This window comes from Streptomyces sp. NPDC002577 (assembly GCF_053594815.1).
The window spans coordinates 1-50,888 of sequence record NZ_JBSFWK010000059.1 but is presented as its reverse complement, the minus strand read 5'-3'; the positions used below and the strand labels follow the sequence as shown (position 1 = coordinate 50,888).

52 protein-coding genes and 3 pseudogenes are annotated in these 50,888 nt (G+C 70.1%); 25 read left to right on the top strand and 30 right to left on the bottom strand.

Annotated elements, in window-relative coordinates; translation table 11 throughout:
- Nucleotides 1-636 precede the first annotated feature (636 nt).
- Nucleotides 637-1,248, bottom strand: a complete 612-nt coding sequence (locus tag ACWD4J_RS39800; RefSeq protein WP_451400434.1) for a TetR/AcrR family transcriptional regulator — start codon at nt 1,246-1,248, stop codon at nt 637-639.
- Nucleotides 1,249-1,315: 67 nt separating this feature from the next.
- Here ACWD4J_RS39800 and ACWD4J_RS39795 point away from each other — a divergent pair, with 67 nt between their 5' ends.
- Nucleotides 1,316-2,146, top strand: a complete 831-nt coding sequence (locus ACWD4J_RS39795) for an SDR family oxidoreductase (RefSeq protein WP_451400433.1) — start codon at nt 1,316-1,318, stop codon at nt 2,144-2,146.
- A 1,196-nt stretch (nt 2,147-3,342) separates the two neighbouring features.
- Here ACWD4J_RS39795 and ACWD4J_RS39790 read toward each other — a convergent pair.
- Both ACWD4J_RS39790 and ACWD4J_RS39785 read right to left on the bottom strand, forming a co-directional pair.
- Nucleotides 3,343-3,471 carry a hypothetical protein gene (locus tag ACWD4J_RS39790; RefSeq protein ID WP_451400432.1) on the bottom strand — a complete coding sequence of 43 codons (129 nt, stop codon included), beginning with the start codon at nt 3,469-3,471 and terminating at the stop codon, nt 3,343-3,345.
- Nucleotides 3,468-4,100: a hypothetical protein gene (locus ACWD4J_RS39785; protein ID WP_451400431.1), complete on the bottom strand. Its 633-nt coding sequence runs from the start codon at nt 4,098-4,100 to the stop codon at nt 3,468-3,470. The genes ACWD4J_RS39790 and ACWD4J_RS39785 overlap by 4 nt, the downstream gene beginning before the upstream one ends.
- 879 nt (nt 4,101-4,979) lie before the next feature.
- Between ACWD4J_RS39785 and ACWD4J_RS39780 the strand changes: the two genes are divergently transcribed.
- Both ACWD4J_RS39780 and ACWD4J_RS39775 read left to right on the top strand, forming a co-directional pair.
- A complete protein-coding gene (locus ACWD4J_RS39780; protein ID WP_152787098.1) occupies nt 4,980-5,183 on the top strand; it encodes a cold-shock protein in 204 nt (67 codons plus the stop codon).
- Between the two features lie 171 nt (nt 5,184-5,354).
- Nucleotides 5,355-6,839, top strand: a complete 1,485-nt coding sequence (locus tag ACWD4J_RS39775) for a DEAD/DEAH box helicase (protein ID WP_451400430.1) — start codon at nt 5,355-5,357, stop codon at nt 6,837-6,839.
- Between the two features lie 36 nt (nt 6,840-6,875).
- Here the strand turns inward: ACWD4J_RS39775 and ACWD4J_RS39770 are convergent.
- A pseudogene (locus ACWD4J_RS39770) lies at nt 6,876-7,361 on the bottom strand (SAM-dependent methyltransferase); the annotation flags it as partial.
- Nucleotides 7,362-7,735: 374 nt separating this feature from the next.
- Complete coding sequence (locus ACWD4J_RS39765; RefSeq protein ID WP_053666946.1) at nt 7,736-7,951, bottom strand: DUF4177 domain-containing protein; 216 nt, start codon at nt 7,949-7,951, stop codon at nt 7,736-7,738.
- A gap of 89 nt (nt 7,952-8,040) precedes the next feature.
- On the opposite strand from ACWD4J_RS39765, the gene ACWD4J_RS39760 reads away from it, so the two are divergent.
- Nucleotides 8,041-8,268 carry a hypothetical protein gene (locus tag ACWD4J_RS39760; RefSeq protein WP_451400429.1) on the top strand — a complete coding sequence of 76 codons (228 nt, stop codon included), beginning with the start codon at nt 8,041-8,043 and terminating at the stop codon, nt 8,266-8,268.
- Nucleotides 8,269-8,320: 52 nt separating this feature from the next.
- Here the strand turns inward: ACWD4J_RS39760 and ACWD4J_RS39755 are convergent, their stop codons facing one another.
- Entirely contained in the window at nt 8,321-9,457 is a 1,137-nt protein-coding gene (locus ACWD4J_RS39755; protein WP_451400440.1) for a cytochrome P450, read from the bottom strand.
- The gene (locus ACWD4J_RS39750) at nt 9,360-10,271 is read right to left on the bottom strand and encodes a hypothetical protein (RefSeq protein WP_451400428.1); all 912 of its coding nucleotides are present in this window, start codon (nt 10,269-10,271) and stop codon (nt 9,360-9,362) included. Before ACWD4J_RS39750 ends, ACWD4J_RS39755 begins: the two co-directional genes overlap by 98 nt.
- A gap of 50 nt (nt 10,272-10,321) precedes the next feature.
- On the opposite strand from ACWD4J_RS39750, the gene ACWD4J_RS39745 reads away from it, so the two are divergent.
- Complete coding sequence (locus ACWD4J_RS39745; protein WP_451400427.1) at nt 10,322-11,161, top strand: class I SAM-dependent methyltransferase; 840 nt, start codon at nt 10,322-10,324, stop codon at nt 11,159-11,161.
- A gap of 235 nt (nt 11,162-11,396) precedes the next feature.
- On the top strand, nt 11,397-11,690 hold the full coding sequence (locus ACWD4J_RS39740; protein WP_451400439.1) for a GYD domain-containing protein: 294 nt from the start codon (nt 11,397-11,399) through the stop codon (nt 11,688-11,690).
- Nucleotides 11,691-11,907: 217 nt separating this feature from the next.
- Here ACWD4J_RS39740 and ACWD4J_RS39735 read toward each other — a convergent pair whose 3' ends face one another.
- Complete coding sequence (locus tag ACWD4J_RS39735; protein WP_451400426.1) at nt 11,908-12,300, bottom strand: DUF5997 family protein; 393 nt, start codon at nt 12,298-12,300, stop codon at nt 11,908-11,910.
- A gap of 72 nt (nt 12,301-12,372) precedes the next feature.
- Between ACWD4J_RS39735 and ACWD4J_RS39730 the strand changes: the two genes are divergently transcribed.
- Nucleotides 12,373-13,152 (top strand): LysR substrate-binding domain-containing protein, encoded by a 780-nt coding sequence (locus ACWD4J_RS39730; protein ID WP_451400425.1) that lies wholly within the window; start codon nt 12,373-12,375, stop codon nt 13,150-13,152.
- A 49-nt stretch (nt 13,153-13,201) separates the two neighbouring features.
- Here ACWD4J_RS39730 and ACWD4J_RS39725 read toward each other — a convergent pair whose 3' ends face one another.
- The 3 genes and pseudogenes from ACWD4J_RS39725 to sigJ form a co-directional block, all read right to left on the bottom strand.
- Nucleotides 13,202-13,900, bottom strand: a complete 699-nt coding sequence (locus tag ACWD4J_RS39725) for an HAD family hydrolase (RefSeq protein ID WP_451400424.1) — start codon at nt 13,898-13,900, stop codon at nt 13,202-13,204.
- 70 nt (nt 13,901-13,970) lie between these two features.
- Nucleotides 13,971-14,200 (bottom strand): annotated as a pseudogene (locus ACWD4J_RS39720) (Lrp/AsnC ligand binding domain-containing protein); the annotation flags it as partial.
- Between the two features lie 225 nt (nt 14,201-14,425).
- The gene (gene sigJ, locus ACWD4J_RS39715) at nt 14,426-15,301 is read right to left on the bottom strand and encodes an RNA polymerase sigma factor SigJ (RefSeq protein WP_451400438.1); all 876 of its coding nucleotides are present in this window, start codon (nt 15,299-15,301) and stop codon (nt 14,426-14,428) included.
- Nucleotides 15,302-15,442: 141 nt separating this feature from the next.
- On the opposite strand from sigJ, the gene ACWD4J_RS39710 reads away from it, so the two are divergent.
- Nucleotides 15,443-15,667 (top strand): heavy-metal-associated domain-containing protein, encoded by a 225-nt coding sequence (locus tag ACWD4J_RS39710; RefSeq protein ID WP_451400423.1) that lies wholly within the window; start codon nt 15,443-15,445, stop codon nt 15,665-15,667.
- 123 nt (nt 15,668-15,790) lie between these two features.
- Complete coding sequence (locus tag ACWD4J_RS39705; RefSeq protein ID WP_451400422.1) at nt 15,791-18,079, top strand: heavy metal translocating P-type ATPase; 2,289 nt, start codon at nt 15,791-15,793, stop codon at nt 18,077-18,079.
- 51 nt (nt 18,080-18,130) lie between these two features.
- Here ACWD4J_RS39705 and ACWD4J_RS39700 read toward each other — a convergent pair whose 3' ends face one another.
- Genes ACWD4J_RS39700 through ACWD4J_RS39690 form a run of 3 tightly spaced genes read right to left on the bottom strand, consistent with a single transcriptional unit; the run spans nt 18,131 to nt 20,663 of the window.
- A complete protein-coding gene (locus ACWD4J_RS39700; RefSeq protein WP_451400421.1) occupies nt 18,131-18,883 on the bottom strand; it encodes a sulfite exporter TauE/SafE family protein in 753 nt (250 codons plus the stop codon).
- Nucleotides 18,880-19,260: a rhodanese-like domain-containing protein gene (locus ACWD4J_RS39695; protein ID WP_451400420.1), complete on the bottom strand. Its 381-nt coding sequence runs from the start codon at nt 19,258-19,260 to the stop codon at nt 18,880-18,882. Before ACWD4J_RS39695 ends, ACWD4J_RS39700 begins: the two co-directional genes overlap by 4 nt.
- 41 nt (nt 19,261-19,301) lie before the next feature.
- Complete coding sequence (locus ACWD4J_RS39690) at nt 19,302-20,663, bottom strand: rhodanese-like domain-containing protein (protein WP_451400419.1); 1,362 nt, start codon at nt 20,661-20,663, stop codon at nt 19,302-19,304.
- 246 nt (nt 20,664-20,909) lie between these two features.
- On the opposite strand from ACWD4J_RS39690, the gene ACWD4J_RS39685 reads away from it, so the two are divergent.
- The 3 genes from ACWD4J_RS39685 (at nt 20,910) to ACWD4J_RS39675 (ending at nt 23,724) form a co-directional block, all read left to right on the top strand.
- Nucleotides 20,910-21,359 carry a DUF6153 family protein gene (locus ACWD4J_RS39685; protein ID WP_451400418.1) on the top strand — a complete coding sequence of 150 codons (450 nt, stop codon included), beginning with the start codon at nt 20,910-20,912 and terminating at the stop codon, nt 21,357-21,359.
- Nucleotides 21,360-21,455: 96 nt separating this feature from the next.
- Nucleotides 21,456-22,106, top strand: coding sequence for a DUF305 domain-containing protein (locus tag ACWD4J_RS39680; RefSeq protein WP_451400417.1), 651 nt, complete (start codon nt 21,456-21,458; stop codon nt 22,104-22,106).
- A gap of 568 nt (nt 22,107-22,674) precedes the next feature.
- Nucleotides 22,675-23,724: a lactonase family protein gene (locus ACWD4J_RS39675; protein ID WP_451400416.1), complete on the top strand. Its 1,050-nt coding sequence runs from the start codon at nt 22,675-22,677 to the stop codon at nt 23,722-23,724.
- Between the two features lie 110 nt (nt 23,725-23,834).
- Here the strand turns inward: ACWD4J_RS39675 and ACWD4J_RS39670 are convergent, their stop codons facing one another.
- Both ACWD4J_RS39670 and ACWD4J_RS39665 read right to left on the bottom strand, forming a co-directional pair.
- On the bottom strand, nt 23,835-24,755 hold the full coding sequence (locus ACWD4J_RS39670; RefSeq protein WP_451400415.1) for a sirohydrochlorin chelatase: 921 nt from the start codon (nt 24,753-24,755) through the stop codon (nt 23,835-23,837).
- Nucleotides 24,756-24,981: 226 nt separating this feature from the next.
- A complete protein-coding gene (locus tag ACWD4J_RS39665) occupies nt 24,982-25,947 on the bottom strand; it encodes an N-acetylglucosamine kinase (RefSeq protein WP_451400437.1) in 966 nt (321 codons plus the stop codon).
- A 256-nt stretch (nt 25,948-26,203) separates the two neighbouring features.
- On the opposite strand from ACWD4J_RS39665, the gene ACWD4J_RS39660 reads away from it, so the two are divergent.
- Nucleotides 26,204-26,893, top strand: a complete 690-nt coding sequence (locus ACWD4J_RS39660) for a uracil-DNA glycosylase (RefSeq protein WP_451400436.1) — start codon at nt 26,204-26,206, stop codon at nt 26,891-26,893.
- A gap of 120 nt (nt 26,894-27,013) precedes the next feature.
- Here the strand turns inward: ACWD4J_RS39660 and ACWD4J_RS39655 are convergent, their stop codons facing one another.
- The 5 genes from ACWD4J_RS39655 to ACWD4J_RS39635 form a co-directional block, all read right to left on the bottom strand.
- Nucleotides 27,014-28,099 carry a WD40/YVTN/BNR-like repeat-containing protein gene (locus ACWD4J_RS39655; RefSeq protein WP_451400414.1) on the bottom strand — a complete coding sequence of 362 codons (1,086 nt, stop codon included), beginning with the start codon at nt 28,097-28,099 and terminating at the stop codon, nt 27,014-27,016.
- Nucleotides 28,100-28,270: 171 nt separating this feature from the next.
- Entirely contained in the window at nt 28,271-29,470 is a 1,200-nt protein-coding gene (locus ACWD4J_RS39650) for a damage-control phosphatase ARMT1 family protein (RefSeq protein ID WP_451400413.1), read from the bottom strand.
- A 134-nt stretch (nt 29,471-29,604) separates the two neighbouring features.
- The gene (locus ACWD4J_RS39645) at nt 29,605-30,990 is read right to left on the bottom strand and encodes a nucleobase:cation symporter-2 family protein (RefSeq protein ID WP_451400412.1); all 1,386 of its coding nucleotides are present in this window, start codon (nt 30,988-30,990) and stop codon (nt 29,605-29,607) included.
- A 214-nt stretch (nt 30,991-31,204) separates the two neighbouring features.
- Nucleotides 31,205-32,554, bottom strand: coding sequence for an FAD-dependent oxidoreductase (locus ACWD4J_RS39640; RefSeq protein WP_451400411.1), 1,350 nt, complete (start codon nt 32,552-32,554; stop codon nt 31,205-31,207).
- A 140-nt stretch (nt 32,555-32,694) separates the two neighbouring features.
- Nucleotides 32,695-33,360: a DUF305 domain-containing protein gene (locus ACWD4J_RS39635; RefSeq protein WP_451400435.1), complete on the bottom strand. Its 666-nt coding sequence runs from the start codon at nt 33,358-33,360 to the stop codon at nt 32,695-32,697.
- Between the two features lie 198 nt (nt 33,361-33,558).
- Here ACWD4J_RS39635 and ACWD4J_RS39630 point away from each other — a divergent pair, with 198 nt between their 5' ends.
- Complete coding sequence (locus tag ACWD4J_RS39630; protein WP_451400410.1) at nt 33,559-35,061, top strand: LVIVD repeat-containing protein; 1,503 nt, start codon at nt 33,559-33,561, stop codon at nt 35,059-35,061.
- A 27-nt stretch (nt 35,062-35,088) separates the two neighbouring features.
- Here the strand turns inward: ACWD4J_RS39630 and ACWD4J_RS39625 are convergent, their stop codons facing one another.
- The 5 genes from ACWD4J_RS39625 to ACWD4J_RS39605 form a co-directional block, all read right to left on the bottom strand.
- Nucleotides 35,089-35,745 (bottom strand): TetR/AcrR family transcriptional regulator, encoded by a 657-nt coding sequence (locus tag ACWD4J_RS39625; protein ID WP_451400409.1) that lies wholly within the window; start codon nt 35,743-35,745, stop codon nt 35,089-35,091.
- Nucleotides 35,746-36,009: 264 nt separating this feature from the next.
- Nucleotides 36,010-36,705, bottom strand: a complete 696-nt coding sequence (locus ACWD4J_RS39620) for an HAD family hydrolase (protein WP_451400408.1) — start codon at nt 36,703-36,705, stop codon at nt 36,010-36,012.
- Between the two features lie 46 nt (nt 36,706-36,751).
- Nucleotides 36,752-37,510, bottom strand: coding sequence for a phosphatase PAP2 family protein (locus ACWD4J_RS39615; RefSeq protein WP_451400407.1), 759 nt, complete (start codon nt 37,508-37,510; stop codon nt 36,752-36,754).
- Nucleotides 37,511-37,566: 56 nt separating this feature from the next.
- Nucleotides 37,567-38,502 (bottom strand): M56 family metallopeptidase, encoded by a 936-nt coding sequence (locus ACWD4J_RS39610; protein ID WP_451400406.1) that lies wholly within the window; start codon nt 38,500-38,502, stop codon nt 37,567-37,569.
- Between the two features lie 93 nt (nt 38,503-38,595).
- Nucleotides 38,596-39,153 carry a DUF5134 domain-containing protein gene (locus ACWD4J_RS39605; RefSeq protein WP_451400405.1) on the bottom strand — a complete coding sequence of 186 codons (558 nt, stop codon included), beginning with the start codon at nt 39,151-39,153 and terminating at the stop codon, nt 38,596-38,598.
- Between the two features lie 150 nt (nt 39,154-39,303).
- On the opposite strand from ACWD4J_RS39605, the gene ACWD4J_RS39600 reads away from it, so the two are divergent.
- Nucleotides 39,304-40,977: an FUSC family protein gene (locus ACWD4J_RS39600; protein WP_451400404.1), complete on the top strand. Its 1,674-nt coding sequence runs from the start codon at nt 39,304-39,306 to the stop codon at nt 40,975-40,977.
- Nucleotides 40,974-41,504, top strand: a complete 531-nt coding sequence (locus tag ACWD4J_RS39595) for a MarR family winged helix-turn-helix transcriptional regulator (RefSeq protein ID WP_451400403.1) — start codon at nt 40,974-40,976, stop codon at nt 41,502-41,504. Before ACWD4J_RS39600 ends, ACWD4J_RS39595 begins: the two co-directional genes overlap by 4 nt.
- 87 nt (nt 41,505-41,591) lie before the next feature.
- Here the strand turns inward: ACWD4J_RS39595 and ACWD4J_RS39590 are convergent, their stop codons facing one another.
- On the bottom strand, nt 41,592-41,984 hold the full coding sequence (locus tag ACWD4J_RS39590; protein ID WP_451400402.1) for a VOC family protein: 393 nt from the start codon (nt 41,982-41,984) through the stop codon (nt 41,592-41,594).
- A gap of 70 nt (nt 41,985-42,054) precedes the next feature.
- On the opposite strand from ACWD4J_RS39590, the gene ACWD4J_RS39585 reads away from it, so the two are divergent.
- Nucleotides 42,055-42,606, top strand: a complete 552-nt coding sequence (locus tag ACWD4J_RS39585; RefSeq protein ID WP_451400401.1) for a GNAT family N-acetyltransferase — start codon at nt 42,055-42,057, stop codon at nt 42,604-42,606.
- Between the two features lie 49 nt (nt 42,607-42,655).
- Here ACWD4J_RS39585 and ACWD4J_RS39580 read toward each other — a convergent pair whose 3' ends face one another.
- On the bottom strand, nt 42,656-43,339 hold the full coding sequence (locus ACWD4J_RS39580) for a glycerophosphodiester phosphodiesterase (protein ID WP_451400400.1): 684 nt from the start codon (nt 43,337-43,339) through the stop codon (nt 42,656-42,658).
- Nucleotides 43,340-43,443: 104 nt separating this feature from the next.
- Nucleotides 43,444-43,569, bottom strand: coding sequence for a hypothetical protein (locus tag ACWD4J_RS39575; RefSeq protein WP_451400399.1), 126 nt, complete (start codon nt 43,567-43,569; stop codon nt 43,444-43,446).
- Nucleotides 43,570-43,907: 338 nt separating this feature from the next.
- Between ACWD4J_RS39575 and ACWD4J_RS39570 the strand changes: the two genes are divergently transcribed.
- The 5 genes from ACWD4J_RS39570 to ACWD4J_RS39550 all read left to right on the top strand — a co-directional run bounded on the left by ACWD4J_RS39570 (nt 43,908) and on the right by ACWD4J_RS39550 (nt 48,545).
- Complete coding sequence (locus tag ACWD4J_RS39570) at nt 43,908-45,305, top strand: DUF6421 family protein (RefSeq protein ID WP_451400398.1); 1,398 nt, start codon at nt 43,908-43,910, stop codon at nt 45,303-45,305.
- A gap of 59 nt (nt 45,306-45,364) precedes the next feature.
- On the top strand, nt 45,365-46,111 hold the full coding sequence (locus tag ACWD4J_RS39565; protein ID WP_451400397.1) for an SDR family NAD(P)-dependent oxidoreductase: 747 nt from the start codon (nt 45,365-45,367) through the stop codon (nt 46,109-46,111).
- Complete coding sequence (locus ACWD4J_RS39560) at nt 46,108-47,178, top strand: threonine aldolase family protein (RefSeq protein ID WP_451400396.1); 1,071 nt, start codon at nt 46,108-46,110, stop codon at nt 47,176-47,178. Before ACWD4J_RS39565 ends, ACWD4J_RS39560 begins: the two co-directional genes overlap by 4 nt.
- An 85-nt stretch (nt 47,179-47,263) precedes the next feature.
- Nucleotides 47,264-47,836, top strand: coding sequence for a transglutaminase domain-containing protein (locus tag ACWD4J_RS39555; protein ID WP_451400395.1), 573 nt, complete (start codon nt 47,264-47,266; stop codon nt 47,834-47,836).
- Nucleotides 47,837-47,849: 13 nt separating this feature from the next.
- Nucleotides 47,850-48,545: a B3/B4 domain-containing protein gene (locus ACWD4J_RS39550; protein WP_451400394.1), complete on the top strand. Its 696-nt coding sequence runs from the start codon at nt 47,850-47,852 to the stop codon at nt 48,543-48,545.
- 4 nt (nt 48,546-48,549) lie between these two features.
- Here the strand turns inward: ACWD4J_RS39550 and ACWD4J_RS39545 are convergent, their stop codons facing one another.
- On the bottom strand, nt 48,550-49,278 hold the full coding sequence (locus ACWD4J_RS39545) for a lysophospholipid acyltransferase family protein (RefSeq protein ID WP_451400393.1): 729 nt from the start codon (nt 49,276-49,278) through the stop codon (nt 48,550-48,552).
- 237 nt (nt 49,279-49,515) lie between these two features.
- On the opposite strand from ACWD4J_RS39545, the gene ACWD4J_RS39540 reads away from it, so the two are divergent.
- The 3 genes and pseudogenes from ACWD4J_RS39540 to ACWD4J_RS39530 all read left to right on the top strand — a co-directional run.
- Nucleotides 49,516-49,899: a TlpA family protein disulfide reductase gene (locus ACWD4J_RS39540; RefSeq protein WP_451400392.1), complete on the top strand. Its 384-nt coding sequence runs from the start codon at nt 49,516-49,518 to the stop codon at nt 49,897-49,899.
- 197 nt (nt 49,900-50,096) lie between these two features.
- The gene (locus tag ACWD4J_RS39535) at nt 50,097-50,603 is read left to right on the top strand and encodes a flavin reductase family protein (RefSeq protein WP_451400391.1); all 507 of its coding nucleotides are present in this window, start codon (nt 50,097-50,099) and stop codon (nt 50,601-50,603) included.
- Nucleotides 50,604-50,793: 190 nt separating this feature from the next.
- Nucleotides 50,794-50,888 (top strand): annotated as a pseudogene (locus tag ACWD4J_RS39530) (electron transfer flavoprotein subunit beta); the annotation flags it as partial.

The following is a 50,888-nucleotide window of genomic DNA, read 5'->3' as shown; positions in this document are numbered from 1 at the left end:
ACACTAGGAATCCTCACCGAGGCCGAGCCCGGCACCTTCAGCAAGAAGCAGTAACCAAGTCCGGAACGGACATCAACTCACGAACCGCCCACTGAAATCAATGAGCGAACAGCAGGGTGGTCCCGGAGCAGCCTGCTCCCATTGCTCGACACCGCCGTGAGCAACAGATGTCGTCCCGTGCGGTCACTGGCGGCACGCGGCGGCGCGAAGGCCGGGGGTTTGTTCACAGACACTGACAGCGACGCCTGTCCCACATCCTGACGAAGTGGGTGGCCTGGCGCCCGCACCAGCCCAAAGGGGCAGGAGCATTGTGCACGTTCGGCTGAACCGGCCGGTGCACGTTCCGTTCCGGTGTACGCCGACACCAGGTGAGGGTCGAGCTACGGGCACACCCTATGCGGACGCCCATGGTCGGCACGATGGGGACCGGAGGGAGGGTGCCGGGCCGGGGGCCGAGCCCGACGTTGGCAGGCGGCGGCGCGCGCAGAGATCGCGAGCCGGGACAGCGCGGACGAAAGGGCGAGCCTGGCTGAGCGCGACAGCGGGAGCAAGGGAGTTCAGCAATCAGGTCTATCCAACAGATCTGTAGTGGCACCGGGATCTGTCCTGCCCGACCATGACGACATCACGCTTCAGTCAGTGATCAGCGCAGCGTAGTCCGGCCAGCAGAAGGTCGAGCAGGTGCTCGGTTCGTTGGGGTGAGGCGTTGCTTGTGCGGGTGAGGAGCTGGTAGAGGACAGAGCCGATGAGAGCGTCAGCGACCGCTTCGAGGTCGGCGTCGGCGCGGAATTCGCCGCTCGTCACTCCCGCGCGCAGGCAGCTCACGACGGTCTCGTGCTGCGTGCGGGTGTGGTGTCGGTAGAGGCTTTCGGCGTCGTGGGGGCTCTCGGCGGCAGCAGCGGTCAAAGCGAGGATCATGGCCGCATGGCGTGGGTCGCCGACCGATGTGGCGTAGGCCCGGAACCAGGCGGTCAGCTGCTGGGCGGCGCCGACGGCGATGTGCTGGCCGGGCGGGCGGATGCCGGGCACGGCAGCGAGAAAGCTGTGCAGCACGGCGTCGCCGACGAGGGCCGCTTTGGAGGGCCAGCGCCGGTAGACCGTGGGTTTGCCGACCCTGGCCTCGGCAGCGACCTTCTCCATCGACAGACCGGCATAGCCGTCGCGCAGGAGGACTTCCCGGGCTGCGTCGAGGATGGCCTCGTCCCTGCCTGCGTCCCGGGGCCGTCCAGGCCGCCGCACCTCATCCATAGCGGCCCATCCTACGAGAGGTAGACTTCAATTACGAAACGTATCGTAATGTTAATGGGAGGTGCCCATGGGCACGAACGTGGTCGTCGTCATCGGTGTGGGCGGAATGGGACAGGCCATCGCCCGGCGCCAGGGCACGGGCAACAAGGTGCTGCTCGCCGACTTCAACGAGGAGACTCTCGCCTCCGTCGCGGATCTCCTGCGCGGACAGGGACACGACATCGTCACGCAGACGGTCGACGTCTCCTCACGCTCTTCGGTCGCCGCTCTCGCGGGCACGGCGGCGCAGCTGGGGCCCGTCGCCCAGGTCGTGCACACCGCGGGCCTCTCCCCCGTTCAGGCCCCCGCGGCCGCTGTCCTGAAGGTGGACCTGCTCGGCACGGCGTTGGTCCTGGAGGAGTTCGGGCGGGTCATCGCGCCCCGCGGAGCCGGGCTGGTGATCTCCAGTATGGCCGGTCACATGCTGCCCGCCCCCCTGGGCGCAGAGCAGGAGCAGGCTCTCGCACACACGCCCGCCGACGATCTGCTGGACCTGCCCTTCACCGATCCGGATGCCGTGGGACAGGGCGCCTATGGCCTGGCCAAGTACGGCAACCGGCTGCGTGTCCAGGCCGCCAGCGCCTCCTGGGGCGAGCGGGGAGCCCGGATCAATTCCATCAGCCCCGGCGTGATCGCCACTCCCATGGGACAGCAGGAACTCGACGGGGACAGCGGCCAGATGATGCGCGCCATGATCTCCGCGTCGGGAACCGGTCGTCTGGGCACTCCCGACGACATCGCCGAGGCCGCCGCCTTCCTGCTCGGCCCCGGCGCCACCTTCATCACCGGCAATGACCTGCTCGTGGACGGCGGTGTCGTCGCGGCCATCCGTGCCGGCCGTCTGGCTCCGGGCGCCTGACCCGGAACGCCGGGGCGCGGGGACCCGTCCGTGCCCCGGCCTTGTGTCCGCCGGCTCGCCGAACCTCTAGCAACGGCTCCGTTCCACCAACGGCGGATGGTTACGACGGCGAACGCGGCGGCGTCGTGGTCGGTGACCACGTTGGCCAAGTATCGGCGCGTGCTCTGGCAGCGGGACATTCGCCCCTGTGATTGCCGGACGGGGCAGGCCTCATGGCCTGGTTTTGGGCATCTTCCGTTGGGCTGTCGAGTCCACTGTCTCCTGGCTGCATGGCTCTGGATGCCGTCTTCGGTGCTGCTTCGCTGACGCACTTCTACCGGTTGATGGCCCGCCACAGCCTGTCCGACCCGGCGAATGTCACCGCCCCGGTTAGTCCGTTGCGTACGCTCTGCGGACAGGCCGTCGACCGCCTTGTCAGGTCGTCAGTGTGGCGGCGTGGAGGATGGCGACATCGAGGCCGGCGGGGCGAGGTCGTGGACCGTGCCCATCCACTCGGTGCAGGGCTCGTTCCACGCCGAGCGTCCACCATCGCTCACGAATGGGGGTAACGGACACACAGCGCGTTGATTAGGGTCGGTACCACCTCAGGCCGTGGAACGGTCACCTGCAACTGAGGCAAGGGCACGGGTACGATCGGGATTGCCCTAACGGAGTTTGGTGGATACGAACAGGGATAATCCGAATCGTCAGGTTCGTTTGTCGTTTCTCGGGTAGCCCTGGGTGCGGCCACGACGGTAGGGCCGATTTCCGGCCGCACCAAGTGCGAGGGTGCGGGGTCGACGACGGAGTCGTGAGGCAGGGGGCAGTTCCCGCTCCGTGACGGTCATGTGGCGACGCTCGGTGTGGATGTGCGGAAGACGGGGCTGCTGTGGTCCACACTCGCGTCGGCTTCCTGCTCAATAGAGTTCACGATCATGGACGCAGTCGACCTCGACCACCGCCATCGCACCTACGACGGCTGGATACCTCCCACCGTCGTCGACCTCCTCTACGAGCCCGGCCGGCGTCCTCCGCGACGCAGCTGCACGCGGTGACTGGTTCTGCGCCCGACGACTCGCCGTGGCCGCTGCCGACCACCCCGGACGGACAACCGGCAGCGCTGGCACTCCTCGAGCCGTTCGCCTCCACCGGATGGTGGCCGGCCCTCAGCGCAATCGCCGGGATGCTCGCCGGCTGGGAGCGGGTCGACGAGGCCATCACTCGGCAGGGCCGGCCTGGATGCCGCCGGAGCCGAAGGCCATGACGGGCAGACCGTCCGGCAGGACGCACGTGATACCGGGCTTCGCCGTGACGCTCACCTGGATGTAACCGCCGCCCTGGGTCACCGACTTCGCCGACCACTCAGGTCGTTGGTGCCGCATCCCTGCCCGTAGCCCGACTTGTCGGCCGCGGTGTCGTCGGACGTGTCCTCGTCCGATCCCGATTCGTCGCCGGCCTGGGCGTCGCCGGAACCTGCCTCTACGGTCCCGCCGGTCGAGTCCTGGCCTTGGGCGACCTCGGCAGCCGGGCTCGTGGCAGGTGTGTCGGCGCCCTGAGCGGAGTCGTTCCTTTCGCTTTCGGCCCAATCCGCGGCGGATGCCCTGTCCGGATCGGCACGCAGGGCGTCCACGGCGTCGGTGAGCAGTTCCCGCAGCATCTCCCCGGCGTGCTCGGCGGCGTACCCGGGCTGGCCGGTGACCATCCGTGTGGTGCACAGCGGGCCGGTCGCGAGCGCGTCTGGCCGGTGCCAGTCGCGCAGGGCGTCGCGTACCGCGGTGTCGAAGTCGGCGCGGGCCAGCGGGGCGGCCGGGCTGTCGGTGGCGGGGCGGGCGGGGGTCTCGGTCAGCGCGCCCGGCTGGGTGCGGTCGAACCAGATCGACAGTGGGGTGACCCGCCAGTCGCAGGCGAGGAGGGTGTAGGTGTGCCCGTTGTGCCACGGCAGAGCGGTGGCCCGTTCGTGTCCCAGGTGCTCCATCAGGGCTTCCCACATCTCTGGGAACGGGCTGATGATGAACGACCAGGCCAGAGCCCCGGAGCGGATCCAGTCGGCGCAGATGCGCAGCTGCGTCAGGTGCAGTACCGGCGATACGTCCGGTCTCGCTGCAGATGTACTCGGCCATGACTTTGGTGACAGTCGGCTGACGGTGGCTGGCCGCCGAGCGCAGTGTGTCGGCGGCCAGTGTTGTAGAAGTGCAGCCGGGGCGCGAGTGCTGCGGCGCGTTCGGTGTTGCCGGCGAATACCTGGCGGTAGGCCCGCTCGGCCTGCAGGTCCGGTTGAAGCGTTCGGCCTTGCCGTTGCCGACGTCCTCGCGTACCAAGCCCGTCACCACAGCCTGGAAGTTCGACTGAGTGATGCCGAACTACGCGAGGAGTGCGAGGCCTGGCGGCGGGCGGGATTCGAACAGCTCGACACCGAGGGATTCCGGGCCTGTCTTTCGCGGAAACAAATCGGGATTATCCGAGCCGAGGGGTGCCATTGACTTTCCTCGGGTAACGAACTGGTCGCGGAGGCCAGGTGCTCGTCGCTGGAGAGGGTGAGTTCCCCTTGGTTGCACCTTGTGTAATCTGGAAGTTCATCTTCCGCATGTATTCGAGGTGACGCCGGCCGGGGCACCGATCCATTGCTCCCGTGAGACCGAGGCCTTGCGTCACGGGTGAAACTAGTGCCGATGTGCGTACCGTGCTAAACTTGCTGGCAGTTGCAGTTGTGGTTCCCGAAACTTCAAGTGCCTCGGCGACCATATGTCGTCGGGCATTTTTGTATCTCCGGTGCTTATCCGGACGGGGTTCATCGTGGCAACGCAGGGGTTCACACGGTGTGGGCCCGCGGGCACTGCCCCCAAGGGGATATGACATGGCTACTGGCACCGTCAAGTGGTTCAACGCGGAAAAGGGCTTCGGCTTCATCGAGCAGGACGGCGGCGGCCCGGACGTCTTCGCCCACTACTCGAACATCGCCACCCAGGGTTTTCGTGAGCTCCAGGAAGGCCAGAAGGTGAAGTTCGACGTTACGCAGGGCCAGAAGGGCCCGCAGGCGGAGAACATCACTCCCGCCTGACGTCGAAGCGTATGAGGTAGCTGGGGCCCCGCATCTTGCGGGGCCCCAGCTTACTGCTTTTTGCATTTCGCTGGAATTCTTTTGGTCTTATATTCGGCTCGTTCTTGCAATTCATCCGGCTCGTTCCAGTCGGGAATTCCTCGATGCGCGCCCAGTCGAGGAAGGTTCTCCATGAGCCGTTCAGCTCGCACGAATGACCCTTTCCGTCCACGGGGTCAGGGGCGCCCCGGCGCCAGTCCAGGTGACACCGGGCGCCGTCCCTCCGCGCCACAGGGGGAGTTCGCGCTGCCGGTCACCGTCACCCCGGCCTTGCCCGCGGTCGCGACCTTCGGTGAACTGGACATGCCAGTCGAGTTGCTGAAGATGCTCACCAGTCTCGGCCTGAATGAGCCGTTCCCGATCCAGGCTGCCACGTTGCCGAATTCCCTCGCAGGGCGTGACGTTCTGGGCCGCGGGCGCACCGGATCGGGCAAGACGCTCGCCTTCGGCCTGGCGCTCCTCGTGCGCACGAACGGGCAGCGTGCCGAGGCGCGGAAGCCGCTGGCCCTGATCCTCGTCCCCACGCGCGAGCTGGCCCAGCAGGTCACCGATGTGCTCGCCCCGTACGCTCGGTTGCTGAAGCTGCGGCTGGCCACTGTGGTCGGCGGCATGTCGATCGGCAGGCAGGCCGGCGCACTGCGTGCCGGGGCCGAAGTGGTCGTTGCGACTCCTGGCCGCCTCGCGGATCTCGTCGAGCGCAAGGACTGCCGCCTGGACCGGGTGAACATCACCGTTCTGGACGAGGCCGACCAGATGGCGGACATGGGTTTCTTGCCGCAGGTCACCGAACTGCTGGACCAGGTACGTCCCGACGGCCAGCGCATGCTGTTCTCGGCCACGCTGGACCGCAACATCGATCTCCTGGTCCGTCGTTACCTCCATGACCCGGTCGTCCATTCGGTCGACCCGTCGGCGGGCGCGGTCACCACGATGGAGCATCACGTGCTGCAGGTGCACGGCGCCGACAAGTACGCCACCGCCACCGAAATCGCTGCCCGCGACGGGCGCGTGATCATGTTCCTGGACACCAAGCATGCTGTCGACCAGTTCACCAAGCACCTGCTGAGCAGCGGCGTAAAGGCCGCGGCGCTGCACGGTGGCAAGTCGCAGCCCCAGCGCACCCGCACCCTGGCACAGTTCAAGAGCGGCGACGTCACGGCGCTGGTGGCCACCAACGTCGCGGCTCGGGGCATTCACGTCGACGATCTCGATCTCGTCGTCAACGTCGACCCGCCGGGCGACCACAAGGACTACCTGCACCGCGGTGGCCGAACTGCCCGCGCCGGCGAGTCCGGCAGTGTCGTCACGCTGGTCCTGCCCGGCCAGCGCCGGGACATGGCCCGTCTCATGTCCGACGCAGGCATCAGGCCGCGGATCACGCAGGTCCGCTCCGGCGAGGCCGAGCTGAGCCGCATCACCGGTGCCCAGGCTCCCTCCGGTGTCCCCGTCGCCGGCAGCGGGCCGGTCGCGGAGCGCCCGAAGCGCGGCGGTGCCCCTTTCCGTGGTCTCGGCACCCGCCCAGGGCGGGCCGGCGGCGGTGGCGAGTCTCGCCGGTCTGCTGAGGCCCGCCAGATTGCCGAGGCCCGCAAGGCCGCCCGGGTCCGTCGTGGCGCATAGGCCGGCAATGGTCCCCTCGTACGCTGTGTGCGTGACTCAGGCTGGCTTGCGCCACACGGAGATGTGCTTCGCGGAGTCCTGGGTGAACGGCGCCCCGTCCCAGTCCGCGACGCGTCGTTCCAGCTCGAGCCCCGCGATCCGTGCCATCAGGTCGAGCTCCGCCGGCCATGCGTACCGGTGCCGGGAGTTGCCCCGGCGGTAGCGGCCGTCGTCGCCGTCGCGGGTGAAGTGGTGCGAGACGAGAATCTGCTCGACCAGGTCGAAGGTGCCGAAGCCGAGATGCCGCTCGGAGACGTCGAACGGCACCGCGACCTGCCCGGGCGGCAGGAACCGCAGCGGCGGTACGCCCAGCTCGATGACGAATCGGCCGCCGGGCGTCAGGTGACGTGCGGCGTTTCGGAAGCACTCGATCTGCTCGTCCTGCGTGAGCAGGTTCGTGATGGTGTTGTAGACGAGAGAGACCAGCGTGCACTCGCCGGGGACGGCAGTCGTGGCCATGTCCCCCATGACCGGGAGCGTCTCGCCCGGGGCTCACCCCATCTCGCCACGCGTGCACGCCGGGCCGCGGTGCAGCAGTCCGCGACCCGGACGCGGTGGTGGACCTCAGCGACGTAGGGCGACCCCGTCGGTGCGTGCGACAGCGAACGCCCACGCTCGACCAGCGCGCTCCTGCCCCGGCGTAGAGGGTGCCTGTCGCCGTCACGCCGACGGTGGCCGACGTCTGCCCGATCCGAGGTCGGGAACGGCCTGTCGCCATCAGGAGCCACCGGCGGCTCGCGCTGAACGATCTGTGTCCTCTGCCGGCCCCCTGGAGTCCCGGCGGCAGCCCCGTACGCACGAGACTGCCGAGTGCGGTGGAGCCCGTCGTTCACCGTGCCGTGCAGGAATGGCGGCCGTCAGCGGCGCGGACGCTCCAGAGTGAGCAGCAGGCCCTCGACCGCACCGGGCCCTATACGGCCCTTGACGTCGGCGGACGTGATCGCCTTGAGGGCCCAGCCGTCCTCGGCATGCTTGTTCAGAACCTTCTCCAGCTTGTCGCTGTCCAGTGCGTCTCCGATCAGTGACTCGCGGAAGGTGACGACCTTGTATTCGAGTGCGTAGGGGTTGCTCATGGCTGGGGCCTTCCCGTGGATGGATTGGCTGACGGAACCGGGGACAGCCAATCACCGATCGACGTTGCCCCATACGGCGGGGTGGGGGCATGTCATCGGGGGGAGGGGGCGAGGAGGGCCTGCGTGGCGCGGCGCCGAACCGCGACGGCGGGGCGCACCTCAGGCGTGAGCGCGGCGCCGTACGGTCCATGTCCGGTAGGTCCGCGGCGCTCGCCAGTCGGGCACCCCTCGCCTGCTCCTCGCACAGCCACCGGAGGGCCGTCTTCAGCGACATCGAGCACATCCGCGCTCACTCGCCCGAGCGGTTCGCCACCTGACCTACTTCGGCGGTTCCGGTACAGCGCAACGAGGAGGTAATCCGGCGTCGCGTCAGCGCTGCACCGGCACGTCCCAGCAGACGCGCAGGGCCGGGGGCTTCCGGAAGACCAGGCCTCTGGGTGCGGTGGGCGAGGCCGGGTCGAGCCGCAGGCCGGGGAGACGGTCGAGGAGCGCGCGGAGGCAGGCGCGGGTTTCCAGGCGGGCGAGGTGGGCGCCCAGACAGAAGTGCGGGCCGTGCGCGAAGGCCAGATGGAGGCGGGAGTTGCCCCGTCGCAGGTCGAAACCGTCGGGGTCCTGGAAGACCTCGGGGTCGCGGTTCGCGCCGGCGAGTGAGACGACCACCAGATCACCGCGCCGCACGTCGGCCCCGCCGATCGTCACGTCGGCCGTTGCGTAGCGGTCCACGACCGCGGCGGCGGGTTCCAGGCGGAGCGATTCCTCGATCGCCGCGTCGACCAGGTCTGGATCAGCACGCACGAGGGCGAGTTGACCAGGGTGTGCCAGCAAGTGCAGTACGGCGTTGGCGATCATGCCCTCGGTGGTCTCGATACCGCCGAACATCAGCACGGCGGCGTTGGCGACCACCTCCGGCAGTTTCAGGCGCTTACTCTCGGCCGCCGTGGCCAGCAGCGACGCGTCGCCTCCTGCCGCGACCGTCGCCTCGACGCTGCCTCGCAGCTGGTCGAACGCCGCCGCCCCGGCGGGGTTCGCCGGCAGCCCGGCGGTGATGTCGGAGACCGCGCTCACGATGGCGTCGTACCAGGACAGCACCGCCTCGGCGTCCGCGCCGACCAAGCCCAGCGACTCGGCAACGACGGCGACGGCCAGAGGCCCGGCCACCTCCCGGCGCAGTTCGGCGCTGCCGCGCGGCCGGATGCCTTCCACGAGCCGGGCGGCTTCTTGTTCCACGAACCCGGTGAACCGGTCGTGTACATCTTGCGTGCGGAACGGGTCGGTGAAGGGGGCGCGGTGACGCTTGTGCTCGGCGCCCTCCACGGAGAGCATGCTCGGACCGACCACCTGGGCGGTGGAGAAGCGGGGGTCGTCCACGGTGAAGGTCGTCGCGTCGCGTATCACGCGCAGTGCGAGATCACGCTGGGTCACCAGCCAGCCGTCCAGCACGGGGAGCCATGAAACCGGTTCGCGGGCGCGCAGCAGGGCCAGTCGGGGGTGGGGGTCGTCCTCCAGTTCCGTGAGCGTGGTCGCGGAGCCGAGCGGAAATCGGCGCGCCGTCACCATAGAAGCTCTCCTGTTCCCGTTCCTGGAATTCCGGCCTCCCCGGAGCCCACTCAGAGCGTATGCGTCTCCGGCGGTGCGTTGAGCTGGTCCCACACCGTGGGTGACTCGCCCCCTGCGGCCGACATCGCCCCCGGACACGCCGGTGGGTCGGGGTTGCCTCAACGGAGTTTGGTGGACACGAACAGGGACAACCCCAACCGTCAGGCGCGGCAACAGCAGCACCCGCCAGAGGTGCGCGCCGGGCGCGACGATGGCCACCACCACGGCGAGCAGGGACCAGGCAAGGACGTCGCTGAGGGCGGCGCAGCACAGCGCCAGCGCGCCGACGGGGGTACGGTGCATGTCCCGGTCGGTGAGGATGCGGGCCAGCACCGGGAGCCGTCGATCCGGCCGGCCTGCGGACGAACGGCGTTCTCAGCTTCTCCGTGGGTATCGGGTACACCAGGACCAGTCCGGACCTGCCCAGCGAGTCCTCGGTCAGCCCGTCGAGCACGCGCCGGACGAACGGCCCGGTGGTCTCCTCCGGCAGGATGAGGTTGAGCCAGGGATGGGGATGGAACCAGTCGCCGGCCGCCCGGAGTTGTTGCTCCCCGCTCGCCATCCGGTCGAGGAAGTCCGCGTAGGTGAGGTCCTCGGCCTGCTCGGTGCCGTGTTCGTGACGAAGGCCCCGGAGCAGCGTGTTGTCGTCAGGCGGGTTCGGAGGGTCGTAGTGCTGGGCCAGTAAGGCCTTGTCCAGTACGCCGAAACGTGCGGCGCCGATCACGCCTTCCGGCTCCGCTCATGATGAGGCGGGCATCGCATAGCCTGCTCCGCATGCCTGACGACACTACGCACGCAATACGCGATGACAGGCCCGAGGAGTCCCGGCGGGTGCCTCTGAGCCGGACCTTCGACGAGGACGCGGAGCTGTACGACCGGGCCAGGCCCGGATATCCGCCGGAGCTGTACGACGACCTCGCGGAACTCGCGGGTGCCCGCCCCGGCAGCCGCGTACTGGAGGTGGGCTGCGGGACCGGCCAGGCGACGGTGCCTCTGGCCGGACGGGGCTGCCGGATCACGGCCGTCGAGGCGGGACCGCGCATGGCCGCGGTCGCCCGCCGCAATCTGGCCGGTGCCGCGGCGGTGGAGGTGGTGACGGCGGACTTCGAGAGCTGGCCGCTGCCGGAGGAGCCGTTCGACGCGGTCGTCTCGGCGACGGCGTTCCACTGGATCGATCCCGCGGTGCGGATGGCCAAGGCCGCCGACGCGCTGCGTCCGGGCGGGGCGCTCGCCGTGGTGCGCAACCAGCATGTGAGGGGCGGCACCGAGGAGTTCTTCGTCGAGGTCCAGCGTTGCTACGAGCGCTTCGACCCGGACACGCCGCCCGGGCTGCGGCCGCCCGCTGCCGCCGGCGTCGACGGCTCGGACCATGCGGAGGAGGTCGCGCGAAGCGGGCGGTTCGGCCCCACGGTCTTCCGCCGCTACGAGCAGGATGTCACCTACACCACGTCGGACTATCTGGAGCTGCTGCGGACCTATTCCGGCCACCGAGCTCTTCCGGAGGCCGCCAGGAACGGGTTGCTGGGGTGCATCGCGAACCTGATCGACGGGCGGTACGACGGCCGGGTGACCAAGCGGTATCTCATCGACTTGGGAGTGTCACACAGGCGGTGACACCGGCCGGCGCACCGCGGCGCCGCCACGCGATCCCGGAGAAGTCCGATATCCAGGCGGCCCGCTGAATCCCAGCCCCGGGCAAGGCACCCGAGGCCGACCCAACCGTCATGTGCGGCTGAGCTTCCTCGGGTGACGTGTCCGCTCTGCTCGTTCGGGGGCCCACCTTGTGCGGGCGTCAGCCAGGGCGTCCACGATTGATCTCGCGATGTTTTTCCTCGTGAAGGGAAAGAACATGCCGACGTTTGTCACGTTGCTTAACTGGACCGAGCAGGGGATCCGAAACTTCAAGGACACCGGGAAGCGCGCCGAGGCCTTTGCCGCAGCGCTGCAGAAGGTGGGGGCGAATCTCCTGAACATCTACTGGACCGTCGGTCCATACGACCTTGTTGCCGTCGTCGAGGCCCCCGACGACGAGACCGCCACCGCGGCACTCCTGCAGCTCGGCGGGGTGGGCAATGTACGTAGCACGACTCTGCGGGCCTTCGATCGAGAGGAGATGGATCGCATCATCGGCAAGGCCGGCTGAGGAACTCCACTCCTTGCGCGCGAGGCGTCCGGCGAGGCGACTCGGCAAGCTCCGTCTCCAGGCCCGATGCGACGGCATTGGGCCTGGAAGACAGCCCGTCGCGGGGGCCAGTTCGCGACTTCGGCGTAGCCCGCCCCCGTAGTGGTGGTCGGTGGTTCCCGGCGGCCCGGAGGCCGATGCTCCGCAGCATCGGGCGGCCCGCAGGCCGGGACCGGGGTCAGCGGGACTGATCGTCGCGCTGGGCGTTCTTCTCCTTGATGCGCGCCGTTTCCTTGCGGACCTCGGCCTGGGTGGCGCGCTCCTTCTCCAGCCAGTCGGGTCGGTCCCTCTTCAGCGCGTCGATCTGCTCGGTGGTGAGGGCTTCCGTGATTCCGCCACGCGCGAGGCCGGAGATGGAGATGCCCAGCTTCGCCGCGACCACCGGGCGGGGGTGCGGGCCGTTGCGCCGCAGCTCCCGCAGCCACTCGGGCGGATCGGCCTGCAGCGCGTCCAGCTCGGCGCGCGAGACGACACCCTCCTGGAACTCGGCGGGCGTGGCCTCGAGGTACACACCCAGCTTCTTCGCCGCGGTTGCGGGCTTCATCGTCTGGGCGGTCTGGTGCGACTTCATGGTGTCCAGGGTATCGAGCGCCTGCGCGACCTCCGACCACGACCGGTGACGAGCGACCGGTAACCTGGCGGAGTGACAGGCTCGGAAGAAACCCCTTCGTTCCGGCTCGCGTATGTCCCGGGGGTGACGCCCGGCAAGTGGGTGCGGATCTGGAACGAGCGGCTGCCCGATGTCCCACTGACCCTCATCGGCGTGTCCGCCGAGGAAGCAGCCGATGTGCTGCTGGGCGGCGGCGCGGACGCCGGTCTCGTGCGCCTGCCCGTCGACCGGACGGTCCTCAGCGCGATCCCGCTCTACGCCGAGACGACGGTCGTCGTGGTCCCCAAGGACCACGTCGTGGCGGCGGTCGACGAGGTGTCCGCCGAGGATCTGGCCGACGACATCGTGCTGCATCCCCTCGACGACGTTCTCGGCTGGGAGCGTCTGCCGGGACGACCCGCGATCGAGCGCCCCGCCACGACGGCGGACGCCATCGAACTGGTGGCGGCAGGGGTGGGAGTGCTCGTCGTGCCACAGTCGCTCGCCCGTCTGCACCACCGCAAGGACCTCACGTACCGGCCGGTCACGGACGCCCCCGAGTCGCGCGTCGCGCTGTCGTGGCCGGAGGAGGCGACCACCGACCTGGTGGAGGACTTCATCGGCATCGTGCGCGGGCGGACCGTCAACAGCTCCCGGGGCCGCCGTACGACCCCGGCCCCGGCCCCGACCCCCGCTCAGCCGAAGCGCAAGCGGCCCGATTCGGGCGCCGCGGGGCGGAAACCCGCAGCCGGCAAGTCGACCGGCAAGAGTCCGCGCAGTGGTTCCGGCGGGCCGAAAGGCACTAAGCGGGGCAAACCTCGGCGCCGGTCGTAGCTTCAGGGTGGATGCGCACTTCCGGATGCGCATGTCCGGCTGGCTGCGTTCAGGACTGTGTCGTCGGAGCGAGCGCAAGCCACTCGAACGCGGCCCGCGCCGTGAATTCGCCCTGGCCCCCGCGGAAGAGCAGTCCCGCCGTGGCGAACCGAGGGTCGTCCGCCTGCGCCGCGACGTAGGGGATCGCGATGCAGCGCATGCCCGCCGCATGCGCCGCGGCGGCCCCCGGCGCGGCGTCCTCCACCACCACACAGCCCTCCGGTTCGGCGCTGATCCGGCGGGCGGCCTCCAGGAAGACGTCCGGTGCGGGTTTGCCGTGCGCCACCTCGTCCGCCGATACGACGACGGGCAGCAGCGTGGTCAGCCCGGCGCCGGACAAGATCGCCTCGATGGCCTCGCGAGAGGATCCCGAGGCGACGGCCATCGGCACATCCGCCTCGTGCAGTCGCTCCACGAACCTCCGCATCTCCGGGTAGACGGGCGTGGAGATCCGGGCGAGTTCCAGATAGCGGCGGTTCTTCTCCGCCAAGAGCTCGTCGAGCGGTGCCGTGAGTCCGAACCGCTCCTTCCACAGAGCGAGCGTTTCCTGCGTGCTGATGCCGACGTACTGCTGGTGGTCGTTCCAGGTGAAGTCGAAGACGCCGTGCTCTGCAAGAACGTGCCGTCCCGCCTCGAAATAGTTCGGCTCGCTGTCTACGAGTGTTCCATCGAGATCGAATATGACCGAGGTGGGGGCGCCCTTGCTCATGCCGTTCAGCATGCCAGGGCGTGAGGGGGCGGGCGCGGGCGGCTGGGACGGTACCGGCGAGCGCGAGGGTTCAGCGTGCCACGCGAGCCGAGCGGCCGATCGACTCCACGAGCGACAGCAGCCGATGGGGCACCCGCTCACGCAGCGCCACCTCCGTGCGGGTGCGCACCACGCCCGATACCTGGATCAGCTGCTGGATCACGTCCTCCGGTGCGCGTTGTCCCGCGCTACGACGCGGGTCAGCAGGTCGCCCCCGCCCGTGATCGAGAACGCCTCGATGATCTCCGGTACGGCGGCCAGCGGTTATGACGGTGCCAATGGCCCAGCCGAGTCCCCTCTGGCGAGCCGATGTCCCGTTCGGGCCTGGCGAGCCGATGTCCCGTTCGGGTTTGCGGTTCGGCCGATCCCGCCGTGCCCAGCGATGGCGGGGTTCCTGTCGAGCCGGCTCGATGCCCTCAGCTGAACCGGGGCATATCGGCCAGTGATCATGAGCGTGGCCGCGCAGCTCAGTGCATCCCGCGCAGCTCAGTGGACGCCGACGTCATGCGCGGTTCCGTCGATGACGGCTTGCAGTTTGTCGGGGTTGGCGACGTTGTGGATGGCGGTGATGCGGCCCTCTGCGTCGAAGTCGAAGGTGACCGTGGCGATCACGCGGCCCGATCCGCTGAACAGCATGCCCGGCCCGCCGTTGATCTCGACGAGTTCCGCGTTCATGTCGGCAGGCTCGACGCCCTGGTAGGTGACGGTGCCGATGGCCGCGAACCAGGCGGCCACCGTCTGCGCGCCCACCACCGGACGCAGGGCCTGGCGGACCTTGCCGCCGCCGTCGGTCCACAGAGTGACGTCCGGGGACAGCAGCTCCATCAGGGTGTTGATGTCACCACCCGTCGCGGCCGCGAAGAACTGCTCGGTGGCCTCCCGCTGCCGTGACCGGTCCGCGGTGAAGCGCGGCCGCCGGGCCCGCACATGCCCACGTGCACGGTGCGCGGCCTGGCGCACCGCTGCCTCGGAGCGCTCCACCGCCTCCGCTATCTCGGCATGGCTGAAGCCGAAGACCTCCTTCAGCACGAACACCGCACGCTCGAGCGGACTCAGCGATTCCAGCACCACCAGCATCGCCATCGACACCGACTCGGCGGCCGTGACGGCGTCTGCGGTGTCGACGCCGGTGAGGATGGGCTCCGGAAGCCACGGCCCCACATAGGTCTCACGCTTGTGCCGGGTGGAGCGCAGGCGTTCCATCGCCAGATTCGACACGATCCGTGTCAGGTACGCCTTGGGGTCGGCCACCTGCGAGCGGTAGGCGGCCGACCACTTGATCCAGGAGTCCTGGACCGCGTCCTCGGCATCCGCTGCGCTGCCGAGGATGCGACACAGTCGCCTCGGTGGGCGGGCCCCGATCGTGTGATCAACGGGGAAGTTTCGTTCGTCCGGGTGTCGGCCGGAGGAAATACCCAGGGGGGGTATAGTGTTAGTCGTATCGGCAGGGGCGGCGGACAACCAGCCCGTCCCGCACATACGCACGCACTTGAGGAAGAAGCCATGACCTCCGAGAACGTCACCACCGTCTACAAGGTGTCCGGCATGACCTGTGGCCACTGTGAGAGCGCTGTTTCCGAGGAGCTCTCCGCGCTGGACGGCGTCACCGCGGTCAAGGCCGTCGCCGCCTCCGGCGAGGTTACCGTCACCTCCGCCGCCCTCCTCGAAGAGGAAGTCGTGCGCGCCGCGGTCGACGAGGCCGGTTACGAGCTCGTCGGCCCGGCCTGACTGCTCCGCCGGGGCCGTCCGCCCCTTGAACGACCCCGGAACGCGATGTCGCTCCCGCGCCGGGACGTGCCGCTCCGCTGATACGGACGCCGTACGCCCCGGCCTCTCCCAGGAGAAACGCCCATGACCAGCACGGCTCCCGAGAAGACGGCTCCGGCCACGGTGCCGGCGCCCACCGCCGAGGTCGAGCTCTCCATCGGCGGCATGACCTGTGCGTCGTGCGCCGCGCGCATCGAGAAGAAGCTCAACCGCATGGACGGCGTCTCGGCCACCGTCAACTTCGCGACGGAGAAGGCCAAGGTCTCGTACACGGACGGGATCGAGGTCGCCGACCTCATCGCCACTGTCGAGAAGACCGGGTACACGGCCGAGTCGCCGCCCCCGCCTTTGCCGCAGGCCGCCGCGGATGCGGCTGAGGCCCAGGCCGCTCCGCCGGCAGCGGACGGTGAGCTGCTCCTGCTCCGGCAGCGGCTGCTCGTGTCGCTGGCGCTGTCCGTACCCGTCGTGTTGATGGCGATGGTCCCGGCCCTGCAGTTCGACAACTGGCAGTGGCTGTCGCTGACCCTGGCCGCTCCGGTCGTCGTCTGGGGCGCCCTCCCGTTCCACAAGGCAGCCTGGACCAACGCCCGTCACGGCGCCGCGACCATGGACACCCTCGTGTCCATCGGCACGCTCGCCGCGCTCGGCTGGTCGGTGTGGGCGCTGTTCTTCGGGCACGCCGGGATGACAGGCATGCGGCACGCCTTCGAGTTCACCGTCTCCCGTACGGACGGCTCGTCCTCCATCTACCTGGAGGCCGCGGCCGGCGTGACCACGTTCATCCTCCTGGGGCGCTACCTGGAGGCGAAGTCCAAGCGGAAGGCCGGTGCAGCGCTGAAGGCGCTGCTGGAGCTGGGTGCCAAGGACGTCTCCGTGCTGCGCGGCGGCAGGGAGGTCCGCATCCCTGTGGCGCAGCTGTCCGTCGGTGACCGTTTCGTCGTACGCCCCGGAGAGAAGGTCGCGACCGACGGAACCGTCGTCGAGGGCAGTTCGGCGGTCGACGCCTCGATGCTGACCGGCGAGTCCGTGCCGGTGGACGTGACAGTCGGCGATGCCGTCACCGGTGCCACGGTGAACGCCGGCGGCAGGCTGGTCGTCGAGGCGACCCGGGTCGGAGCCGACACCCAGCTCGCCCGGATGGCGAAGCTCGTCGAGGACGCCCAGAACGGCAAGGCCGAGGTGCAGCGTCTGGCCGACCGCATCTCGGCGGTCTTTGTCCCGGTCGTCATCGTCATCGCTCTGGGCACCTTGCTGACCTGGCTGTTCGTCACCGGTGACGCCGCTGCCGCCTTCACCGCGGCTGTCGCGGTGCTGATCATCGCCTGCCCCTGTGCGCTGGGTCTCGCGACGCCGACCGCCCTCATGGTCGGCACCGGGCGCGGCGCCCAGCTCGGCATCCTGATCAAGGGCCCCGAGGTCCTGGAGTCCACCCGGCGCGTGGACACCGTCGTCCTCGACAAGACGGGGACCGTGACCACGGGCCGTATGCAGCTCCTGGACGTCGTCACGGCGACGGGCGAGGACGAGACCGAACTGCTGCGGCTCGCCGGTGCGCTGGAGCACGCCTCTGAGCACCCGATCGCCCAGGCGATCGCCGCAGGCGCTGTGACACGGACCGGAAGCCTCCCGGTACCGGAGAACTTCGAGAACGTCGCCGGTCTCGGTGTCCAGGGCGTCGTCGACGGGCACGCGGTGCTCGTCGGACGCGAGAAGCTCCTGAAGGAGTGGGCCATCGAGCTGCCGCTGGAGCTGGCCGAGGCCAAGGCCGCCGCTGAGGACGAGGGACGCACGGCGGTCGCGGTCGCCTGGGACGGCAGGCCCCGCGGCGTCCTCACCGTCGCCGACGCGGTCAAGGAGACCAGTGCCGAGGCGGTCGCCGAACTGCGCAGGCTCGGCCTGAAGCCCGTGCTGCTGACCGGTGACAACCGGACGGTCGCGGACTCGGTCGCCCGAACCGTCGGCATCGACGAAGTGATCGCCGAGGTCCTGCCCCAGGACAAGGTGGACGTGATCAGGCGGCTGCAGCGCGAGGGCCGTACGGTCGCGATGGTCGGCGACGGCGTCAACGACGCGGCCGCCCTCGCCACCGCCGACCTGGGCCTGGCGATGGGAACGGGCACGGACGCGGCGATCGAGGCGGGCGACCTCACGCTCGTACGCGGTGACCTGCGGGTGGCTGCGGACGCCATCCGGCTCTCCCGCAGGACCCTCGCCACCATCAAGGGCAACCTGTTCTGGGCCTTCGGATACAACGTCGCCGCACTGCCCCTGGCAGCGGCCGGCATGCTGAACCCGATGATCGCGGGTGCCGCGATGGCCTTCTCGTCGGTCTTCGTCGTGACCAACAGCCTGCGGCTGCGGTCCTTCAAGTAGGAGGCCGGGTCACGACCGACGGCGTGGCGGCGTATGCCGGGGTTCTCGGTGCTAGAGGAGCGCGTCGAGGAGCATGACCGCCGCCACGGCCGCCAGGACCACGGCGAAGACGCGCTGCACGGTGGCGCCTGACACCTTGGTGGCCAGGCGTTTGCCGTCCCAGGCGCCGAGGACGGCGGCGCCGGTGAAGGGGGCGATGACCTCCCAGCGCAGTCCGTGGGCCGTGCCGGTGCGGGCGGTGAGAGCCGCCAGGGAGGTGATCGTGATCACCAGCAGGCTCGTGCCGACGGCGGCCCGCATCCTGAGGCCGAGCACGCTGACCAGCGCAGGGACGGCGAGAAAGCCGCCGCCCACGCCGAGGAAGCCGGTGATCGCACCAAGTCCGGCACCCGTGGCGGCGGCCCGGCCCGGCCGCGCGGGCAGCCGGTGCCGTTCGGCGTCCGGTCGCCCGGGCCTGAGCATGCGCAGTGCGGCCAGGAAGGCGATCACGGAGAAGGCTCCCGTGAGCAGAGACTCGGGAAGCCGGCCGGCCAGCGCCCCGCCCAGCAGCGCGGGCACGATGCCGGCGGCCGCGAACAGGATGCCGGTGCGCCACTGGACGTTGCCGTCCCTGGCATGCGCGTACAGGGAGGTCGCGGTCGTGGCGGCGACGATGATGAGGCTGGCCGTGGTGGCCGCGACAGGGGTGAAGCCGAGCAGGTAGATCAGGGCGGGAACGGCCAGGATGCTTCCGCCGCCGCCCAGTCCCCCGAGAGCGAGGCCGACGACGGCGCCCGCGACGAGGGCGAGGAGCAGGGTGGTCACGCTATCGAGCCGCCCTTGCCATGTGCGTCCACCACGGGAAGACCCGCCGACGCCCACGCCCGCATGCCGTCGATGACGTCGACGGCGTCCACTGCGCCGACGGCGTCGCCGGCGAGTGACGACAGCAGGGCGACTGCCTGCCGCGAGCGGTTGCCGGAGCGGCATATCACCACGAGCGGCTGTCCCTGCGCGGCCGGCGGCAGGGAACCGCCGGAGGCCAGGTCTGTCAGCGGGAGGTGGACGGCGTGCGGTGCGTGACCGGCATCCCATTCGTCCTGCTCTCGTACGTCGAGCAGGACGGCGTCACCGTCGGGGCGGGTGCGCGCGGCGGCCTCATCAGCGGTGATACGGCCCGGTACGGGTCCGTTGGGGGACATGGGCATTCCTAGGGAGTTCGGGTTCGCGCTGAACGGGCGGGTCAGGAGGAGACGAGGGGGAGGCCGGCGGCCGCGGCGTTGTCGAAGGAGTCGTCGACGGCGACGACGTCCCGGCCGGCCGCGTCCAGCAGCGACGCGGCGATGGCCGCGCGCATACCGCCCGCGCAGTGCACCCAGACCGTGCCGGGCGGCACCTCGGCGATGCGCTTGTGCAGAGCGTGGACGGGGATGTGCACCGAGCCGGCGATGTGGGCGGCGGCGCGCTCCGAGTCACGGCGCACGTCCAGGACCACGACGTCCGGGTCGGGGCCTAGCGCGGCGAGGTCGCCGAAGCCGGCACGGGGGAAGGAGGCCGGGTCCTCGCCCGGGCGCAGCCACTGCTCGGCGGCGCCGGTCGCCGCGGCGGCGGGCCTGTCGATGCCGACCCGGACGAGTTCGCGCTGCGCATCGGCGAGCTGCTCGGCGCTGTCGGCGAGCAGGGTGACGGGCTTGCCCCACGGGATCATCCAGGCGAGATACGTGGCGAGCTTCCCCGCGGCCTCGAAGTTGAAGGAGCCCGCCACGTGCCCCTCCGCGAAGGCGATGCGGTTGCGCAGGTCGACGACCCACTCGCCCGCCGCGAGGCGCGCGGCGATCTGGTCGGCGTCGGCGACGGCGGGCGGCGTCAGATCGACGGGGGAGGGGCCGTCGGCATTGGCAGGGCCCATGTGCGCGTAGTACGCGGGGACGTCCTCCAGCCCGGCCAGCAGGTCGGCGACGAACGCGTCGACGTCCTTGGCGAGCGCCTCGTTGACGCGCTTCTCCCGGCCGATGGTGGTGGCGTCGCCTTCGGCCTGCGCGGCGGAGCAGAAGCTGCCGAAGCCGTGGGTCGGCAACACGGCCGTATCGTCCGGCAGTTCGGCGGCCAGCCGGTGCGCGGAGGCGTGCTGGGCCCGGGCAAGCCGCTCGGTCAGGCGCGGCTCGACCAGGTCGGGCCGGCCCACGGTGCCGATCAGCAGTGACCCGCCGGTGAACGCGGCCACGGGGGTGCCGTCGTCTTCCAGGACGTACGCCGTGTGGTGGGGCGTATGGCCGGGGGTGGCCACGGCGCGCAGGCGCAGGCCCGTGTCGATGTCGGCGATGTCACCGTCATGGACCGGCACCCGCTGGAAGGACACGTGCGCACCGGCGGGAACGAGATACGCGGCCCCGGTCACCCTCGCCAGCTCGAGGCCGCCGGTCACGTAGTCGTTGTGGATGTGCGTCTCCACGACATGGGAGATGCGTACGCCTCGCCTCGCGGCCGCCGCGATGACCTGGTCGATGTCACGGGGCGGGTCGACGGCCACCGCCGTACGCGGTCCGCCCGCCAGGTAGTGGCGGTTTCCGAGGCCCTCGATCTCCATGGTGTCGATGAAGAACACGCGCTGCTCCTGTCCGGTCCTGTTTACCCCCGGGGGTATGTACTTCACCGTAGCAGCTATACCGGGTGGGGTATCCGTGGGGCGTGTGTCGGGTGCTCGACGGTGACGAAGAGCACTGGGGCGACGTACCGGAATTGCCTGGTCGCGGCCGGAGTGCCCTCGGCGGCCAAGGGGTTGCGGTCAGGTACTGTCGGATGCCGGAAGGTGATCCGGGGTGACCCGGGGCGGAGATCAGAGGGTGAGCGCATGAGCCGGTACGCACGGGCGGGAGGAGCCCTTGGGCGCCTGCTGCTCGTCCTCGTGCTCTCGTTCGGGATCTTCGTCATGCACACTCTCGGGCATCCTGACGGCTCGTCCGGTCATGGCACGGCCACCGCATCCCACGGATCGGCGATAGATGCGGCGTCTACGGCTCACGGCTCCGGGCACACGCCGGCTGTCACGGAGCCGAGCCACGCGAAGCCTTCCCCGTCGTCCCGGGATTCCGCAGGCCATCCCGCCATGGCGATGGACATGCTGTCGCTGTGCCTGGCGGTGCTGCTCAGTGCGTATGTGCTGGCCGCTCTGTTGAAGGCTGCGCTCACCCGCCGACCCGACTGGCCGGCGAACCTCCTCGCTCGCGCGACCGTCGCCCAGCGGCCCAACCCGCCGCCGCGCGGCCCCGATCTCACCCAGTTGTCGGTGCTGCGGCTGTAGGCCGAACCGCCTCGCGGGCGCGCTCCCAAGCGCCGCCCCGCGACGACGCGTACGCCGAAACAGCCAGAAGAACCGACATACGAGGTGAGATCGACCATGAATGACCGCACTCGCAGCCTCCACCGCAAGCCTGCCCGCCGCATCGCGGCCGCCGGAGTCGTGGCGGCGGCAGCCCTGCTGCTCGCCGCCTGCGGCAACGACGACGACATGAGCGGCATGGACCACGCCGGCGCGGCCTCCGCATCGGCGACCGCCAAGCCGGGCAGCAGCGCATCGGCCGCGGACTTCAACGGCGCGGACGTCAGCTTCGCGCAGATGATGATCCCGCACCACCAGCAGGCCCTGGAGATGGCCAAGCTGGCCGACGGCCGTGCATCCGACTCCGAGATCAAGAAACTGGCCGCGCAGATCAAGAAGGCCCAGGACCCCGAGATCAAGACGATGCGGGGCTGGCTGAAGTCCTGGGGCAAGCCGACCGAGACGGAGTCCATGGCCGGCATGGACCACTCCGGAGGCTCCGGCATGATGTCCGACGAGGACATGACGGAGCTCGAGGCTGCGAAGGGCACGGAATTCGACAAGATGTTCGCCTGGATGATGATCGACCACCACAACGGCGCGATCAGCATGGCTAAGGGCGAGCAGAAGACCGGCAAGAACGCGGACGCCAAGAAGATGGCGGACGCCATCGTCGAGGGTCAGTCCGCCGAGGTGAAGCAGTTCCAGAGCATTCTCGAGCGGCTCTGATCCACGGCGCACCGACCACTGCGGTGACACGCTGACCGCTGCGATCGCACGCTGACCCGCGTCGGTCGCACGCCGACCGCCCCAGGCCCTGCCGGCTCACCACCGCGAGCCTGGGGCGGTCCGTCGTCCGGGCGACCCGAAGTCGACCTTGCCGCCTGCGTGATCCGTTGGCCCCCGCCGGCGCAGCGCCCGCGAGGTCCGCGGGCCGGCCTCCGTGGCCGCCGACCCCGAGGCGTCCCACGACGTCCGCCTCGCCGCGGCCTGCCGGCGTGTGGAGGCCGCCGTGGAGGCGCTCACCTCACACCGCGCACCGCGCGGGACACATCGGCTCGTCGGGGCCTGAACCGGCACAGCGCCGGGCCGGCGTTCCGCCGACAGCCGACCCATGTGGGCTGACGGGGTTACACCGCACCCACGGCTGCGCCATCCGGCGGCGTGCGTGCGTGGGGATCCGTGCCGTTTCCGGGGTGCTTGGTCTAGACCGATGGCTGTCGACTGCTACCGTCGGCGCCAGCGCCGGCAGGGGCGCGGTGAGGGCCAGCAGCACCGGCAGTGAGAGGGGTATGCAGTGGCAATGGGCGGCAGGCGCGCCGGACGGGCGTACATCGGATCGTTCACCGCAGCCGGGGGCAGGGGACTCATCGTCGCGGCCGTCGACCAGGACACGGGTGCGCTCACCGAGCTGAGCGCCACCGACGAGATCGCCGATCCCTCGTATCTCGCGCTCTCACCCGACTCCACCGTGCTCTACGTGGTCAGCGAGACGGCCGACGGCTCGGTCGCCGCGTACCAAGTCACGGGGGAGACGGCGGAGTTGATGAGCACTCCGGTGCCGGTGAAGGGCGACGGGCCCACGCATCTCGCCGTGCACGCCGGGCATGTGCTGACCGCCAACTACGGCTCGGGCAGCGTCACGGCCGTGCCCGTGAAGGCCGACGGCGCGCTCGCCGCCGCCCCGTCCAGCCTGCTGCGGCACGAGGGCTCCGGGCCGCACCCGCAGCGCCAGCAGGCACCGCACGCCCACCAGGTGGTGCCGGACCCGACCGGCCGCTGGGCGGTCAGCGTGGACCTCGGCACCGACTCCGTGCGCATCTGCTCCCTCGACGGCGAAGGCGAGCTGAGTCTCCGGCGCGAGGTGGCCCTGCGCCCCGGGTCCGGGCCGCGTCACCTCGCCTTCCATCCGAACGGCGGTCTCGTGTACGTGCTGAACGAGCTGGCGCCGACCGTGACCGCGTGCCGTTGGGACGGAGACGAAGGCCTGCTGCAGCCGCTCGGCGAGACACATGTGCTGCCCGGTGCCCCTGAGGGCGACGCCTACCCCTCGGAGATCGTCGTCGCACCCGACGGCCGGTTCGCCTGGACCGCCACCCGCGGCGAGGACGTCATCTCCGTACTCGCACTCGACGGCACGGGGGAACGCCCGCGGCTGCTGACCACCGTGCCGTGCGGCGGACACTGGCCCCGGGATCTGGCCCTCGACCCGTCCGGGCGGTACCTGTACGCCGCGAACGAGCGCTCCGGTGACGTGACCTGGTTCCGCCTCGATCCCGAGACGGGCCTGCCGCGGCGGGCCGGCTCGATCGAAGCGCCCGCGGCGTCCTGCGTGGTGCTCGGCTGAAGCGGTGTTCGGCTGAGAGAGAGCGCGGGCAGGCGGACAGCAGGGCAGTAAAGAAGTAAACGGCGAAGGCCCGCTCCCAGCACGGGGAGCGGGCCTCTTCGCGCGTACGGTCAGCGCACCGGCGTGCCCGTCGGCTGCGGGGCGATGCCCAGCGCCGTCGTGTACTTGGAGAGCACGAGCTTGCCGATCGCCGGGTACGCACCCAGTGCGTCCGCCGCCGCGCAGCCCGCTTCCTTCGCCGCCGCGTCCAGCAGCTCCGGCTCGATCTCCGGGCCGATCAGATACGGCGCGAGCGCCAGCTGGGCCGAGCCCGAGGAGCGCAGCTGCTCCGCGGTCGCCGCGATCGAGCCCTCTTCGTCCAGGGCCGCGGCCATCACCGGCACCGCGAGGCGCGCGGCCAGCAGCATGCCGGTGATTCCGGCGGCCTGCACGGCCTCGGTGCCACCGACGGAGGCGAGAATGATGCCGTCCGCGGCGGTCGCCACGGTGAACAGCCGGGCACGGTCGGCACGGGCCAGACCGGCCTCGGACAGGCGCACGTGCAGCGCCTCGGCGAGCAGCGGGTGCGGGCCGAGCACATCGGTCAGCTCGGCGGCGGCACGGCTTTCCATCAGCGCCTGGCGGATGGTCCGCAGCAGCGCGCTGTCGGGGCCGGCGAGCAGCGGCACGACGACAGCCACCGGGCCCTCGGGCGCGGCGACGTCCGCACCGGCGGCAACAGCCTGCTCGTAGCGGGCGGTGCGCTCCTGGGCCGTGTTCGCGAGTACGGACTGGAGCGCGGGGAACTCGTCGTTGTCTCCGTCCACGTATCCGATCCGCGCGTCCAGGCCGGGGAGCTCGGAGCGGGCGATGCTCACGACCTCTTCCGCGAGGCTGCGCGCGGCGGCGCTGGGCGTGCCGGGCACGGCGAGGACGAGCGCGGGCGCGCCCTCGGGAGCCGCCACGGGCTCGGGGCGGCGGTGCCGCCCCGGCTGGCGGGGACGCGGCATTCGTACAGGCAGGCCGGATGCAGGCCCAGTGGGGGAGCTCATGGCGCCGCATGCTACTGGTTTCTTGGGCTCCCCTGTTCGGGGAGGGTGCAGGTGAGCGGTATCCGTCCTGATTTGTCTTCCGGGTTACGTCAGGATCACTCTCACCGGCCTTGCCGCGGATGGAGCACGTGCGGATTCATGGCCACGTGGTGCTCTATCAGTGCGTATCAAATACTTCAACGGTCTTTTCCGGCCAGGCTGACGGCGGGGCGTCGGACACGACCGCTCAGCCATCGAGCCTTACGACGCAGAGCAAGTGCTCGTCGGGCGGCAGGGCCGGCCGGTCCAGCGTGAGGTCGACCGCCATGCGTACGGCTCCGTGCAGCGGGTCGCCTCCGGCAGGCACCTGGCGCGCTTGCGGAGCCAGCCGGGCGAGTTGCGCACGCACGGGCGCGAGCAGTGGCTCACCCATCTTGAACAGGCCTCCGGTGAGGGCGACCGCGCACTTGCCGGAGGCCGGGAGGACCGCGGCTGCGGCCTCGGCGACATGGCGCGCCGCGTCCTGCAGGATGCCCGCCGCCACCGGATCGTCCGCCGCGCATGCGGCCACGTCCGGAGCGAACGACGCGAGTACCGCGGGCCGGTCGGCGCGGGGATAGAGCTTCCCGGGCAGCCCGGCCGGGGGCCCGAAGACCTTCTCGGCACGCGCCAGCAGGGCGGGCGAGCCGCCGCGCCGCCCGTCGTAGGCGCGCATGGCCGCCTCGAGGCCGGCCCGTCCGATCCACGCCCCGCCGCCGCAGTCGCCGAGCAGATGTCCCCAACCGTCGGCCCTGCGCCAGGTCTTGAGATCCGTGCCGAGCGCGATCATGCCGGTGCCGGCGGCCACGACCGCACCGGGACGCCCGCCCAGGGCCCCGGCGTACGCAGTGACGGCGTCGGCCGCGAGCGCGAGATGCCGTACCCCGAGGTCACGCGCCAGCGCGGCCGGCAGCTCGGCGCGCAGCCGGGCGCCGAGGGTCGCCATCCCGGCGGCGCCGATGGCCACGGCCCCGATGGCGGCGACACCTGCCTCCCGCATCAGGTTCCTGGCCATGGGCACCAGCTGCTCCAGCAGATGGTCCGGGTCGATGCCACCGGGGCCTGTGCGAACCGGTGCAGCCGACTCGCTGCCCGAAAGGGCGACCGCGCCGGTGCCGCTGCGGACCGCAAGGGCTGCCCGCAGTCCGGAGCCGCCGGAGTCGACGCCCAGCACGGCCGACGGCGTCGGCGACCCGGCGTCTGTCCTGGCATCTGCCGGACCGGCCTGCGTCACGGCTCTCCGCTCCTCTCCAGCAGCCGGCTGTGTGGCCTGCTCGACCGACTGGAGGAGCTCGCCGACGAAGAAGACTAGCCCTTGTCCGGTACGCAGGGAGGTGGGATGGCGGACGAACTCCCCATAGGTGTGTGGGCGGACCTGCTCATCCACCTGCGGCTCTGCGATGTCCGACCGTCTCAGTAGAGTGCAGGCCGTGGCACCGAAACCTCTGCATGAACTCGTTGAAGCGGGCTGGGCGAAGGCCCTGGACCCCGTGGCCGACCAGGTCGCACGGATGGGCGATTTTCTGCGCGCCGAGATCGCCGCCGGGCGGACCTACCTCCCGGCCGGGAATCACGTCCTCCGTGCGTTTCAGCAACCCTTCGACGACGTACGGGTGTTGATAGTCGGTCAGGACCCGTATCCGACGCCGGGCATGCCGATCGGACTCAGCTTCGCGGTCGCTCCCGAGGTTCGGCGGCTTCCGGGCAGCCTGATCAACATCTTCCGGGAGCTCCAGACCGACATCGGTGCACCTCCTCCGCGCAACGGCGATCTGACGCCTTGGACGGAGCAGGGCGTGCTCCTGCTCAACAGGGCGCTGACCACCGCCCCCGGTCGGCCCGCGGCGCACCGCGGCAAGGGCTGGGAAGCCGTCACGGAACAGGCGATCCGCGCCCTGGCGACCCGGGGCAAGCCGCTCGTGTCGATTCTGTGGGGGCGTGACGCACGTAATCTGCGACCGTTCCTCGACCAGTATCCGGCGATCGAATCGGCCCACCCTTCCCCGATGTCCGCCGACCGGGGCTTCTTCGGTTCGCGTCCGTTCAGCCGGGCCAACGAGCTGCTGGTTCGGCAGGGGGCTGAGCCGGTGGATTGGGCTCTGCCCACTGACGCCCGGTAGGAAGCAGACAGCCGACGTCGGCCGAGGACCACTGGCTCGGCGTCGGCCTCGGGCGGTGGGCACAACCCACGTCGTACGGCAGCGCCGGCGGTCTGGTGATCAACCGGCGGTCGCCGCTGATCACCCGATGAGCGCTGCTCGAACGCACAGCACATCCGGCAGATGTGCTGCCAACTGCCGCCAGCTCTCGCCGTCGTCGGCGGATGCGTACACCTCCCCGTTGCGATTGCCGAAGTAGATGCCCGCCGGGTCCGCACCGTCCGTGCACATGGCGTCCCGCAGCACCACGCCGTAGTGGTCGCCCTCCGGGAGGCCGGCGGAGAGCGGCTCCCAGTTCTTTCCGGCGTCGGCCGTGCGGTAGACCCGACAGCGGCGGCCGGCGGGCACGCGGTCCGCGTCGGCGTTGATCGGGAAGACGTATGCCGTGTCCGCGCGGTGCGGGTGGGCCACGGCGGCGAAGCCGAAGGTGGAGGGGAGGCCCTCGCCGATGTCGGACCAGTGCGCCCCGGCGTCGTCGCTGCGGTACACCCCCCAGTGGTTCTGCAGATACAGCCGGTCCGGATCCGCGGCGTCCTGCGCGACCTTGTGCACACACTGGCCGAACTCGGGGTTGGGGTCCGGAAGAAACACGGCGGACACACCGGAGTTGGACGGCGCCCAGCTCTCGCCGCCGTCCTGGGTACGGAAGACGCCGGCCGTGGAGACGGCGACCGTCACAGCGCGCGGGTCCCGAGGATCGGTGACCACGGTGTGCAGCCCCTCACCGCCCCCTCCCGGCACCCACTTCGACCGCGTGGGGTGCTCCCACAGCGGCCGGACCAGCTCGAACGTCTCGCCCCTGTCCTCCGAGCGCCACAGCGCGGCCGGTTCCGTACCCGCGTACACCACGTCCGGTTCGGCGACGGCCGGATGCAGCTGCCACACCCGCTCCAGCGAAGTGTCCGTGTCCGGGGGGAACTTGATGGCGGGGCGGATGGGCTCCGTCCAGGTCGCGCCCAGGTCGTCGGAGTGGAAGACGGACGGGCCCCAGTGGGAACTGTCCCCGCCGACCAGCAGGCGTGGCACCTGCCCGCGTGTGTCGATCGCGATCGAGTAGACGGCCTGCGCGTTGAAGTACGGACTGTCGTCGAACTCCCAGGCGCCACCGCGCCGCCGCCCGATGAAGAGACCCTTGCGTGTGCCTACGGTGAGCAGTACATCGGTCATGCCAGACCACCTCCGGGACGTCGTTGTCTCAGCTACGGGCCAGTCTGCACCTCACCACTGACAGTCCCCCTTGCACGCACTGTCTCCGCAGGTCAGACCGGGCATGCTGACTGCGCCCGCCCCGCCGGTCCGCGTCGGCCACCGCGCGGCCACGTCAGCATCCCTACGCGCTCACGCCCGCACCTGGACAAGCGCATGCGTACCGCTGGTGCGCCATGCGGCCCCGCTGCCGTCGAGCTCCGCCAGCGCGGCCTCGGTAAGCCCCGTGACGACGTCCGACTTCAGCGTGCGCAACGCGGCGGCGGGTCCAGGGAAGTAGGCGGTCACGTCGGCGAAGGGGGTGGTGGCCGGCCAGTGCCGGTCGCCGACCAGCCGGCGGTAGTTGAGATCGCCCTTCATCACGGTCAGCTTGGCCGAGGCGAAGTCCCGTCGCAGGTCCGGGGGCATCTCGGCGTACGGAAGGGGCGCGCACGAGAACGGATGCGCGAAGAGGGCGAGCCTGCCGTCGGCGACCGCCTCCCGCAGCCTGCGCCCGATCTCGGACGCGTATCCGGCTGCTGCCGTCATGCGTGCCAGGCACGCCAGCACGTCGGTCGTCGTCGCGTCGGACACGTAGTAGGGATACGGCTTGAGGTGGAGGCTCACGGACGAGACCCGGCCCGTGGTGATCAGGTGGTCCGCGAGCACCAGATCCGGGAGCAGTTCGGCTCCGGCGTTGTCGGCGACGAGGCAGATCTTGCCAGGTGGGCCGGACGCCGTCAGCGTCCAGAACGCCTGTGTGTCGTCCACGACGAGCCCGCTCACCCGGTCGCCGAGACCGCTCTCGCCCGCCGAGATCCGGAATCCGAGATCGGCGCGGTTGCCCCACAGCGCCGCATGCAGCAGTGTGACGTCCTGATCATGGGGTGTGAGCTGCGGAATCCGGTCGAGTGCGGACAGCTCCTCGTCCACCTTGGTGCTCGTGAGCTCGGCGTTCTTGAACGGCGCGAAGGGGTCGACGCCCTGCCAGGGACCCGGTACGAAGTAGCGCAGCGCGGCCAGCAGCTTGCGGTAGAAGAAGCTCTCGGCCCAGAGGAACGTCACATCTGCCCAGCGTCGGCCGACGTACCCCTCACCCCACTGCTTCCACTGTGCGGCGCCTGGTTCGGAGTCGTCCAGCGGCTCGATCACGCCGCCCTCCGCGGTCTCCCGCTGCAGCTCGTCCAGGGCCTTCTGCAGCGGGGGCGGGTAGGGCGTGGCCCGTCGGACGCGTTCGATCAGCGCCGGGTGCCGTTCGTGGAGAACACCCCACGGGAAGGAACCGGCGACATTGCTGACGATGACCGGGGCGACCCCGGGAGAGGGGTCGGGGACGGGGGCGGGCTGGGTCATACTCCGTGGACTCCCTCTGCGGGACGGGGGCGGGTACGGCTGACAGCAGTCTCCGCCATACGCCGCCCGCATTCCCGTCCCGCAGCCGCCGCCACTCCGGCGCTCGCCACACGAGTGCGGCGTGGAGCGAGTACCTATGCTTCCAGCGGCTCGCGCCCGGCCTCCGCGGAAGCGTCCCCCGCCGTGCTGACGGTGTCCGCGGACGACTTCCCCGGCGCGCTTGCGCCGATGTGGTTGAACAGCAGGTTCAGCACGATCGCCGTGATGCACCCGGCGCTGATACCGCTGTCCATCACCGTCTGGAACCAGTCGGGGAAGTGCGCGTAGATGTCCGGTACACCGACCGGCAGCATGCCGACCGCGACGGACACCGCCACGACGGTCAGGTTGTGGTTGCCGCGGAAATCGACCTGTGCCAGCGTGCGCAGACCGCTCGCCGCGACCGTCCCGAACATCACCAGACCCGCGCCGCCCAGCACCGGCGCCGGAATCGCCGCGACCACGGCACCCAGCTTGGGCAGGAGCCCGAGCAGGACCAGGATGCCGCCCGCGGTGGCGACCACCCAGCGACTGCGCACCCGGGTCATGCCGACGAGGCCCACGTTCTGGGCGAACGCCGTGTAGGGGAAGGTGTTGAAGACACCGCCGAGGACCGTGGACAGTCCGTCGGTACGCAGCCCGTCGGCGAGCGTCCGCGGCTGGACCTTCCGGCCGGTCATCTCACCGACCGCGATGAAGTCACCGGTGGTCTCGGTCATCGTCACGAGGCCCACGACCAGCATCGACACGATCGCCGACGCGTGGAAGGAGGGCGCGCCGAAGTGGAACGGCGTGCTGATCCCGACCCAGTCGGCGTCCCCGACGCCGCCGAAGTCCGTGAAGCCGAACGGCACGGCGACCGCCAGGCCGACGGCGATGCCGACCAGGACCGCGATGCGGCTCAGGAAGGCGGGCGCGAACCGCTGCACACCGAGGACCACGGCCAGTACGAAGGCCGCGAGCGCCAGGTTCTTCGGCTCGCCGAAGTCCTTCGCGCCCGCACCGCCCGCGGCCCAGTTGCCCGCCACGGGCAGCAGCGAGACTCCGATGATCAGGATCACCGTGCCCGTGACCAGGGGCGGGAAGAACCGCAGGAGCCTTCCGAAGACGGGCGCGAGCAGGATCATCGCGAGCCCGCAGATGATCACCGACCCGTAGATCGCGGGCAGTCCGCCGCCCGTGGTGCCGATGAGCACCATCGGCGACACAGCCGCGAACGTGCATCCCTGCATGATCGGCAGACGCACACCGAAGCGCCAGAAACCCACGCACTGGATGAGCGTGGCTATGCCGCACAGCAGCAGATCCGCGGTGATCAGATACGCCAGGTCCGCCGGCGGCAGCTTCATCGCACCGCCCACGATCAGCGGCACGGCGACCGCTCCCGCGTACATGGCGAGGACGTGCTGCAGCCCGAAGGCGGCGAGTTGGCGGACGGGTGGGACCTCGTCGACGGGATGCACGGGTGCGGTGGACGCCATGGGCACTCCAAAGGCCGGAGGATGCGGGTGACTTGAACAGCACGTGACCGTAAACGGCTTGAACAATTTGTTGATTACACACGTGTTGCCGAGATGTGTCACCACTACCGGGCATCGCGCGAGCCGATGCGGCCTTCAGACCGGCTGCACGCACGGAGTGCGGCGGCGGCCGCGCGCATTGCCGCGCGCGGCCGCCGGCCAGGCATCTCCTGCGCTACCGCACAACCGCCCGCGCGGCCTCCAGCAGTGACTCCCAGTCAGGGATCTTCACCGGTCCGCGCCCGAGCGAGGCCCCGAGTTCTGCCTCCGCCTGTTCGATGGCCCGCCAGCCCGACCACTCGACGGGCTCCAGGCCTTCTGCGCGCAGGACGTCGAGCGGATCCGGCAGCGCGCCGCGCCCGGCCAGCGTCGGCGCATCCTCGAGCAATGACGTCACCGTCTCCTTGGCGCATGGGCGGTTGGTGCCGATGACGCCGGTCGGTCCGCGCTTGATCCACCCGGCGACGTACTCGCCGGCCGACACCTGGCCGTCGCGCAGGACACGCCCGGCCGCGTTCGGCACGGTGCCGCGCGCGGGGTCGAACGGCAGTCCGTCCAGCGGCACTCCGCGGTAGCCGACGGAGCGCAGGACCAGCTGCGCCTCGATGTCCTCGTACCGGCCGGTGCCCGTCACCCCGCCCTGCCCGTCCGGCATGGTGCGTTCGAAGCGCACCGCGCCGACCCGGCCGGCCGACTCGAGGAGTTCGACGGGCCGCAGGAAGAAGCGGAGGTGGATCCGGCGGTGGCGCCCCTGCGGCGGCCGTTCGGCCCAGCCGCGCAGCACCTCGATGTTGCGCCGGTTGGCGGCGGGCAGCCCGGAGGGATCGGCGTACGCCGGATCGAGCGCCAGTTCCTCGGGGTCCACGACGACTTCGGCGTCCGGCAGCGCCCCGAGTTCGCGCAGTTCCTTGGTCGTGAACTTGGCCTGGGACGGGCCGCGCCGCCCCACCATGGTGATCTCCTGTACGCGGCTGGCGCCCAGTGCCCGCAGTGCGGCCTCGGGCATGTCGGTCGGCCGCAGCTCGTCGGCGCCGCGGGCCAGGATGCGTGTGACGTCCACGGCGACGTTCCCGACGCCGATGACGACGGCCGACTGCGCGCCCGCGACGAATCCGTCGGTCGTGGTGTCAGGGTGCGCGCTGTACCAGGACACGAACTCCGTCGCGGACCAGCTGCCGGGCAACTCCTCGCCGGGCACGCCGAGCCTGCGGTCCGTCGCGGCGCCCACGCAGTAGACGACCGCGTGGTAGAGCTCCCGCAGCCGCGCCGGGGTCACCCCGGCCGGGCCCACCTCGACGCCGCCGAGGAACCGCACACGGTCGTCCTCCAGAACGGTCCGCAGATTGTTCTGCAGGGACTTGATCTTCTCGTGGTCGGGGGCGACCCCATAGCGCACCAGGCCGTACGGGCACGGCAGGCGGTCCAGCACATCCACCTGGACCTCGGGGACCTGGCTCTGCTGGACGAGGCTCTGCGCGGTGTAGACCCCGCTCGGACCCGAGCCGACCACGGCGACCTGGAGCACGGCGGAGCTCCTTCCACGAGGGATGGCGGCACCTCAGGCGAGGTGACTGCGCGTACCTCAGGTGAGGTGACTGCGCGCACCTCCAGCATTGCACCGCGGCACGCCCGAAGGGAGGTGCGCCGCACACCGGGCAGCCCGGATCAGGACAGTTCACGCATCCGGTTGATCTCGCTGGTCTGCTGTGCGATCACATCATTGGCCATCTCTTCGATCTGGATGTTGTTGCCCTGTGCGAGGACGTCCGTGGCCATCGTGACCGCGCCGTCGTGGTGCGTGATCATCAGTTTGAGGAAGAGCTCGTCGAACGCCTTGCCCTTCGCCGAGCGCAACTCCTTCAGCTGCGCCTCGGTGGCCATGCCCGGCATGGCGGCATGGTCATGACCCTGCTCCTGCGGCTCCTCCGAGCCCCCATTGGTCTTCAGCCAGCCCTTCATGGCGTTGATCTCCGGCGCCTGACCGGCGGCGATCCGGCTCGCGAGGCCCTTGACCTTCGCCGATGCGGCGCGCGACGGCGCGAGGGCGGTCATCTCGAGGGCCTGTTCGTGATGTTTGATCATCATCTGGGCGTAGGTGAAGTCGGCCGAGTTGGGGGCGTCGTCCGATCCGTTCTTCTTCGCGGCGTCCGCGGCGGACAGCGTCTCGGCCGCCTCGCCGGGCTTTCCGGGAGCGATGACGGACGGGCCCGCCGAGGGCTTCCCCGCGCCCTTCGCCGAGCCGTCGCCGGACGATCCGGAGTCGCAGCCGCCGAGGGCGACGACGGCCACCGTCAAAGAGACCGCGACGACGGCAGTGCGCAAGGACGACATACGGCGGTAAAACACTGCAACCTCCTGTGGCACACCGTGAGTTGGGCAACCGAAGACCGTCCTAGCACGCTTCCGGGTACTAGTGATCAAAGAGTTTCGTTACGAGTTCATTGCCCTCTGTTGATCTGTGCATGATGAAGACGATACTGCGGGGGTGCCTGAACCGTTCACCCGTGAACGGCAACTAGGGAGGAAGCAGTGACCCTGTTGAACGATCCCCGAACGCGGCGCAGACGCCTGGGAGTTGCCGCAGCGGCAGCCGGCCTCTTCGCCGCGCTGCTCACAGCCGGTCCCGCGGCCGCGACGCCAGACCCCGGCGACGCTCCCGCCGCTGCCGAAAGTGTGTCGAAGAGCGAGGCCGCCGAGGCCGAGGCGGCCATCGAGAGCGGCGAGATACCCGGGCAGGACGAGATCGTCCACTCCGCCAACATCGAGCACCTGGCCAACGTCCCCAAGGAGGCCTTCACCGGCCTCAACTCCGACCTGGCCTTCCAGGGCAAGTACGCGTTCGCCGGCAACTACGACGGCTTCCGCATCTTCGACATCAGCAACCCGAAGGCCCCGAAGACGGTCTCCCAGGTGCTGTGCCCCGGTTCGCAGAACGACATCTCCGTCTCCGGGAACCTGCTGTTCCTGTCCACCGACTCCTCGCGCAGTGACAACTCCTGCAGCAGCACCACGCAGCCCGCGACCGAGAAGTCGTCGTGGGAGGGCATGAAGGTCTTCGACATCAGCGACAAGGCCAACCCGAAGTACGTCGCCGCCGTCGAGACCTCATGCGGCTCGCACACCCACACGCTGGTGCCCGACGGCAAGAACGTCTACATCTACGTCTCCTCGTACTCGCCGAGCGCGACGTTCCCCGACTGCCAGCCGCCGCACGACGGCATCTCCGTCATCAAGGTGCCGCGCAACGCACCCGAGAAGGCCGCGGTCGTGAACTTCCCCGTGCTCTTCCCGGGCGACGGCCCCGACGGCGGCGGCAACCCGGGCGCGCCCACCAACCCGGGCGTCTCCAAGACCACGGGCTGCCACGACATCACGGTCCTGCCCTCGAAGGACCTCGCGGCCGGTGCGTGCATGGGCGACGGCATCCTGTTCTCCATCAAGGACCCGGAGCACCCGAAGGTCATCGACCAGGTCCAGGACAACGTCAACTTCGCGTTCTGGCACTCGGCGACCTTCAACCAGACCGCCGACAAGGTCGTCTTCACGGACGAGCTGGGCGGCGGCGGCGGGGCCACCTGCAACGCGGCCATCGGCCCGAACCGCGGTGCCGACGGCATCTACGACATCGTCGGCAAGGGTGAGGACAGCAAGCTGGTCTTCCGCAGCTACTACAAGATCCCGCGCTACCAGGCCGACACCGAGAACTGCGTGGCCCACAACGGCTCGATCATCCCGGTCAAGGGCAAGGACCTGATGGTCCAGGCGTGGTACCAGGGCGGCGTCTCGGTCTGGGACTTCACCGACTCCTCGAACCCGAAGGAGATCGCCTACTTCGAGCGCGGGCCGCTCACCACGGACACGATCACCGTCGGCGGATCCTGGTCGGCGTACTACTACAACGGCTACATCTACTCGAACGACATCGCCAAGGGCTTCGACGTCCTGAAGATCAGCGACAGGAGGACCGACCCGGCCAAGCGTGTCCGTCTCGGCGAACTCAACGTCCAGACACAGCCGGACTACTTCGACTGATCGAGTTCGGCTGATCAGTCCGGCCGGTCAGGGCGTATCGGCCACCGGCTGATCGAACAACCGCATGGCACGCATCCCGCCGGGCGGCTCCTCGCCCGGCGGGACACCCATGTCCCAGTCCAGCCCGTACCGCGAGAAGAGTTCCGCCCGAAGCGTCGCCGTGGGCATCGGCGCCCCGGGCAGCAGCTCCGCGAAGACCGCACCCATCAGCAGGGCGCGCAGCAACGGATAGTCGTGATCCACGTCGGTCGTGCCGTACCGCTGGACGGTGTCGCGCAGCAGCTCGGCGAGCCGTTGCTGCTCCGGGCACTGGATGAACCCCTCCGCCTGGAGTATCCCCGCCATGTGGGACCGCATCAGCAACGGCCAGTCGTCGGCCAGCCCCAGAATGGCGTCGATGGCCCGCGCCAGCAGCTCACGGCCGTCCTCGGTCCGCGGCTCCCGCTCCAGCGCCTCCTGGAGGGTGCGGTGCATCAGCCTGTGCACGGCCGACTGCAGCAGCTGGCGCTTCCCGGGGAAGTAGTACGACACCAGACCCCGCGCCGACCCGGCCCGGTCCGCGATGTCGCCCAGCGTCGTCGCCTCGTATCCGCGCTCGCTGATCAGCTCGACCGTCGCCTGCAGCAGCCGCTCCCGGGATCGCCGGCGCAATTCTTCATTGACCGATGCGCTGCGCGGGGACATTCTGTACTCCTGCGTTGACTGGCTCCCAGCCAATATACTCAGAGGGTCCGAAAACACCTCTCAGCGGGGGCTTTCGGCTTTATGGCTGTCCGCATGGGCGACGCGGGGGATCGTCCATGCGGACAGCGACGCGTCCGGGCTGGTGGATACGGGCCTCGAGATCCGTCGGCGCCCGCGCTTCCAGTCTCGCGCGCGCCGCTGTGTGCGCGCCCCTGTGATGCGGCCGAGGTGCGCGCTCGCCACCGGAATCCCCCGGCCAAGCCGTCAGCCGACCATGTCCAGCACCGGCCGCAGCCCGTCGGGCCGCTCCGCCGCCGGCAGATGCTCCACGAAGTGCACCGCGCAGCCGATGGCGGCCGCCCCGCCGTCCGCGCGCCGGTCGTCGCCCACCATGACCGTCTCCTGCGGGGTCACGCCCAGCGCGTCGCAGGCGGTCGCGAACAGCCGCGGATCCGGTTTCTGGACGCCGTGCTCGTACGACAGGACGTACGCGCCGACATGCGGGTCCAGGCCGTGTGCACGGAAGACCGGCCGCAGATCCCAGCCGATGTTGCTGACCACTGCCACGGCGATCCCGCGGCTCCGCAGAGCCTCGAGAACCTCGGCGGCGTCCGGATAGGGCGCCCAGGCGGCGGGAGTCATGTGCCGGTCGTAGAGCGCGTCGTGCAAAGCCGGGTCCGGCAACGGCACCTGGCGGGAGAGTCCGGTGTAGACGGCTCGGTGCAGTTCGGCGGTCCTGTCGCGGGTGTCCCACGCCTCGGCGAGGTGGTCGGGCACGTGCTGCGGAGACGACCCGCCGGGCAGGGCGCCCGCGGTCTCCAGGGCCGCGGCGGTGCGGAGCAACTCCGGCTCCGGGAGCGTCATCCCCGCGTCGTCGAGCACGGCACGCAGCCACGATTCGCTGGACTCGATACGGAACAGAGTCCCGGAGAAATCGAAGAGCACGCCTTTGATCGTCATGGGGCTGATCATTCGTGCCCCTGCCTCATCCGGTCAAGGACGGCCGTCAGCCGCGCATCGCCCGGCCGCGTCCATCGCGCGCGTACGGCACGGCCTCTTCGTCCGCTGTGACGTTGCCGTACGCCATGCTGCTCCTGCCCGGCATGACCTTCCCGTAGGACGTGACCGCGAGCGTCACCAGCAGGGCCCCGAGCAGCCAGCCGCCCAGCACGTCCGACGGCCAGTGCACGCCCAGCCACACCCGGGTCAGTCCGACCCCGACGACGGACAGCACGGCGAGCACCACAGCCGCACGCCACAGGGCCCGCCCGGCGCCGTACAGCCTCAGCAGCCACAGCACGAGCCCGCACACGACCGTCGCGGTCAGCGCATGGCCCGAGGGGAAGGCCGCGTAGTGCGCGGAGTCCACCGGGTCGGGCCACACGGGCCGTTCGCGGCCGACAGCGGCCTTGAGCGACTGCTGCACCCCTGTGCCGAGCGCACATGTGGCCGCGACCCATAGGGCGAGCCACCATGCGCGGTGGAGCCAGACCAGCCACACAGTGGCGGCTACGCACAGCGCACGCATCGTCCAGGGATCCCACAGCCAGTCGGTCAGGATGCGGTTGACCTGTGTGAACTCCCGTTCGGAGACGGCCCAGCGGTGCGTGGTCCGGGAGATGCCGCCGTCCAGGTCCATGAGGGGTCCCCACCGCAGCGCGACCAGCACGACGAGCAGAACCGACGCAAGGGCCAGGGCCGGTGCGGCGCGCGTGGACCAGGTGCGGGGAGTGCGGGATGGGACCTGAGGTGGTGCGGGGCGCATGGAGTGATCTTCGCCGACGGCCGGGCCCGAGGGCCGACTTCGGGCTGTGGGCCGTGTCATCCCAGCGCGTGCAGGCCGGGCACGAACGCCACCAGCAGCGGCACGACGGGCACCAGCGCGGCGGCCGCGGTCAGCTGCAGCCGGCGTCCGGCGGTGAGTCGCGCCGGGGGAGCGAGCAACCGGTGCACCCGCTGCGGCACATGGGCCTGCGGAGTGGGACAGGGGCCGAAGACGCCCCGGTCCTCGTTCAGTTCGACCAGGGCAAGCGCGATCGTCAGGCGCCCGAAGCGGCGCGAGGCGACGTCGTCCGCCGCCAGCTCGACCAGCCGGTGCATCTCGTCCCGGAATGCCGCGAAGACCGGCACCTGCGGAAAGCCGTTGGCCAGCGCGGCCGAGCAGTGCAGCAGCCAGTCGTGCCGGGCCTGCGCGTGCCCCTGTTCGTGGGCGAGTACAGCATCCAGCTGGCGCCCCTTCAACCGGCGCAACGCCGCCGTGGTGATGACCAGCCGGGGCGCCGCACCGGGCAGCCACCATGCGTCGGGGCGCTCGCCCTCCAGCACCACGAGCCGGTCGCTGCCCGGCTCCTCGCCGGGCAGCAGCGGCGCACGGACGAGGAGTTCGGCCCGCCCCTTCCTCCGCCTGGTCCGGGCCCGGGCGATCTCGCGGGTCAGCATCGCCGCGGTCCACACACCGCCGCAGGCCAGCAACACGGCAGTCGCAGCGGGCCAGGGTCCGGTGGCGCCCAGGGTGTACGCAGCCACGACCGAGTGCGGCGCAGGGGCGAACACATGGCCGCGCACAGCCTGCCAGGCGGCAGCGGCGCTGAGCGTCATCGACAGGGCGCAACACAGAAGGACGGCTGCCACGACGCACTGCCACACCCACAGGGCGACCACCGGTTCGCGCTCCGCCCAGTCGGACCGGGCGAGCAGCCTCGGGGCGATGAGAGCGGTCAGGGTGCCGAGCAGCAGCAGTGCCGCGGGGACCATCATGTGCGCCAGCCTATTCAGGCGGGGGTTCCCGAGGGTATGGGCCGTCGCCGCAAGTGACGTACGCCACGGGCGGATACGGGTTTCGCCGGATCGTCAGAGTGTGAGCAGCATGGCCACCATGGCGATGCCCATCGACAGTCGGCACGCCCGGGCCAGCTCAGGCCGGTCGCCCCACGCGGCAGACGCGGAACCACGACCTGCGTGTCCTGCTGCCGCCACGGGTACGAGCCGCACGCCCGCCCACAGCACGTACACGGCGAAGTAGAGCAGCAGCGCGCCCGTGAGGAGGGGGACTCCCGCCCCGCCATGACCGGCGTGTTCCGCGGGCATGGCGGCCATCGCCGCCGCCATGTACGCCATGGCGAACGCGCCCACCAGGTGGTGCAGATGGTGCGGGCTCGTCCGGGCCGCCCACAGGGCGTGCAGCGCCGCGGCGCCGAACACCGCTGTGTAGAGGAGCCATGTCCAGGTCGGCGGTGTCACCACGGCGGCGGGCACGCTCATCACCGCCATGCCGAAGCCCATGAGCGCCTCGCCGCCCGCCGCGCGACGCTGATCCTCGGCGCCGCTGCGCATGCGGAGCAGGCAGTACGCCCCGGACGCCGCACACAGCGCGACGAGCAGCCAGCCGGACGATGCCGGTCCGTGCACGGCGTACCTCCCCGCTCGACGATGTCGGCGAGTAGATGCCCTGGGACAGCGGGGGCGCATACGAGCGCACAGGTGTATCCGGGGAGCACTCGGACATACACGAATCGTTTCTAAATGTTTTTCTAGTAAAACACCTGCTAAACTTGTTCCATGACCAGCGCAACAACCCCACCCTCACCCCGGCCCCGGCGCGTCCACCGGCTGCCACTCGCCGGTGTCCTGCGCCTCGGCAAGTCGCCCGACATCTGGTTCAAGCGGTCCTGGAGCGTCGCGATCTCGGCCGCGATACCTGTCCTGGCACTGCTGGCGCTCGACCGGCTCGACCTCGCCATGTACACGCTGGCCGGATCGTTCTGTGCCCTGTACGCGCACAATCGTCCCTACGCCGCACGCGCGCGTGCGCTCTTCTGGGTCATCGTCGGCATGGTCGGGGGGTTCGCCGTCGCCCTGGTCGCCGCCTCGCTCACGAGTTCAGCGGTGGTGCTGGTGACAGTCGGCGCGGTGCTCGCGGCGGTACAGAAGATCCTCTGCGACGCGACGCGACTCGGCCCGCCGGGCAACGTGATCTTCACGTTCATCAGCTCCGCGGCACTGTTCGCGCCGCAGACGCTCGGGCAGGTGCCCGGGCATGTCGCGCTGGCCCTCGGTGCCGGTGTCGTCTCCTGGCTCGTCGGTATGGCCCCCGCACTGGTCCGGCCGCACGGACCCGAGCGCCGCGCCACCGCCCACGCGCTGAACGCCGCGGCCGCCTATGTCGACGCCAAGGGCGCCGGACCCGACCATGAACGCGCGCGGAGCGCCGGTGCCGCCGCCGTCCACGCGGCCTGGGATTCACTGATGGCCACCGGCGAACGCACCGCGGCGCGGCGCGCCCTCGAACAGCTCGTCGTCCGCGCAGAGGTCGCCCTGGCGGCCCCCACGGCCACAGACGCCGAACAACTGCGCGCCTGGGCCACGGGCCTGCGCGGCAGCGGATCCGTACCCCGCCCGCCTGTCGTGGTCGGTGCCGCGGACGAACTGCTCGGCGTCGACGCCGAAACCGCAGGCGCGAAGCCCTCGCTGTGGCGCCGCATCGGCCCCGGCTCACCGCTGCTGCCCATCGCCCTGCGCTGCGCCATCGGCTGTGCGGTCGCCGGATACGTGTCCCTCGCTCTCGGCGTCGGCCGCCCGTACTGGGCCATCGTCACCGCGGCCTCCCTCTACCAGGCCAACGTCACGCTGACCTGGAAGCGGGGCGTGCAGCGCGTCGTCGGCAATGTCGTCGGAGTGCTGCTGTTCGCCGCGCTCGTGCCCGTCGCGCACGTCGGCCCCGTGGCACTCTCCATCTGCTTCCTGGTCGTCAGCTGGATCGTCGAGTGGCTGATGGGCCGCAACTACTGGCTGGGCAGTGCCTTCGTGACGCCCATGGCGCTGCTCATCACCGAGTTCGGGCACGCGCAGCAGACCGGCGAGCTGGTCTCCGACCGCGTCGTGGACACTCTGGTCGGTGCGCTGTTCGGCATGGTCGCCGCGATCGCCGTCACCAACCGGCGTGCCGGCGACCGTATCGAGCGGGCCCTGACGGCTGCCGACCGCGCCCGCGAGCACGCCGAGCGCACCCTGGCCGACCCGCACGCCGAGCCGGGCGCTCTGGAGACGGCCCACCGGGGCCTCACCGCCGCCGTCGTCGCCCTGCGCGACGCGGCCGACGCAGCCGCAGGAGAATGGTGGCAGCGCGCGCTGCCCATGGAACAGGTGGTCCTCGCCGAGCAGGCCGGACACCGCACGCTCGCCGCGTTGATACGACGGCAGGGGCTGCATGCATCGGAAGGTGCACGGACATGACGACAGCGAACGGCCGGACGGCGGCCGACGACACCGTCGCCGCGGTGGTGCGGCAGTGGCAGGCGGTCCACCCCGGCACGGACACCGCACCCATGGAGATCATCGGGCGGATCAACCGCTGTGCGGCCCTGCTGCAGCAGGCCGAGGACGCGCCGCTGCGCCGGGCCGGACTCACCCGCCCCGAGTTCGACCTCCTCGGCGCACTGCGCCGCACGGGCCACGACCTGACGCCGAGCGGGCTCGCACGCGAGACCTTCGCCTCCGGCGCCGCCGTCACCAAGCGCCTCAAGCAGCTGCAGGAGCGCGGTCTCGTGGAGCGGCACGGCGACGTCCGCGACCGCCGCGTCGCCCATGTGACGCTGACGGACGCGGGCCGGGACCTGGTCGACTCGGTCCTCCCCGTACAGCTCGGCTATGAGAGGGACGTCCTCTCCGGCCTCGGCCCCACCGACCAGCGGGAGCTGAGCGCCCGCCTCGGAGAGCTGCTGCGCCGCCTGGAGGGAACGCTGGGCGGGCCACGCGTCTGACCCGGCGCCGGGTGAAGCGGCTCGTACCGCCCAGGATCCGTACCGCCCACTCGGCGGTGCCGCCCTGAACCGAGTGGTCCCGAGCGGTCAGATGCCCGGACGGTAGCGGATCGGGTGATCGGCCGGTACCTCGACGATGCAGATCCTGATGCCGTCGGGATCGGCGATCCACATCTCGATCAGCCCCCAGGGCTCCTTCTGCGGCGGCCGCAGCACGTCCACACCGCGCTGCCTGAGCTGGTCGTGGGCGGCGGCCGCGTCCGCGACCTGGAGCCACAGCTCCATTTCCGGGCCTGGCGGGGTCTCGGAGCGGCCCGAGACCTCGAGGAATCCGCCGCCGAGAAAGTAGACCGTGCCGCGCTCGGGTCCCGTGCCGAACTCGCGATAGACACCCAGGCCCAGCTTCTCGCCGTAGAAGACCCGCGAACGCTCGGGGTCCGTCGGCCGCAGCAGGATCCTGCTGCTCAGTACATGCACCATGCAATCGCACCTTAGCCGCGCGTTAGGCTCTTCGGAGCCCGAGCCGCACCAGAGACCGGAGAACCGCCCCATGGAGACCGCCCCACGCCCCGACACCGGTGACCTCGCCTTCCGGGAGGCCACCGACGCCGACGTGGACGCGCTCGTCGCGCTTGTCGAGTCTGCGTACCGCGGGGACTCCAGCCGGGGCGGCTGGACCACCGAGGCGGACATCCTCGAAGGGCAGCGCACCGACCCGGAGGGCGTCCTGGCCATCATCAAGGCGCCCGACAGCGTGCTGCTGACCGCCGAGCGCGACGGCGCGATCATCGCGTGCTGCCAGCTGGAGCACCGGGGCGCGAGCGCCTACTTCGGGATGTTCGCCGTCCGGCCCGACCTGCAGGGCGGCGGCCTGGGCAAGGTGATCATCGCCGAGGCCGAGCGGACCGCCCGCGAGCAGTGGGGCGCGACCGAGATGCAGATGACGGTGATCTCGGTGCGCGAGGAACTCATCGCCTGGTACGAGCGGCGCGGTTACCGCCGTACGGGTGAGATGACGCCCTTCCCGTACGGCGATGAGCGGTTCGGTATCCCTCAGCGCACCGACCTGCAGTTCGAACTGCTGGTCAAGCCGCTCGCGTGAACCTCACGCGGTGAACCGGCCGGTGTTCACACGGTGAGCCGGCCGTCGCTCACGCGGTGAACCGGCCCGTGCGCTTGATCTCCGGGTAGTCGGTGGTCGCCCCGTCCAGCTCGAGCGCGCGCACCAGCCGCAGATGCTCCTGGGTGTTCACGACCCAGCCGATGATCCTCTGGTCCGCCTTACGGGCCCGTTCCACGATCTCCAGCGTGAGGCGGCGGATGTTCAGTACGAGGGTGGCGGCGCCGACCGCCCTGGCCCGGTCCACGACGTCGGTGCCGTAGCGGCTTGCGACGAGCGCTGTCCGTACGCCCGGGACGAGACGGGAGATCTCCGCGATCGCCTCGTCGTGGAACGACAGCACCTCGACCCGGGACACGAGATCGCGCCTGTGCATGACCTCGGCGAGTGCGCGCGCCGCCGCGATGTCCTTGATCTCCGCCTGCAGCGGCGACCTGACGGCGTCGAGGACCTCTTCGAAGACCGGGATGCGCTCGCCGCCGCCTGCGTCGAGGGCCCGCAGCTCGGCAAGGGTCTTCTCGGCGATCGGGCCCTTGCCGTCGGTCGTACGGTCCACGTCCGCGTCGTGCATCACGACGAGCGCGCCGTCCTTGCTGAGGTGCAGATCGAGTTCGATCAGATCGAGGCCGGCGTGTTCCGCGGCGACGAAGGAACGGAGGGTGTTCTCGGGCTCGATACCCATGACTCCGCGATGACCGATGGTGAGGAGGTTCAAGGTGGACTCCGCTTCCGTCGACGGCGGCTCGGCGCCCGCGCGACGCCGGGCCCCCGCTCCATCGCAGCCCGGAGTGGGGGAGTGCCGCGCGGCCAGACGGCAGCCTAATGGCCCATCTCCGTGATGGAACCGCTCCGACGCGGGTCGGTGGAAGCGTTCGCCCGGGTGCCGACGATCCCCAGGACAATGGCGGTGATGGCGGCGGCGACGAGGACGGTGCGGGTGCTCATGACTGCCGGGCTCCAAACGGTGTGAGGGGGAGGGATGCGGCCTGTCCTACCGGCCGCCGCCCCGCCACCGCGAGCCCCGTCACCCCTGGGTGGGCGCGTCCTGAACAGGGTTGACGGCCGCCGGAAGCGCTTGCGCCTGGGAGAGCCCCGCCCCGGCGACCGCCGCAGAGATCATTCCATGGAATAGGTCACAAATCGCCTCCCATGCCGGAGTGTGACAGAAAGAAAGTCGGCGACTGTGGCTGTTGACGGGAGGATTTCCGGCAAGATCACCTTGTGAGGCCAAGCGCTTCAACATAAGGTGTGCCTACGCAAGGTTCTCCCGCGGAGGATGGGTCATGACGGAAATTCTTGTGCAGGTGGTCGTGGAGGAGCAGGATCCTCCGTTGGGCAGGGTGGTCGAGCACCCGGCTTGGCCCGTGCTCAAGGATGCGGTGGAGGAGATACGTCCGTGGCAGGCCAAGGACGGCTCGATCGACTTCGGAGCCGACGGCGCGCCGTCGAAGGCCGTCGCCGAACTCGCCGTCGACCGCGTGGTGTCCGCCGTCGAGCAGATAGCCCCGCTCCTTCCGCATGACGCCGCGTATCACCACGCTCTGGTGAAGGACCTGCGGCGCTGGGCCGACGGCGGCTTCCAGGTCCCGGACTTCCTGGACTCGCTGCTCGCCTTCCAGCCGGCCGCGCACCGCGCGGACGGACTGCAGCACCTCGTGGTCTTTCCGATGTACACGCAGAACGGCAACCCGGACCGCAACCTCGAAGCGGTCGTGCTGCGCATGGTGTGGCCCGACTGGCTCGCCGAGCTGGAGCGCACGCGCTACGACAACCCGCTGTTCTGCGGCATCACCTTCGAGGACTTCACCTCCGGCTACGACACCAACTCCGCGGTGCTCTTCCCGGAGACCATCGCCGTGCGCGAGGCACCCGAGCGCTTCAGCTGGGGCGGCATCTTCTGCGACCGCGAGGCGGCCCGTTTCCGCCGTGTCACCGCCGCCGCGGTCGACATCCTGGGTCTCGACCTGCCCGACGACATCCGCGACATGGTCACCGACCAGGACCGCTGCCAGCAGGCGTTCGTGCTCTGGGACATGGTCCACGACCGCACCCACAGCCATGGCGACCTGCCCTTCGACCCGTTCATGATCAAGCAGCGCCAGCCGTTCTGGATGTACGGTCTGGAGGAGCTGCGCTGCGACCTCACCGCCTTCAAGGAGGCCGTGCACCTCGAGGCCGACGGCTTCCCGCAGGGCCGCGACGTGCAGTACGCGGTGCTGTTCGACCGCATGTTCCGCTTCCCGGTGACCGGTGAGCGCGTACGCAACTACGACGGGCTCGGCGGCCAGCTGCTCTTCGCGTATCTGCACAAGCACGATGTCGTGCGCTGGACCGACAACAAGCTGCACATCGACTGGGACCGCGCCCCGCAGGTCACCAACCAGCTGTGCGCCGAGATCGAGAAGCTCTACCGCGACGGCATCGACCGGCCGAAGCTGGTCCACTGGTTCGCCGGGTACGAGCTGGTCTCCGCCTACCTGGCCCCGCACCCGGGCTCGAAGTGGGCCAAGGGCCCGGACGCACTGGATCTGACGCAGCCGCCGCGCAAACTCGTCGATGACGTGCTTCCGGACGAGTTTCCGCTGAGCATGTTCTATGAGGCACTGTCCAAGAAGCTGAAGAGCGTGATCGTCTCAACCAAGGGCATCACGGCGGACAGCGCCGAGCGGGTCGCCGCGTGAGTGATCACGTCAGTGCGTCACCGATCGACCCAGCGCACACTGCTCAGGAGGCGAGGAACATGGGGAACGGGGCTCTCAGCGGTGCGGTGATCGCGGTGGCCGGTGCGGGCGGCCCCGCCGGGCGTGCGACGCTGCTGCGGCTCGCCGAGGCGGGCGCCACCGTCGTCGGCTCGGACAACGATCCGGAGCGACTCGCGGAGGCCGTGGACGCGGCACGCTACGCACACGGCGGCGCCACCGTCGTGGGGGACACGGTCGACCTGCTCGACCTCGGGGCCACCCGCGACTGGGCCACCCGCATCGAGAAGGACTTCGGCCGCGTCGACGGGCTCGTGCACCTCGTGGGCGGCTGGCGTGGCAGCGAGACGTTCACCAGGACGAGCCTCGACGACTGGGACTTCCTGGAGTTGCTGCTCATCCGCACCGTGCAGCACACTTCGCTGGCTTTTCACGAGGCGCTGCAGCACAGCGACCGCGGCCGGTACGTCCTGATCAGCGCCGCGGGCGCGAGCAAGCCCACCGCGGGCAACGCCGCCTACGCCGCGGCCAAGGCCGCCGCCGAGGCGTGGACACTGGCCATGGCGGACTTCTTCCGCAAGGCCGGGGGCGCCGAGGGGCCCACGTCGGCGGCTGCGATCCTGGTGGTGAAGGCGTTGGTGCACGACGCGATGCGCGCCGAGAAACCCAACGCGAAGTTCGCGGGCTTCACAGACGTCAAGGAGCTGGCCGAGGCCATCGCCGGAATCTGGGAGAGGCCCGCCCAGGAAGTGAACGGACAGCGTCTGTGGCTCACCGAGAAGCCGTGAACCCTCCGAAGACCGACGCCAGGCGTCACCACGACCCGGAGATCCGCGGTTTCGCCAGCGACAACTACGCGGGCGTCCACCCCGAGATCCTCGCGGCGCTCGCCCTGGCCAACGGCGGCCACCAGATCTCCTACGGCGAGGACGACTACACCGCGCACCTGCAGGAGGTCGTCCGCAGCCACTTCGGTGCGACCGCCGAAGCGTTCCCGGTCTTCAACGGCACCGGCGCGAACGTCGTGGCGCTCCAGGCGGTCACCGACCGCTGGGGCGCGGTGATCTGCGCCGAGAGCGCTCACATCAACGTCGACGAGTGCGGCGCGCCCGAGCGCGTCGGCGGCCTGAAGCTGCTCACGGTACCGACGCCCGACGGCAAGCTCACGCCCGAGCTGATCGACCGGCAGGCGTACGGCTGGGACGACGAGCACCGTGCCATGCCCCAGGTCGTCTCGATCACCCAGAGCACCGAGCTCGGCACCCTGTACACCCCTGACGAGATCCGCGCCATCTGCGACCACGCACACGCGCACGGCATGAAGGTGCACCTCGACGGCTCCCGGATAGCCAACGCCGCGGCGTCGCTCGACGTGCCCATGCGGACGTTCACCAACGCCGTCGGCGTCGACATCCTCTCCCTGGGCGGGACGAAGAACGGCGCCCTGTTCGGCGAGGCGGTCGTCGTCATCAACCAGGACGCCGTCAGCCACATGAAGCACCTGCGCAAGCTGTCCATGCAGCTCGCGTCCAAGATGCGGTTCGTCTCCGTGCAGTTGGAGGCGCTGCTCGCCAAGGACCTGTGGCTGCGCAACGCCCGCCATGCCAACGAGATGGCGCAGCGCCTCGCCGAGGGCGTCCGTGCCGTGCACGGCGTGGAGATCCTCTACCCGGTGCAGGCGAACGCGGTCTTCGCGCGCCTTCCGCACGATGTCAGCTCCCGGCTGCAGAAGCGCTACCGCTTCTACTTCTGGGACGAGGCGGCGGGCGACGTCCGCTGGATGTGCTCCTTCGACACGACCGAGGACGACGTCGACGGGTTCGTGGCGGCGCTCAAGGAGGAGATGGCGCGCTAGGCCACGACGGGAGTCAGTGCATAGATATACGGTCGACCGAAAAATCATTGACTCACGGTCGGCCGTATTCCTATGCTCTCCGGGCATGGAGCTGATCCAGAAGACCTCTGACCTGTCGGCCTATCTGGCCGCCGACGACGTCATCGACCATCACCATCCGCTGGTGCGGGACACGGCCGCGCGCATCGCCGCGGGGGCAGTCGACTCGTATGTCTATGCGCAGTCCGCGTACGAGTTCGTCCGTGACGAGATTCCGCACTCCGCCGACAGCGGCGACATGCGGGTGACCTGGCGTGCCTCCGACGTCCTGGAGCAGCGCACCGGCATCTGTCATGCCAAGGCCCATGCGCTGGCCGCGCTGCTGCGGGCCGAGGACATTCCGACGGCGCTGTGCTATCAGAAGTTCGACATGGTGCACGGGCTGATCGCCGTGCGGTTCCGCGGCGCATGGCACCGGCAGGATGCGCGCGGGAACAAGCCGGGGGTCGACGCCCGGTTCTCGCTCAACGGCGAGCGCCTCGCCTTCACTCCCGACCCGAAGTCCAATGAGATGGACTATCCAGTGCTGTACGCTGAACCTCACCCGGCCGTGCTGCGGGCTCTCCAGGACGCCACCGACCGGGAGCAACTCTGGAAGACGCTTCCCATCGCACTCTGAGGCAAGGCAGACGATGACCCTCACGCTCACCGTGTCGGACGAGGTCCGCGCCCTGGCGCCCGGCTTCACCCATGTCGCCGTCGAGGCGCACGGCCTCGTCAACGGACCCAGCACCGACGCCACGTCGGCGCTCCTGGACGACGCGGCCCGGCGTCTCGCGGTGCGGCTCGGCGGACGCGCTCCGCACGAGGATCCGCACATGGCCGCCTGGCGCGAGGCCTACACGGCCTTCGGCGCCAAGCCCTCACGGACCCGCAACTCCGCCGAGGCGCTCGCCAAGCGGGCGCTCTCGGACGCGGGCCTGCCGAGGATCAACGCCCTCGTCGACGTCTACAACGCGATCAGCGTGGCCCATCTGGTCCCGGTCGGCGGTGAGGACGCCGACCGCATCCAGGGCGGCATGCGGCTCGTACGGGCGACGGGTGAGGAGGACTTCGTGACCGTCGCGGCAGGGGAGGAGGTCGTCGAACACCCCGACGCGGGAGAAGTGGTGTGGCGGGACGACAGGGGAGTCACGTGCCGGCGCTGGAACTGGCGGCAGGGCACGCGCACCCGCCTCACCGAGGAGTCTGTGAACGCGGTCTTCCTGCTGGAGTGCATGGGGCCGCACTGCGACGGGGAGGCGGCGGGGGCTGAACTGGCCGAGCTGATCGAGAAGTGCAGCCCCGGGGCGCGGCTCACCCTGCACGCCCCGGAGTCCCGGGCGTGACCCGTCAGTGGACCTCGGCGGCCTTCACCTCGGCGGGCGTCGGAGCCGTACCGCCGAGGTGGGCCGGCATCCACCAGGTGTCGTCCGGGCCCTTCGGGCGCACCGGGTAGGCGCGCTGCGCGGCCTCGAGGAGCTCTTGCACCCGGTCGCGCAGCCGCCGCGTGATGGCGCCCGCGTACTGGTCACGCGGGGCCTCCACCGCCTCGCCGACCCGGATGGTGATCGGGATGTGGTCGCGCTTGAAGTTGCGCGGGCGGCCCTTCGTCCACAGGCGCTGCGTACCCCACACGGCCATCGGGATCAGCGGCACCCCGGCATCCTGGGCCAGGCGCGCGGCGCCGGACTTGAAGCTCTTCAGCGTGAACGACTGCGAGATGGTCGCCTCGGGGAACACCCCGATGATCTCACCGGACCGCAGCGAGTCGAGCGCGTGCGCGTACGCTTGCTCGCCCTGCTTGCGGTCCACCGGGATGTGCTTCATCCCGCGCATCAAGGGCCCGGAGATCTTGTGCCGGAAGACCGACTCCTTCGCCATGAAGCGCACCAGACGCTTCTGCGGCAGCGCGGCGAGACCGTTGAAGATGAAGTCCAGGTAGCCGATGTGGTTGCTCACCAGCACCGCTCCGCCCGAGCGCGGAATGAACTCCGACCCCTCGCAGTCGATCTTCAGGTCGAGTGCCCTGAACATCGTGCGGGCGGCACCGATGACCGGACGGTAGACAAGCTCTGCCATGCGTGGGGAGGACCCTTCGTCTCTGCCTGGGGCGGGGGCTCCCGGCGGTAAGTTACGCAGCCGTAGGTTTTCGGCTTTGCGCAGATCGTGCCCCAAGAACGAACGAGTGGCCAGTCCTGGCTCCTGTGAGGCGCGAGATCCTCGTCACGTTGGCGTAAGCGAGCGGACACGCAAACGCCGCCGAACCGGGAATCTTTGGCGCACGGCGGACGCTGACAAGGCGGGAGGGACAGGGCGTTGCTGCACCGACGCTGTGTACTGGGTGTGACCGACGACCGGAGCGGGAGAGTGAGAGTGCGCGGACGGGACGGAAGCCGGCGGCTCCAGGCGGCGGAGCTCGGCGGCGAGTTGGGTGAGCGGGCAACGCTCGTGCAGTTCTCCAGCGCTTTCTGCCAGCCCTGCCGGGCCACGCGCCGCGTGCTCTCCGACGTCGCCGGACTGGTCCCCGGCGTCAGACACCTCGACATCGACGCCGAGGACCATCTCGACCTCGTGCGGGAGTTGGACATCGTCAGAACGCCCACGGTGCTGGTCCTCGACGCGGACGGGCGCATCGTGCGCAGGGCGGCCGGTCAGCCGCGCAAGGCCGACGTGATCGCGGCGCTCGGGGAGGCTGTCTGACGCACGGCGAGCCGGCTCCCATATGCCGGAACAGTCTTGACTGCAACGGCCACCTATCATCAGCCTGACTCTCATGCCCCCGGAACTCCTCCTTCACGAGCGCGTCGATGTGGATCTCGTCCGCAACGCGAGCGCCCGCTGTCCCGGCTGCTGAACAGTCGCCGACTCGCTCGAACCCCCGACAGAAGGACAGCTCCATGACGGCCACGCCCGGTCTCGGCAACCCTCAGCTCGCCTCCCCGGATCTGCTGCGCTCCGTCTTCCGGCAGCACGCCGCCGGAGTGGCGGTGATCACCGCGCAGGGCGGCCGCCCCGTCGGCTTCACCGCCACCTCCCTCACCTCGGTATCCGCGGAGCCCCCGGTCATCTCGTTCGGCATAGGCCTGGGTGCCTCCAGCTGGCCGGTCATCGCCGAGTCCGGGCATGTCGGGGTGCACATACTCGGTGAGCACCAGCAGGAGTTGGCCGCCACGTTCGCCCGCAGCGGCGCCGACCGCTTCGGCGCGCCCACCCGCTGGTACGAAGGCCCGCACGGCGTACCCGTACTGGATGGCGTCCTCGCCTGGCTCGTCTGCCGGGTCGTCGCCCGGGTGCCGGCCGGGGATCACCGCATAGTCCTGGCCGAGGCGGTGGTCGGTGACCCCGCGGGCGCCGGGCGCCCGCTCCTTTACCACCAGGGCCGCTTCAACGCGCTGCGCGACTGAGAGATCCCGATTACACAGCGTTGCGAACGTCACAGTTCAAAGCGCTTGCTTAGTGGGCATCCACTGGATGTACTGGTGAGTAATATTTCGTTCGGAGCGCGAGCCGCCACGAGCGGAATCTGCCGCTTCAGGCGCCTATGCTGCCTGCAACAAGGCAGCCCGGAAATGACGATGCAGTAGGAGAGCCGGCGTGAGTCTGAGGATCGTTGTCACTGTGAAGTACGTGCCCGACGCCACTGGCGACCGGCATTTCGCCGATGACCTGACCGTCGACCGTGATGACGT

Excerpts from the sequence above, each read along its gene's own strand:
- ACWD4J_RS39695 (WP_451400420.1), bottom strand. The coding sequence starts at position 19,260 with ATGTCCCCCAACGGACCCGTACCGGGCCGTATCACCGCTGATGAGGCC.
- ACWD4J_RS39685 (WP_451400418.1), top strand. The coding sequence starts at position 20,910 with ATGAGCCGGTACGCACGGGCGGGAGGAGCCCTTGGGCGCCTGCTGCTC.
- ACWD4J_RS39735 (WP_451400426.1), bottom strand. The coding sequence starts at position 12,300 with ATGAAGTCGCACCAGACCGCCCAGACGATGAAGCCCGCAACCGCGGCG.
- ACWD4J_RS39635 (WP_451400435.1), bottom strand. The coding sequence starts at position 33,360 with ATGTCGTCCTTGCGCACTGCCGTCGTCGCGGTCTCTTTGACGGTGGCC.
- ACWD4J_RS39595 (WP_451400403.1), top strand. The coding sequence starts at position 40,974 with ATGACGACAGCGAACGGCCGGACGGCGGCCGACGACACCGTCGCCGCG.
- ACWD4J_RS39765 (WP_053666946.1), bottom strand. The coding sequence starts at position 7,951 with ATGAGCAACCCCTACGCACTCGAATACAAGGTCGTCACCTTCCGCGAG.
- ACWD4J_RS39615 (WP_451400407.1), bottom strand. The coding sequence starts at position 37,510 with ATGCGCCCCGCACCACCTCAGGTCCCATCCCGCACTCCCCGCACCTGG.
- ACWD4J_RS39670 (WP_451400415.1), bottom strand. The coding sequence starts at position 24,755 with ATGAGCTCCCCCACTGGGCCTGCATCCGGCCTGCCTGTACGAATGCCG.
- ACWD4J_RS39760 (WP_451400429.1), top strand. The coding sequence starts at position 8,041 with ATGTCATCGGGGGGAGGGGGCGAGGAGGGCCTGCGTGGCGCGGCGCCG.
- ACWD4J_RS39575 (WP_451400399.1), bottom strand. The coding sequence starts at position 43,569 with ATGAGCACCCGCACCGTCCTCGTCGCCGCCGCCATCACCGCCATTGTC.
- ACWD4J_RS39745 (WP_451400427.1), top strand. The coding sequence starts at position 10,322 with ATGCCTGACGACACTACGCACGCAATACGCGATGACAGGCCCGAGGAG.
- ACWD4J_RS39800 (WP_451400434.1), bottom strand. The coding sequence starts at position 1,248 with ATGGATGAGGTGCGGCGGCCTGGACGGCCCCGGGACGCAGGCAGGGAC.
- ACWD4J_RS39590 (WP_451400402.1), bottom strand. The coding sequence starts at position 41,984 with ATGGTGCATGTACTGAGCAGCAGGATCCTGCTGCGGCCGACGGACCCC.
- ACWD4J_RS39710 (WP_451400423.1), top strand. The coding sequence starts at position 15,443 with ATGACCTCCGAGAACGTCACCACCGTCTACAAGGTGTCCGGCATGACC.
- ACWD4J_RS39795 (WP_451400433.1), top strand. The coding sequence starts at position 1,316 with ATGGGCACGAACGTGGTCGTCGTCATCGGTGTGGGCGGAATGGGACAG.
- ACWD4J_RS39570 (WP_451400398.1), top strand. The coding sequence starts at position 43,908 with ATGACGGAAATTCTTGTGCAGGTGGTCGTGGAGGAGCAGGATCCTCCG.
- ACWD4J_RS39610 (WP_451400406.1), bottom strand. The coding sequence starts at position 38,502 with ATGATGGTCCCCGCGGCACTGCTGCTGCTCGGCACCCTGACCGCTCTC.
- ACWD4J_RS39785 (WP_451400431.1), bottom strand. The coding sequence starts at position 4,100 with ATGGAGCACCTGGGACACGAACGGGCCACCGCTCTGCCGTGGCACAAC.
- ACWD4J_RS39680 (WP_451400417.1), top strand. The coding sequence starts at position 21,456 with ATGAATGACCGCACTCGCAGCCTCCACCGCAAGCCTGCCCGCCGCATC.
- ACWD4J_RS39780 (WP_152787098.1), top strand. The coding sequence starts at position 4,980 with ATGGCTACTGGCACCGTCAAGTGGTTCAACGCGGAAAAGGGCTTCGGC.
- ACWD4J_RS39725 (WP_451400424.1), bottom strand. The coding sequence starts at position 13,900 with ATGAGCAAGGGCGCCCCCACCTCGGTCATATTCGATCTCGATGGAACA.
- ACWD4J_RS39645 (WP_451400412.1), bottom strand. The coding sequence starts at position 30,990 with ATGGCGTCCACCGCACCCGTGCATCCCGTCGACGAGGTCCCACCCGTC.
- ACWD4J_RS39620 (WP_451400408.1), bottom strand. The coding sequence starts at position 36,705 with ATGACGATCAAAGGCGTGCTCTTCGATTTCTCCGGGACTCTGTTCCGT.
- ACWD4J_RS39650 (WP_451400413.1), bottom strand. The coding sequence starts at position 29,470 with ATGACCCAGCCCGCCCCCGTCCCCGACCCCTCTCCCGGGGTCGCCCCG.
- ACWD4J_RS39550 (WP_451400394.1), top strand. The coding sequence starts at position 47,850 with ATGACCCTCACGCTCACCGTGTCGGACGAGGTCCGCGCCCTGGCGCCC.
- ACWD4J_RS39775 (WP_451400430.1), top strand. The coding sequence starts at position 5,355 with ATGAGCCGTTCAGCTCGCACGAATGACCCTTTCCGTCCACGGGGTCAG.
- ACWD4J_RS39705 (WP_451400422.1), top strand. The coding sequence starts at position 15,791 with ATGACCAGCACGGCTCCCGAGAAGACGGCTCCGGCCACGGTGCCGGCG.
- ACWD4J_RS39585 (WP_451400401.1), top strand. The coding sequence starts at position 42,055 with ATGGAGACCGCCCCACGCCCCGACACCGGTGACCTCGCCTTCCGGGAG.
- ACWD4J_RS39555 (WP_451400395.1), top strand. The coding sequence starts at position 47,264 with ATGGAGCTGATCCAGAAGACCTCTGACCTGTCGGCCTATCTGGCCGCC.
- ACWD4J_RS39655 (WP_451400414.1), bottom strand. The coding sequence starts at position 28,099 with ATGACCGATGTACTGCTCACCGTAGGCACACGCAAGGGTCTCTTCATC.
- ACWD4J_RS39625 (WP_451400409.1), bottom strand. The coding sequence starts at position 35,745 with ATGTCCCCGCGCAGCGCATCGGTCAATGAAGAATTGCGCCGGCGATCC.
- ACWD4J_RS39565 (WP_451400397.1), top strand. The coding sequence starts at position 45,365 with ATGGGGAACGGGGCTCTCAGCGGTGCGGTGATCGCGGTGGCCGGTGCG.
- ACWD4J_RS39545 (WP_451400393.1), bottom strand. The coding sequence starts at position 49,278 with ATGGCAGAGCTTGTCTACCGTCCGGTCATCGGTGCCGCCCGCACGATG.
- ACWD4J_RS39535 (WP_451400391.1), top strand. The coding sequence starts at position 50,097 with ATGACGGCCACGCCCGGTCTCGGCAACCCTCAGCTCGCCTCCCCGGAT.
- ACWD4J_RS39600 (WP_451400404.1), top strand. The coding sequence starts at position 39,304 with ATGACCAGCGCAACAACCCCACCCTCACCCCGGCCCCGGCGCGTCCAC.
- ACWD4J_RS39740 (WP_451400439.1), top strand. The coding sequence starts at position 11,397 with ATGCCGACGTTTGTCACGTTGCTTAACTGGACCGAGCAGGGGATCCGA.